The organism is Bacillus sp. AR8-1 (genome assembly GCF_008042345.1).
Lineage (GTDB): Bacteria > Bacillota > Bacilli > Bacillales > Bacillaceae_G > Bacillus_A > Bacillus_A cereus.
In genome coordinates, this window is sequence record NZ_QNUB01000017.1 from 316,290 (window position 1) to 373,960 (window position 57,671).

Sequence of the window (57,671 nt, forward strand, 5' to 3'; positions counted from 1 at the left end):
GAAAGAGAGTACGAATGATACTAAAGGGGAGGCTTTATACTTTGAGTTTACAAATTCAAAACTTAACGAAACAATTTGGGGAATCAAAAGCAGTTAACGGTTTGCAAATTTCGTTACCAAAAGGTGAAGTACTAGGATTACTTGGACGAAATGGTGCAGGGAAAACAACAACAATCAAAATGCTTCTCGGATTATTAACGCCTAATGAAGGTACGATTACGTGGGATGGAAAAGCATTTGGGGATAGTGGCGTAACAATTGGGTATTTACCAGAAGAAAGAGGTTTATATACAAAAAGTAGAGTAATAGATCAGTTGCGATATTTTGGTAGATTAGAAGGAATGTCGAAGAAAGAAGTAGATCACGCTATTGATCATTGGTTAGAGCGTTTAGCGATACCAGAATATAAATTTAAAACGGCTGGAGAGCTTTCAAAAGGGAATCAGCAAAAAATCCAATTAATTGCTGCTCTTCTTCATAATCCGGAACTTCTCATTTTAGATGAACCATTCAGCGGCCTTGATCCAGTTAATGCCGGGATGTTAGCTAGTATTATTGAAGAACAAGTACAGAGCGGAAAGACGATTATTTTATCAAGTCATCGTATGGAACAAGTAGAGGCTTTTTGCCAACATGTATGTATTTTGAAAAAAGGTGAAGCAGTCGTAAAAGGACAGCTAAGTGATATTAAGAAAGAATACGGTTTCCGTAATTTAACGATTGAAGATACAGTAGAGAATGAAAAGGGATTAGAGGCTATACATGTATCGTATGAAAAACAACAAGGCCTTCTTTATGTGAAAGTACAAGACGATGCGGAAGCTCTCAAGATTTTGCAACAGTTGCAAGAGCAAGGTGTTAGCTTACGACAATTCAAAATGTTAGAGCCGACGTTAAATGAAATCTTTGTAGAGAGGGCGAAATAACGATGCGTAAATTTTCTCACGTATTTTCATTTTATTTTAGGGAAGCATTTTTATCTAAAAAATCATTAATTACGAGTGCCATTTTATTTTTAGTTGTGTTTGGGATTTTTGCATTTAATCATTTTACTTCAGGCGATGATAAAAATAAGGATAAAGATAAAATTGCAGTTGTAGTAGAGAGTTCCACATATAAAGTACAAAAAGATGAGCTAAATAAGTTATTGCCATCAGCAAAAATAACACTTGGTTCAAAGGATGATTTTGATAAACTGCATAAGCAAGTAGAAGAAGGCGATTTAGATGGTCTATTCCATGTGACGGAAAAGGGTGGGGCTCCATCGATTACATATATGTATAATGGATTTCCAAGCCAAGCAACTTCTGCAATTATGGCAGGATATTTAAAGCAACAATATACGATGGTGACAATTGCCAAAAATAATGTTTCACCAGAAATTGCACAGCAATTACAAACAGAAATTCAAGTAAAGCAAGAAGCGATAAAAGATCGTACATCTTCTTTCGGAATTGCCTATTTCTTTACATTTGCTTTATATATGTTTATTGTAGCGTTCGGAAATACAATCGCAATGAATATTGCATCTGAGAAGGCGTCACGTGTAATGGAAGTAATGCTTCCGAAAGTGAAACCTCTTACGATGATGTATGCGAAAATTTTAGCGGTTGTTTCAACGGCTTTATTGCAACTTGTCATATTGGCGTGTGGTTATCTTATTCCATATTTGTTAGGTTGGGTCGATTTAGAAAGTGCCTCACTATTTGGTATTCCAATTGACTTTACGAAATTAGATGCAAAGGTTGTAAGCATGTTTCTTGTTTATTTCATTACGGGATATTTACTTTATGCAATGATGTATGCTGCTGCTGGAGCTGTCGTGTCTAAGACGGAGGATTTACAAGCTGTATCTTTCCCGGTAATGATTTTAATTATGGCTGCATTCTTCATTAGTATTAAATCATTAAGTGATCCGAATAGTACTATCGTTGTTGTAAGTTCTTACGTTCCATTTTTTACACCGATGGTTACCTTCTCACGTATTGTAGCTGGTGAAGCAGGTATGCTAGAAATTACGATAACATTAGCAGTCTTATTGGCGACAATTGCGATATTAAATGCTGTTACAAGCCGCATTTACGTAAATGGCGTAATGAATTACTCAGATAAAGTGAAATTTAAAGATTTAGCGAAATTTATAAAGCGTCAATAATGAGAGAAAAGCATGATTTCCTATTGAAATCATGCTTTTTCTTTATGTATAAATTAAAAATAGTATATAATAATAAGAGTCGTCTTTTAATAGAATGAATAAAAAGGAGGGTGTGCAGATGGGGATTAGTAGTCGTTTTACAGTAGGTGTTCATATGCTGACATTACTTGCGATAGATCGAAACTCTCGCTGTACCTCTGAATGGATTGCCGGTAGTGTGAATACAAATCCAGTTGTGATTCGTCGCATTACAGGAATGTTGAAGAGAGCAGGACTTGTTGATGTACAAGCTGGTAAAGGTGGTACGACACTTGCTCGAGATTTAGAAGAAATTACATTACTTGATGTATATAAAGCAGTGGAAGTTGTAGAAGAAGGACAGCTATTTTCCTTCCATGAAAATCCCAACATTGAATGTCCAGTAGGAGCTAATATTCAATCAGTATTAGAAATTATTTTAATGCAAGCGCAAGAAGCGATGGAAAACGTGCTTGCAAATGTAACGGTAGATCAATTAGTTACAAATTTAAAGTCTAAAATGAAAGAATAAAAAAGCGAGCTTCCTCATAATGAGGGCTCGCTTTTTTTTATTCAGAAATATTGAAAATTCTATTTTTCAGTATTTAAAATGAATTTACCTACGATAGCTGCGAAGATACCACCAAGAATTGGTGCTATGATGAATACCCATAGTTGAGAAAGTGCTTCTCCACCAACAAATAAAGCTGGTGCGATACTACGAGCTGGGTTAACAGATGTTCCAGTTAACGGAATTCCTAATAAGTGGATTAAAACTAATGTGAAACCAATTACTAGTCCAGCTAAAGAAGAACTTCCTTTTTTACCTGTTACAGCGACGATAACTAAAATAAATACGAAAGTTAAAATGAACTCAACTAAAAATGCTCCAGATAAACCAAGAGTTCCGAAACCATTTTGTCCTAAATTATCTAAAGGTGTTTTAGCAGATTTTAAAATTGTTACTAACGTTGCAGTTCCTAATAAACCACCTAAAATTTGAGCTAATACATAATAACAAAGTTCCATAGCGTTCATGCGTTTGTTGATGAACATAGCTACTGATACTGCTGGGTTAATGTGACATCCAGAAATTGTTCCGATGCTATATGCCATAGCTACAATAGATAAGCCGAAAGCCATAGCGATTCCTAATGTTCCAATTCCTTCGATTCCGCCGCCAGTGACAGCTACTCCAGTTCCGAATAATACAAGTACAAAGGTACCAATAAATTCAGCGATTGCTTTTTTTAACATAATTTACCTCCTATTAATGCGCATGAAACGTATTATAACATACGTTTTAGTATAAACAGCCAATGAAATACTATTCTGATAAGGCAAAATAGGGGGACAATAAAAAAGAGTATGGTTCATCTCTATAGAACCATACTCTTTTTTTATGCTGGTTTTTTCTGTTTAACGGCTGGAATAGATCGGTTTAAAATACTATTTGCAACCATTCCTAACATAATAATAATCATTCCAAGTAGGGAAAGCCCGCCAGGAAACGAACCATTCAAGAAAACAATTTCTCCAAGTACGGTAAAGACCATCGTTCCAGCTTGTGTTGCTTCAACAGCTCCAAGTAAAGCCAGGTTATCTTTTGCTAAGTCAGTAGCAAAGAAAAATGTCATCGTTGCAATAACGCCGGAACATAATGCTAACAAAAATCCTTGAAGCATTTGGCTAGATGTTGGAATACCCGTAGTAGAAAATCCGTATACACCAAGCAAAATTGTTATAGGAAGACTTCCAATTGCCATTCCTAATACACGTTGGAACGTATCAAGGCGTCCGCCAACAAGCTCCATCATTTTTCGGTTACCGAACGGATATAAGAAAGCGGCTAATACGACAGGTAAAAAACCTGAAATGAACTGAGTCATTGTAATATGGCCTGCGGCAGTTGCTTGCATACAAATTACACCAAGTAAAATAAATAAAGCAACATATAAGCTACGAAGTGGAATTTTTCCACGTACAAGTTTCGTACCTGATTTTGTTTCTATTTTCACAAAAAATAGTGGTGATAGTAGTAAACCAGCTAAAATCGTAACTTGCCAAGTTCCAGCAACGAGCCAAGCTGGAGAAAAGACAGCTGAGAAACTTAATAAAGAATAAAAACCAATACCGGCAACAGAACCCCATCCGATCCACGCCAATGGATGTTTTTTTAACTCTTTCCATAATCCCCTAAAGTTTTTGCGAAATAAAACGATAAGGAATAAAATAGGGAGAGCAAATAAAAAACGGAAGGAAGCTGTCCAAGCCCAGCTCGTTCCAGATACATTCATTGCTCTATTAATAATAAAGGTTGCAGAAAAAAAGGCCGATGATAAAAGACCTAATAAAATTGCGCGCATGAAGTATAGCACTCCTTTCAAAATAAATAATTATGTATAGTATGATATACTTTAATTAAATAAAAGTAAACTATTTTATACTTCGAGGTGGTTTTATATATGAAAGAAAATGAAGATATGCAAACGAAAGAAGTCATTCAACAAGTTGGACAGTTATTGAGACAAATTCGAAATGAACAGAAATTAAGTTTAGAAGAATTAGCTCATAAAACAGGAGTTAGTAAATTAACATTAGGAAAGATCGAAAGAGGGGAAACAAATCCGACGCTAGCTGTCATTTGGAAAATAACGAAAGGGTTATCAATTCCTTTATCTAGATTAATGGTTTTTGGAGAACCAGTAGCCGTTGCGCGCTGTGGAGAAGGATTTGCAGTAGATGTAGGACAAGCATGGCATTTAGAAACGATGTTCCGTTATACGAAAGAAACAGGGATGGAAATGCACCGTGCTTGTTTACGATCAAATAGTATATATGAACCAGAAGCTCATCATGAAGGTGCGATTGAGCTTGTAACGGTAATGAAAGGGAAAGTGTCTATTCAAGTGGAGAATGATGTATATGAATTAAATGAGTTTGATTCCATTCAATTTGAAGCGAATAAGAAGCATATTTATAAAAATGAAGAAGAAGAAGTGGCGGTATTACATTTAACGATGAAATATTCTTCATGAAAAAATCCCCTATAGAAAAATCTATAGGGGATTTTGTATACACTATGCTCAAATATATGAAAGAATGTTATTAGTAAGAGTGTGGCATAAGTAATAAACAAATAAAATAAACTAAAAACCCCGTCCCAAAACATAAAACTGCAATGACCCAAAGTATGCGAATGAGAGTAGAGCTAATATCAAAATATTCTCCTAAACCACCGCATATACCAAATAGCATTTTATCAGTTTCGGATTTACATAATCTTTTTGACATCTTCCAATACACTCCTTTTTATAGCAAACTCTATACTTCTATTCTATATGGAAATCTATGAGGAGACTATGAGGTTGTATGACATTTTTTTAGGGAACAGTCATATTAATTGTCTTAATTTTCAGTTGATATTAAAATTATAGTAAGAGGTAACTTTTAATAAAGGGTGGGGAAATAGAGATGACGGTATATTGGTTGACTAATGTAACGCTTGAATCGGGGTATACATATGAAGAGGGGAGAATTTCAAAAACAGAAACAGAGTTATGTAGTTTACTTATTGAAGAGGGACGAATTAAAAAAATTATAGCAGGGACTGTTCAAGAGGAAGGGGTACTCATTCTTGATGCTAATCGTTTATTAATTTTGCCCGCTTTCGAAGAGATGCATATTCACATTGATAAGACATATTATAGTGGTCCTTGGAAAGCTTGTATGCCAGCAGAAAGTATTTTTACACGCTTTAATGAAGAAGAAAAAATTTTACCAAAGCAATTAGCGACTGCCCAAAATAGAGCGGAAAATATGCTAGAGTTACTACTGCAAAATGGTGCAACGAATATTAGAACGCATTGTAATGTTGATCCAATTATTGGGCTTGGTAATTTGGAGGCGACGTTAGCGGCATTAGAAACATATAAAAATCGAGTGTCTAGTAGAATTGTTGCGTTTCCGCAACATGGATTATTGCGCAGTAATTCTGTACAACTCGTGAAAGATGCGATGCGTATGGGTGCTCATCTAGTCGGAGGCGTAGATCCAGCTACAGTGGATAATGACATTGAAAAATCATTACATACAATTATGGATATCGCAGTAGAATTTAATGCGGATGTTGATATTCATTTGCATGATGCGAATAATCTTGGAACATTTACGATGAAGAGATTGGCAAGTTTAACAGAAGAAGCAGGATGGCAAGGTCGTGTAACAATTAGTCATGCACTTGGACTTGGTGGTGTTACTGATAAAGAGGCTGAAGAAGTGGCAGAAAGACTCGCAAATGTAAATATTGATATTACTTCAACGGTACCAATTGGTAAACAAGTAATCCCAATTCCGTTATTAGATAAAAAAGGTGTTAAGGTTTCATTAGGAAATGATAGTATTACAGATCATTGGTCACCGTTTGGAACAGGTGATATGCTTCAAAAGGCGAATCGATTAGCAGAGCGTTTTGGGTGGAGTGATGAAAGGTCTTTAGGAAAAGCACTTCGCTTTATTACAGGAGGAAAAGAAACGTTAAATAATGAAGGGAAGCGAGTATGGCCGAATGTAGGGGATGAAGCGAGTTTTGTTTTGACAAATGCGACATGCGCTGCTGAAGCAGTAGCGCGTCAAACAGAAAAACGTTTAGTCGTGTATAAAGGAAATATTGTTGTTGGAAGTTTAAATGAGGTGGAATTAAATAATCTTGTGTAGAAGAATCGTTTAAATATTTTGAGGGGGGTTCTAATGGTAAGTCTAGAACTCTTCTTTTTTATTCTTACAGTATATTTTTTATAGGAAAGCTAGAAGGGATGAAAATTTTGGACAATCAACATAACCAAAATCATATTATGGGAACTTTGCAATGGTTTATATTTTTATTAGCAAATTCAATCGCACTACCAATTGTCGTTGGCGGATTATTTCATCTTACGACGGAAGAAATATTTTATTTAATGCAGCGTACGTTTTTTGTAGTTGGTATATCTTCTTTTTTACAAGGCTGGCTTGGGCATAGACTGCCAATTGCGGATGGGCCGGCTGGATCTTGGGTTGGTGTATTTACCGTGCTTGCTTATGCAACGGCCGGACAGGATCAATTACATAGTACACTGCAAATTTTAGAATTAGGAATGATAATCTCCGGTGTTATTTTAATAGGATTAGGAGTAACTGGTTTTATAGGACGTATTTTATTTTTATTTACGCCGCTTGTGACAGGGACGTTTTTACTTTTATTATGTTTACAATTAAGTGGTGTATTTTTAAAAGGAATGTTAGGGATTACAGCTACTATTTCTCAAATTGACGGATTTACAGCAATGATCGCGTTTAGTATATTTTTGTTCGTTATTATACTATCTAATTTCGGAAAAGGCTTTGTCAAAAGTTATGCAGTTTTAATAGGATTAATTAGTGGGTGGATTATTTTTCTCATTGCAGGAAAAGTGACAATCCCATCTCAAGTAACTCATTTTGTGCAACTTCCACATATATTTGCTTGGGGACTTCCAAAATGGAATACAGGTATGGCTGTATCAAGTTTCGTTATGGTATGTATTTTAGTTTCGAATACGGTGGCAGCTATTATAGCAATTAATCAAGCAACTATTCATAAAGCGACTATTGAACAAAAACAGTTGAAAGATGGAACATGGGTTGGGGGGATTTCACATATCATCTCTTCTGTATTTTCAACTGTAGGTGTCGTTCCGTTACCAGCAACGGCAGGATTTATACGTTTAACAAAACAAAAGTATATACGATCGTTCTTAATGGCATGTGCGTTACTAGTCGTAATGTCTCTTTTTCCAAGTATTATTCGTTACTTAGCATCTTTACCATCTGCTGTCGCATCGGCTGTTTTAATGGCTTCGTTCGTACAGTTAATTGGAATTGGATTTAATAATATAAAACAAGTGCCGATGAGTGAAAGGAATGTAACGATTTTAGGCGTTGCAGTATTATTTGGCAGCGGCGTTATGTTTTTACCGTCTGGAGCACTCCAATCCTTGCCGTCTGTTATGCAATATATATTCGGTAATGGTTTATTTGTAGGTACGGTTGTAAGTATATTGCTAGAACAAATATGGCGCGTTGGGAAGTAAGTGGATAAAAAGAGTGTACGCACTGTATAAAAGTCTAAAATAACATAGGAAATAAAGCCCATTTTCATTCACCACCTGCACATTTCGTTCATACAATATCTTGACTAAATAAACACCCAACTTACACATACACAGCTCTGGCTTAAGCAAGGAGGGTTATACCAGTTGAAGGAAAAAGCGTATCAATCTAAACCTTTACTCACAAAGAGAGAAAGAGAAGTATTTGAATTACTGGTTCAAGATAAAACAACGAAGGAAATTGCAGGTGAACTTTTTATAAGTGAAAAGACAGTTCGCAACCACATCTCAAACGCAATGCAAAAGCTAGGGGTTAAAGGACGTTCACAAGCAGTTGTGGAGCTTCTTCGTATGGGAGAGCTCGAACTATAAGAAAGCAGCCGACTTTTATACAAAGAGTCGGCTATTTTTTTGTTTGCTTCACTTGCTATATGAATGATAAGAACACTCCATACATAAATAGGTAATAAGGAGGGGATATGTTGAAAAGGATACTGTTAGTTTCAACAAGTGCTCATGATATGAATGGACACCCGACGGGTTTGTGGCTTGAAGAGCTCGCAGCTCCTTATCATTTATTTAAAAAGGCTAAGTTTGATGTTGATATTGTGTCAATAAAAGGTGGGAGAGTACCTATAGATAGAGTGTCTATTCCGAATGGTATACCTCGCGAATTCAAGCATGTAGCTTCTTTATTACAAAATACGAGGCCGATTTCAAATGTTCATTTCTCGGATTATGATGCGGTTTTATTTGGTGGTGGGCACGGGGCGATTGTAGATTTTCCAGGCAATCCATATGTAGCAAATTTGATTGAGAATATGTATAACAATAACCGGATTGTAGCGGCTGTTTGTCACGGAGTAAGCTCCTTAGTCGGTGTGAAAAATAAGGATAGCTCGTTTTTTGTTGCCGGTAAGCGTATAACAGGTTATACAAACGATGAAGAAAAAGCTGTACATTTAGAAAAGCGCGTTCCGTTTTTGTTAGAAAGTAAGTTGAAAGAAGAAGGAGCTTTGTTTTATGTAGCGCCTAATTTTACGCCGCATGTGGTAGTAGATGGGCATTTAATTACAGGGCAAAATCCACAGTCTAGCGTGGAAATAGGTAAGGCTATAAAAAGGGCTGTAAATAAATTATAGAAAAAGTACCGCTACTAACAAAGGTAGTGGGTATTTTTATCCTAAAATTCCCCCCTCAAAATTGGTTTGTAACTGTCCAGTTGGTGATAATGGATTCTAGTTCTTTATGTATAGTATATGAAAATGTAATAAACTAAAAAAGCATAATGAGTATAATAACTTCATTTATAATCATTCGTGAATTTGCTATACTATTTTGTATGGACAAAAGGGGAGGCTCTTTTAAATGAGAAAAGTCGCATGTGCAAATACTTATATTAATAAAATAAAGCCCGTTATTAGAAAGACGAGTTTTAGCCAATTGAAAATAGATGAAATTGCGAAATATATGGATATTAGTAAAGCTACTTTATATAAACGTTTTTCTTCGAAAGATGAAATTATTGAGGCGGTAGTAGAGGATTTTATAAATTATCTACTCGAAGGTGATGCGGACAATCAAGATGAAAGCATGTCTTTTGCAGAACGTTTCCAAAAGACGTTTATCCACTCTTTAAAATGTGTGACATATATTTCGGATGTTTTTTTGCAAGATTTGAAAGAAGCATATCCGCATTTGTCAGATCAATTAGTCGCTGCACAACAAAATCGTAATCATAATTTGCAAATGTTTTTTGAAGCGGGTATGGAACAAGGTTATTTTAATAAAATGAATGCACAATTATTTATGGTACAAGATGATGTGATGTTACGACGTATTATAGATCATTCTTTTTGTATTCAGTACGATATTACTTTAAAGAAAGCGATATTTGATTTTTATCAATTAAAGAAGTATCAACTTTTTAAACCAGAGTATATAGAAGCAATTGATGATTCTGAAATTGAAAAAGAAGTTATTGCTATTTTGCAAATGATTTCGTAAAAAAGCAGATCTCCCTTAGTAGAGGGAAATCTGCTTTTTTAGTACATATTATTTTTGCAACTGTTTTAATACTAATTCGGCTACTGAACCACCTGAAGCTGGGTTTTGACCAGTGATAACACGATTATCTTCTAGAGCAAAAGCTTCCCAAGGCTGTGCAGCTTTTTCGTAAAGTCCTCCATTTTTAATGAGTTCATCTTCTGTTAAAAATGGAACGAATTGATCTAATTCAGCTAATTTTTCTTCTTCATTTGAAAAGCCTGTTACCTTCTTACCGCTAATTAAACGATCCCCATTACTTAATGTAATATGAAATAAACCAGCTGCTCCATGACAAACGGAAGAAACAATACCGCCGTTTTCATAAATATTGCGGCTAATATTTTGAAGTTCTTTATTTTCTGGGAAGTCCCAAATAACCCCGTGACCACCTGCGTAATAAATAACAGCGTAGTCTTCTGGATTCACTTCACTTGGTTTCATTGTAGAACCGAGGCGATTCATAAACTCTTTCTTTTGGTACCATTCCCAATCGATGCTCTCCGCCATTGCTAAACTATGTGGATCAATTGGTGTATAACCGCCTTGTGGACTGACGTAATCAACTTCGTAACCCGCTTCTTCTACTTTTTTTACGAAATGTACAGCTTCACCGAGCCAAAGTCCGGTAGCCCTACTTAAATTTGGGTATTTTTCTACGCTTGTTAATACAACTAACATTTTTTTCTTCATCATAATCCTCCTATAATGTCTCTTCTATATAAAAGTTCTGTATTCGTTTCATTTTATTAAGTTAAAAAATGCAAATTTGAATAATCATGCCAGTCCTCCTTATATCAGCTTCGAAATTAGTGTATAATAACTTTTGAACAAAGTAAACTAAAAATACTAAATTAGTTTACTTTGTATGTTTTTCGTTGACAAACTGTAATGCTGAAACTATGATAGTTCCATGAATATCGAACAATATACGTGTTTCGTTTCGAATTCAATTTATCGCGCGATAAATTAGCACCATTTATACATTTAATGAAGTTGTTTAGTGGTGATACAACATTTAAATAACTTCATTTTTTTATCTATAGTTTGACAGTTTTAAAATTGCAATCAGGAGAGTGTTACACATGGGGAAAGATATAAGTAACCATTCGAAATGGTTTGTTTTTACATTATGTTTTATTGTTTTGTTAGGACCGATGAACGCTGTGTTATTTAATGTAGCGCTAGAGGATATTGCTAATGATTTATCAATTAGTCAATCGAAAGTAAGTTGGGTTGTAGTAGGGTATTCTTTAGTCGTCGGTATCGGTTCGATGATATATGGAAAACTGGCTGATCGTTACAGTGTAAAAAGGCTATTAATTATTTCTATTATCATATTTGTAGCTGGTTCTATTGTTGGGTTTGTGAATCAATCTTATGAGATTATCATTTTCGCAAGGCTAGTGCAGGCGAGCGGAGGAGCAGAGGAGCAGCGTTTATTGCGCTTAGTATGATTGCGGTGGCTAAATTAGTTGCTCCAGCTAAAAAACCGGGTGCGTTAGCAATGATTAGTTCTTCTATTGCATTAGCGGTTGGTATTGGACCTTTAGTTGGTGGGGCAATTACAAATACGTTAGGGTGGCCGTATTTATTTTTATTTATGGTTATTTCAATGGTTGGTATTTTCTTGCTCGTAAAATTTATGCCAGAAGAGGTGCAACATACCGATGAAGTGTTCCACTTTGATTTCATTGGAGCATTTTTATTATTTGTATTGATTACGACCGTTTTATTAGGAGTGAATATTAATAGTTGGCTTTTTGTGTTATCTGTTGCTTTCCTATTTTTATTCAAGGCTCATATGAAGAGAGCAGAGTCGCCGTTTATTGATATTGAGTTGTTTACAAATAAACCATTCCTGCGTTTAATAGCGGTCGGATTTATCATTAATGTGGCGTTATGTGCTAGTTTATTATTATTACCATTACTGTTAGGAAGAGGGCACGGATTGTCTCCGTTCGTTATTGGAATTGTATTGTTTGTTGCATCTCTCTTTGGTATTGTATCTAGTTTTATTACCGGAAAGATTATTCCTGCGTTTGGGAATGTGAGGATGATGTATGTAGCGTCTGTAGTTATGATCATTGGCTTTTTAATTTTAGGGATTATTCCAGACGGGAACTTACTCTTTATTTTATTTGCGGTTATTTTAACATTTATGAGTTATTCGGCAATTCAAGTATCATTAAACACATTTATTCCGAAAACATTAAATCCAGCTAAAGTTGGAGTCGGCCTTGGTTTATATAATTTAATTAACTTTTTCGGTATGGCATTCGGACCAGCTGTAGCAAGCAAAATTATGGAATCAACAAATAGTTATCGATTGAATTTTATTTTGATCGTCATTTTAATTTCTGTTCATTTCGTCTTATTAATGGGAATGTCTTCTTTTCAAAAAAAGATGGATCAATGAATATGCACTTTATATAGAAGAAACCGACTTTCTTATAGAAGGTCGGTTATTTTTCTATCTTGCAAATTATGAAAAAAAGGAGCAAAATAAAAAAGGTCCTAGTCTATACATGGGCAAATGAAAATTTTCATACAGAAGCATTTGAAGTGAGCGAACTTAAAGTGTGTAAAATATAATGATAAACATAAAAGATGATGAATGAGAAAACGGGTGATGAAGTTGAATAGAGCAATCGGTGTTATCGATTCAGGAGTTGGCGGTTTAACAGTAGCGAAGGAATTAATTCGTCAGTTGCCGAAAGAGCGTATCATATATTTAGGAGATACAGCACGTTGTCCTTATGGTCCACGTTCTCGAGAAGAAGTACGTCAATTTACGTGGGAAATGACGGAGCATTTACTAGATTTAAATATTAAAATGTTAGTTATTGCGTGTAATACAGCAACTGCAGTTGTATTAGAAGAGATGCAAAAACAATTACCAATTCCAGTAGTAGGAGTTATTCACCCAGGATCACGTACAGCTTTAAAAGTGACAAACACGTATCACGTTGGGATTATTGGAACGATTGGAACGGTGAAAAGTGGTGCATACGAAGATGCGTTAAAGTCTATTAATAACCGTGTTATGGTAGAAAGTTTAGCTTGTCCACCTTTCGTTGAACTTGTAGAGAGTGGGAATTTCGAAAGTGAAATGGCGTATGAAGTTGTAAGAGAAACGCTGCAACCACTGAAAAGTACCGATATTGATACACTTATATTAGGGTGTACACACTATCCGATTTTAGGACCTGTTATTAAAAAAGTAATGGGAAATAAAGTACAACTAATTAGTTCTGGTGATGAAACAGCACGTGAAGTAAGTACAATCTTATATCATAGTAAAATGTTGAATGAAGGAGAAGAACAAAGCGATCATCTCTTCTTAACAACAGGAAAAATAGGCTTGTTTAAAGAAATTGCATCAAAATGGTTCGGTCAACCGATTGAAAATGTGAAGCATATTCATTTAGAAAAAGAATAATAGTAGAATTCATATAAGTGAGCTCCTGAGAAATCAGGAGTTTTTTGTTTTATCTTGCTATTTGCTGGGCAGTTAGACCCTCCACTGATTAAAGTTTCACTTTATAAGAGGCACAGCTTGTTCTAAAATGTGAAACGGCTCGTATACATAATAGTACAAACTTAGATTTTAGGGGGGAATGGCATGCCTAAATCCACTTTTAAATGGGTTGTTGGTGCTACTGTGAGCGCTGTTTTACTAACAGGGTGTGGCTTTATAAATCAGGAGAAAGCAACTGAACAAATTGATCCGCCAAAACAAGTTACGTATACAGAGGGTGGGAAGAAAGAAGTAGCTAAAAAAGATAAGCAAGGGCAAATGGTAAATAGAGAACTATACCTTGTTGATAAAAATGGTTATGTTGTACCACAAACGTTAGCTATACCTACTCCGAAAGCAAATGAGACTGTGAAGCAAACGTTAGAATACCTTGTGAAAGATGGACCGGTAACGAATTTATTACCGAATGGGTTTCGTGCAGTCATTCCGGCGAATACAACGATGACTTTAGATTTGAAAAAGGACGGGACGGCAGTTATTGATTTCTCTAAAGAAATGAAAAACTATGCGAAAGAAGAAGAGCGTCAAATCATTGAATCTATAGCGTGGACGTTGACGCAATTTACAGAGATAAAACAAGTGCAGTTCCAAATAAATGGTGAGAAATTGGCGAAGATGCCGGTTGCTGGTACACCGCTTGGTGAAGGAGTGAGCCGTGCAAATGGTATTAACTTCGATGATGAACAAGTAGCAGATGTAACAAATACAAAACCAGTCACACTGTATTTTATGGCGCAAAATAATAATAAACAGCAATACTACGTACCAGTCACACGCCGCGTTGCGGAAGGTAAAGAAAATGACTATGCAGCAATTATAGATGAACTTGTAAAAGGTCCGATCCATCAATCGCTCCTGAATGATTTTAATCCAGGCGTTAAGCTTATTACGAATCCGAAATTACAAGACGGAAATCTTACATTAAACTTTAATGAAAATATATTTGTAAACCCAGATAAAAATATGATCTCAAATTACGTATTGAAGTCGTTAGTTTTATCTTTAACAGAAAAGAAAGGTGTGAAAAATATTTCTATTGAAGTGAATGGAAAAGCAAATCTTATAGATGAAAAGGGCGGAAAGTTAATAAAACCTGTAGATCGTCCAGAAAACGTGAATACAGGTAGTTTTTAATCTTGAATAATTTGATATACTTAAGTAAGAAAGGAGAATTGCTTTTTGGGTTCTCCTTCTTTTATTGTATACATATCATACATTTAAATTTGGCTATACTAACGAGTAGTAATTAAGAGGAGGTTATTTTTATGCGAGTAGATGGTAGAGAGAAAACAGAATTACGCCATATACATATTCATACGAATTATTTAAAACATCCAGAGGGATCTGTATTAATTGAAGTTGGGGATACAAAGGTGATTTGCTCAGCGACAATTGAAGAGCGTGTCCCGCCATTTATGCGTGGAGAAGGCAAGGGCTGGGTAACAGCTGAATATGCGATGATTCCACGTGCGACAGAACAACGTACAATTAGGGAGTCAAGTAAAGGGAAAGTAACAGGACGTACAATGGAAATTCAACGTCTAATTGGACGAGCATTACGTGCGGTAGTTGATTTAGAAGCGCTTGGCGAGAGAACAGTTTGGATTGACTGTGATGTTATCCAAGCAGATGGTGGAACGAGAACAGCGTCTATTACAGGTGCATATGTAGCGATGGTATTAGCTTTCGAGAAATTATTACAAGCAGAAAAAGTATCTAAAATTCCAGTAAAAGATTATTTAGCAGCAACGTCAGTAGGAATTGTTGAAGAGCAAGGTGTTGTTTTAGATTTAAACTATGCAGAAGATTCTAAAGCAGACGTTGATATGAACGTAATTATGACTGGAAAAGGCCAATTTGTTGAAGTGCAAGGAACTGGAGAAGAAGCGACGTTTAGTAGAGCGCAGTTAAATGAACTACTTGATGCTGCGGAAAAAGGCATTTTCCAACTGATTGATATACAAAAAGAAGCTTTAGGTGACATCGTATCTCATATAGAGTAGAGGTGGAAAGTATGAAACAAGTTGTTGTAGCGACAAAAAATATGGGAAAAGTACGTGAGTTTGCTGAGTTATTTGAGCGATTTGATTTAGAAGTGAAATCATTACACGATTTTCCTCATATTGAAGAAGTCGAAGAAACTGGTGAAACATTTGAAGAAAATGCGATCTTAAAAGCGGATAGTTTGAGTAGACAGTTGAATTCTATCGTAATTGCGGATGATTCGGGTCTTATTGTAGATGCTTTAAATGGAAAACCAGGAGTGTATTCAGCGCGTTTTGCTGGTGAACCGAAAAATGACCAAGCAAATATCGATAAAGTGTTACAAGAATTAAATGGCGTTGACTTTGAAAAGCGTAAAGCTCGTTTCTATTGTGCATTAGCAGTTGCTTTCCCTGAAGGTGATAAAAAGCCTGTCATTGTAAATGGGACATGTGAAGGATTTATCTTAGAACAACGCCGCGGAGAAAATGGCTTTGGATACGATCCGATTTTTTATGTGGAAGAATACAAAAAAGCAATGGCGGAATTAAGTTCAGATGAAAAAAATGCTATTAGCCATCGTGGCCGTGCTCTTCGTAAGTTAGAAGAAAAAATCCCGGAATGGTTTTTAGGAGAATAAGGGAGAGAGAATGATGAAAGCTTTAATCGTAAGCGATAGTCATAGCTCTGTGAAGGAATTACAGCAGTTGAAAGAGAAATATGAAGGGAAAGTAGATATCATGATTCATTGCGGTGATTCAGAGCTAACGCCTGCTCATGAAGAACTGCAAGGTTTCCATGTTGTAAAAGGAAACTGTGATTATGCTAACTTTCAAGATGAAATTGTAACTGATGTAGATGGAATTCGCTTCTTAGTAGTGCATGGACATCGCCATAATGTGAAAATGACATTACAAACGCTAGCGTACCATGCTGAAGAAGTGGGAGCGCAAGTTGCATGCTTCGGACATTCTCACGTATTAGGTGCGGAATTAATCGAGGGCGTTTTATTTATTAATCCAGGCAGTATTTTATTACCACGTCAGCGTGTAGAAAAGACATTTGCTTTATTAGAAATGGATGAAAATCAAATGGAAGTTCGTTTCGAAACGTTAGACGGACAACTAGTTGAACAAGCAGTTTTTAAAAGAGGATAAGAAAATTTATCCTCTTTTAAAAAAGGTGTTGACTTTATGTGTGGTTATACATATAATAAATATTGTCGATAGGGCAACGGCGCTAACGAAGAAAAGAAAATAACATATGCGGGTGTAGTTTAGTGGTAAAACAAGAGCCTTCCAAGCTCTGGTCGAGAGTTCGATTCTCTTCACCCGCTCCATGTCCCAGTAGCTCAGCCGGATAGAGCATACGCCTTCTAAGCGTACGGTCGGGAGTTCGAATCTCTCCTGGGACGCTAAAAAAACCTTGTTATCTTTTGATAACAAGGTTTTTTGTTTGTCTACAAATTGATGTATGTGCAAGAGGTTTAAAAATATTATAACGGGATATATGATAATGAGTATATGCAACAGATTAAAGTGCATTAAAAAGAGCGCTTAAAAAACGCTCTTTGCTAGTCAGTTATATTATTTGTTTGTTCAGGCTCATCAAATGGTTTATGCACGTATTGAAAACCATATCCAGATTCTCTTAATTGTTTACTTACAATATTATCAAACTCTTTACCATTCTAGTAAGATTGAGCATCGATTGTCGGAACTTATCCCCGGCAGTGTGTTACAATTAATAGAAGCGGAAAACGAGAATCTCCAATTGACTGGACCTGTGATTGGTTAGAGGGTTTAAGAAGGTCGTATAAAAAAGGGAGATGGCGCAAAGATGGCGAGATCAAATGAGAATGATTTAACGGAGAAATTGGCAGAAGGTCACCGGAAATATGGTGATGGCAATTTTACAGTACAGAATATCGGTGATGAAACTAACCCGAATTGGACTGTCGTAAAAAATGTGAGGAAGGGATCGGCAGGCATTCGCGAAGGAGAAGATATATTAAGACTGCGATCCAAATATATAAAATAGTACGGAAATGGGCGGAGCGGGAGTTCGAATCTCTCCTGGGACGCTAAGAAAACCTTGTTATCTTTTGATAACAAGGTTTTTTGTGTATTTAAAATTAGTTGTTAATAAACTTGTCAAAGACAAAACCATAATCTTTCACATTATATTGTTTCTTCGTATCAACAAGCCAGTTAAAGGCAATCTCGTTCATTTCTTTAAATTGCTCTGCTAAGTTTACTTGTGCGTTTGAAATACGGCTAAAGGCATTAGATGCCATATCTAAACTTTTATGTGCATATTGTAATGTAATATCGTTGTCGTATGAAATTTCTTCGATTTTAAGTAAAGCCTTATATAAATCTTTTAATTCTTCAATATGTTTTTTATGAACATCAATTGAGTAATGTTCATCGCCCATTTGAAACTTAATTTCTACATCTAAATCAATCGTTCCTGCAGTTTCAAGTGCTACGTTTTTAATTTGATATTTGCTATAACTAAAGCGGCGTAGTGTACGTTTTTTACTTGTTGCGCTTGTACCGTCTAAGTGAATTAACCCTTTGTTTGTGAAGCAATATTCATCTGATTTGGATTTAATTAGAAAGTAAATTTTCTCCCCATCTTCATGCATCACATAATCATCAGCATCGACCTTATCATAGTCTTTAGGTGTAATGACAGAACCTACATCGCTTAGTCCTAATACATCTGCCGCCATTTTTTTAAACATATATAATCCCCCTTGTAAATTAAATTCTTAATTGTACAAAAATATATTAACACGATTTTCACCAGTTGTTTTCTTCTAATACGAAAATATCTGAAAGTAAGTTAAGAAAAGTAACGAATAATTATTTTGATTCTAAATTATTTAGTAAATCTATTAGTTTAAGAGTCGATTCGTTCAAAAATAACTAAAAGAAAAAAGTTGATTTTACAAGTAATTATAGAGAAATTCCGTGAAAGCACCTCAAGCGATATGAGGTGTTTTTCAATCTCTTTTTGAAATCTTACAATTCTGTAAGGTAACTGTAAGGTAGTTCGATGGTAAGAAATTGCTAATCTTTTATAATGAAGATAACAACGATAAAACGAGGAGGAAGAAATGATGAAAGGATTAGTTGTAACGGGCTTAACGGTTGCTTTTGGATTTGTAGCGTATGAGAAATTAACGTATGTAGTTGATGTTGTGAAACATTTGATCGCTTAGAGAAAACAGCCATGAGAGGGAAAGGGAATGAGTGAATGAATGGAATGGTTATTTGGAATTATAGGTACTTGTAGTGTAGTGTTATTGTTCTTTGTCCCAAGTGGTATACTTAGTTCGACAACAAGTTTGTTCTTCTTAAGTTTGTTTGCTTGTACGATGCTTATTATTATGTTTTTAATGAAGCGAAGTAAACCAATCTTCTATTTTAGCATGATTGTTATGGCAATTATTGTTCTCCAAATTATTACCCTTGTAATATACCCCACAATTATAAAATCTTTCCATTAATGATGAATCCTCTGCGCTTGTTGCTGGGGATTTTTATTTGTACAATTTTAATTTTTAGTAGAAATTTATTCGTATTGGAATGTAAAAATTAAATATTTTCATATTTCAAACAAATAGTTTAGGGATGTTGTGTTCTCATTACGCATTTGATATATTTACTTTGAACATAATTAAAATCAAGAAAAAGAGGCGGACGTATGGATAAAAAAGAAAATACGGTCGTATTGTTTCCACAACTATCAGAGCGCTATATTGATGAAGGTTTTTTAGCGCTGAAAGAGCGGGAATTCGAAGATGCATTGCGTTGCTTTGAAATATTACGTCAGTATAATGCGGAAACGGAACAAACGGAATTAGCTTCAGTTATTTGTTTACTCGAATTAAAACGTATGGAAGAAGCGAAAGACAAATGTGAACAGTTGCTTAAAACAGGAGTTGTCTTATTTGGTGATATTCTTGAAACGTACGTAACTATTTTAGTTCAAACAAATGATTATGAAGGTGTTATTGAAACTGTTGAAAAGGTTTTACAAACGAAAGATATAATGCCTGATCAAAAGGAAAAATTAGCGCAGCTTGCTTTATTTGCAGAAGGTATGCTAAATGAGGGAGACGCATCGCTAGTGGATTCAAATTTTGAATTGGATGAGTTTACTAATGAAATTTTTGGAGAAAACTTTGGACAGAAGCTAAGAGCGATTCAGCGACTTTCGTTAAAAGACTTAGATCTTGCATTACCTGTTTTAAAGAAATTTTTAATAGACGAAGAGCAGCACCCCTATTTGAAAACTTCTATTTTGTATAAAATGATAGAAAGTCAGGTAGAAGAAGAAATAGAGGTAGAAAAGTTTGGAAATACGATTAAGGTGATTCCAGCATTTACAGGTCATAATGAGGAGCAATTCAATAACATTATACATAAATTATCAAGCCGATTAGAGCAAAATTATCCCGATATATTTGAAGCAATGGTTACATATTGGAAAGAGTTGCAAATTAGCGTTTTCCCATTCGCTCTATTAATGGATAAAGAAGAGATTTGGTCAGCTGTTTTAGAGAGAATTGGAAGAAAGCGTTTCGGATTGGCTATAGATGAAGAAGAGCTTATGGCAGCATATAATATCGAATTGGAAGAGTTTCATATTGCCTATCAATGGTTATTACGTGTTGAAAGAGAAGGATATTTGCCCGTATAATTATGAAAAAGAATCGTTCAGTTCTTGAAACGAGCATATTCTATGTTATAATGTAAGGGTTGCAAAAGGCAGAAATCTGCCTGTTTGTAAGAGAAGAGAAGTGTAATTCTCTTACTTAATATGTTTCATATTATTCTCGAACAAAATATACCGTAGTTGTCTTCTGGGCAATTAGTAGATTGGAACATTATATCTGAAAGCTTTTGCTAGAGGGTTATTTGTGTATTTGTTATTTCAAAAAAGAGATAATGAAGATCTTAATCTATAGAGGTATGTGCATACATTATTATAGTTGGAGGGAAAGAATAAATGTCTACAAAATGGGAAAAATTAGAAGGTAACGTTGGCGTTTTAACAATCGAAGTTGATGCTAAAGAAGTAAACAACTCTATCGACGCTGCGTTCAAAAAAGTAGTAAAAACAATTAACGTACCAGGTTTCCGTAAAGGAAAAATGCCTCGTCCATTATTCGAACAACGCTTTGGTATTGAATCTTTATACCAAGATGCTTTAGATATCATTTTACCAAAAGCATACGGTGAAGCGATCGAAGAAGCTGGTATCTTCCCAGTTGATCATCCTGAAATCGACATCGAGAAGTTCGAAAAAAATGCTAACCTTATCTTCACTGCAAAAGTTACAGTGAAACCTGAAGTTAAATTAGGTGAGTACAAAGGTTTAGCAGTAGAAAAAGTTGAAACAACTGTAACTGACGAAGATGTAGAGAACGAATTAAAATCTTTACAAGAGCGTCAAGCTGAACTAGTTGTTAAAGAAGAAGGAACTGTTGAAAACGGTGATACAGCTGTAATCGACTTCGAAGGTTTCGTTGATGGCGAAGCATTTGAAGGCGGAAAAGGCGAAAACTACTCTCTAGCAATCGGTTCTGGTACATTCATCCCAGGTTTCGAAGAGCAAGTAATCGGTCTTAAATCTGGTGAGTCTAAAGACGTTGAAGTATCATTCCCAGAAGAGTACCATGCTGCTGAATTAGCTGGCAAACCAGCAACATTCAAAGTAACAATTCACGAAATCAAAACAAAAGAACTTCCTGAGTTAAACGACGAGTTCGCTAAAGAAGCAGACGAAGCGGTTGCAACTCTTGATGAATTAAAAGCAAAACTTCGCACAAACTTAGAAGAAGGCAAAAAGCACGAAGCTGAGCACAAAGTACGTGACGAAGTAGTAGAATTAGCTGCTGCTAACGCTGAAATCGAAATTCCAGAAGCTATGATCAACACTGAGTTAGATCGTATGGTTCGTGAATTCGAGCAACGTTTAAGCCAACAAGGTATGAACCTTGAGCTTTACTACCAATTCACAGGTACTGACGCTGACAAATTAAAAGAGCAAATGAAAGAAGATGCACAAAAACGTGTAAGAATCAATCTTGTTCTTGAAGCTATCATTGAAGCTGAAAACATCGAAGTTACTGAAGAAGAAGTAACTGCAGAAGTTGAAAAAATGGCTGAAATGTACGGTATGCCAGTAGACGCTATCAAGCAAGCTCTTGGAAGCGTAGACGCTTTAGCTGAAGATCTTAAAGTGCGTAAAGCTGTAGACTTCTTAGTAGAAAACGCTGCATAATAAAATAACAAGGCACGATTTTAATCGTGCCTTGTTTTATAAATATAGAAATATATTTATAAAACTTTTCGATGGAGAAGGAAAAGTTCCTTTACAAGTCGAATATACATATTTCAAAAGTTTTAAAATTTTTTTATTTGTACATAACTAGTCATATTATTTGTATTTCTCGCCACGTAGTGACATAATATGTATTTACATACGATACATTTATCGTGTACATACGAAGGCAAGAGGTTAGCACTTTGTAAGGGGTGTGAAAATATGTTTAAATTTAATGATGAAAAAGGGCAATTAAAATGTTCTTTCTGTGGTAAAACACAAACGCAAGTTCGAAAGTTAGTAGCAGGTCCAGGTGTTTACATTTGTGACGAGTGTATCGAACTTTGTACTGAAATTGTACAAGAGGAGCTTGCGAAGGACGAAGAAGTAGAATTCAAAGATGTACCGAAACCGGTAGAAATTCGTGAAATCTTAGATGAGTATGTCATCGGGCAAGATAGCGCGAAAAAAGCACTAGCGGTAGCGGTATATAACCATTACAAACGCATTAATTCTAACAGCAAAATTGATGATGTAGAATTAGCGAAGAGTAATATCGCACTTATCGGGCCAACAGGTAGTGGTAAAACATTACTTGCACAAACGTTAGCGCGTATTCTAAATGTTCCATTTGCAATCGCGGACGCAACATCTTTAACAGAAGCTGGATATGTTGGGGAAGATGTAGAAAATATCTTACTAAAATTAATTCAAGCAGCTGATTATGATGTAGAGAAAGCGGAAAAAGGAATCATTTATATTGATGAGATTGATAAAGTGGCACGTAAGTCCGAAAATCCATCAATTACACGTGATGTATCTGGTGAAGGTGTGCAGCAGGCACTTCTGAAAATTTTAGAAGGTACTGTAGCAAGCGTTCCACCTCAAGGTGGTCGTAAGCATCCGCACCAAGAGTTTATTCAAATTGATACAACGAACATCTTATTCATTTGTGGTGGAGCGTTTGATGGCATTGAGCCGATTATTAAACGTCGCCTTGGTGAGAAAGTAATTGGATTTGGTTCTGAGAAGAAAAATGCTGATGTAAATGAGAAGCATGTTTTATCTCACGTATTACCAGAGGATCTTTTAAGATTTGGTTTAATTCCAGAGTTTATCGGTCGTCTTCCAGTTATTGCGAACCTAGAGCCACTTGATGAAGATGCTCTTGTTGATATTTTAACGAAACCGAAAAATGCACTTGTTAAGCAATTCCAAAAACTATTGGAGCTTGACGATGTTGAGTTAGAGTTTGAAGAAGGTGCACTAATCGAAATTGCGAAAAAAGCAATTGAACGTAAAACGGGTGCTCGTGGACTTCGTTCTATTATTGAAGGCTTAATGCTTGATGTAATGTTCGAACTTCCATCTCGTAAAGATATCGAGAAGTGTATTCTTACAAAAGAAACAGTAGCTGATAATGAACCGCCAAAATTGGTGTTACAAGACGGTACTGTACTTGATACAAAAACATCTGCATAATGCGAAAGGGAAACAGCAATTTTTATAATTGCTGTTTTTCTTTATGTTTAGCTACGTTCCTCCGCGGAAATACTAAGAGATAAAATATTGCGGGAGGAAATAAATAATGAGCTGGACAAATATATTTTTAGTTGTTCAACTTGTTTTTGGTGTAATTGTCGGATTATATTTCTGGCATTTACTTCGAAATCAACGAACACAAAAAGCTTCAATTGATCGAGAATCGAAAAAAGAATTAGAACAGCTTCGTAAAATGCGTGAGATTTCTTTAACAGAGCCGCTAGCAGAAAAGGTGCGTCCTACAACCTTTTTAGATATTGTAGGGCAAGAGGACGGGATTAAGTCCTTAAAAGCGGCTCTTTGTGGTCCGAATCCGCAACATGTAATCATATATGGCCCGCCAGGTGTTGGGAAAACAGCGGCAGCACGTCTTGTATTAGAAGAAGCGAAACGAAATCCTAAATCTCCATTTCGTACGAATGCAACATTTATTGAACTTGATGCGACGACAGCTCGGTTTGATGAACGTGGTATCGCAGACCCTTTAATTGGTTCGGTGCATGATCCGATTTATCAAGGTGCTGGGGCGATGGGGCAAGCAGGTATTCCGCAACCGAAAAAAGGTGCTGTAACAGATGCGCATGGTGGTATTTTGTTTATTGATGAGATTGGCGAACTCCATCCGATTCAAATGAACAAAATGTTAAAGGTGTTAGAAGATCGAAAAGTATTTTTAGAAAGTGCGTACTATAGTGAAGAAAATACGATGATCCCAACATATATACATGATATTTTCCAAAAAGGCTTACCGGCAGATTTTCGCTTAGTTGGAGCAACGACACGTTCGCCAGAGGAAATTCCTCCTGCTATTCGGTCACGTTGCTTAGAAGTATTTTTCCGTGAATTAGATACGGAAGAGATTCAAAAAGTAGCGAAAAACGCCGCGGAAAAAGTGGAAATGCAAATAGGTGAAAATGGTATTGAAATGATTGGGATGTATGCAAGAAATGGACGAGAGGCGATTAATCTCGTACAAATTTCTGCTGGTATGGCGATAAATGAAGAACGTTCTTTCATTAAAGATGAAGATATAGAGTGGGTTGTTCACTCAAGTCAGCTTACGCCGAAATACGAAAAGCACATTTATCCGATTCCAAGGATTGGTCTTGTAAATGGTCTTGCTGTATACGGACCAAATACAGGTGCGTTATTAGAAATTGAAGTAACAGCAATTCCGGCGAAAGATAAAGGATCGGTAAATGTTACCGGAATTGTAGAAGAAGAAAGTATTGGTAGTCAAACGAAATCGATTCGCCGTAAAAGTATGGCAAAAGGCTCTGTTGATAATGTATTAACAGTACTTCGTTCTTTAGATGTGTTGCCAGAAGGATACGATATACATATTAATTTTCCAGGTGGTATCCCAATTGATGGACCTTCTGCAGGAATCGCTATGGCAACAGGTGTATATTCTGCGGTGCATCGCACATATGTAAATAATGAAGTAGCGATGACAGGTGAAATAAGTATACACGGAGAAGTAAAGCCTATTGGTGGCGTGTACGCAAAAATAAAAGCTGCGAAAAAAGCGGGAGCTAAGAAAGTCATTATTCCTGCTGAAAATATGCAACCATTTTTGTATACGATAAAGGGAATCGAAATTATTCCTGTCCGTAAATTAAAAGAAGTATTTGAGTTAACGTTTATGCAAGAAAATATGCATAGAGAGCTAGATGTACATACTAACGTAGACGAAACAGATGCACAATCTATGTAAAAATAAACAATAATAAAATTTGCCAGACTTCGTTTAAGTTTGTATGCTTAATCGGAGTCTTTTTTCTTTTCGTGAGGTAGAAAAACAAGCTATTTACAATTGCGAGGAATCTCAGCAATTGCATCTAGGTGTATTGTAATATAAAATAGTTGAACAGGAGTTTAATTTATTATGGAGGTGCTATGTCTAGTATGAATACGAACGAAAGAATCGTGCCCCTCCTACCATTAAGAGGCGTTCTCGTATATCCAACGATGGTTTTGCATCTTGATGTAGGACGTGATAAATCGATACAAGCACTAGAGCAGGCGGCAATGGATGAAAATATCATCTTTTTAGCAATGCAAAAAGAAATGAATATCGATGATCCGAAAGAAGATGACATATATAGTGTAGGTACAGTGGCGAAAGTAAAGCAAATGCTAAAATTGCCGAACGGTACGCTTCGTGTCCTTGTGGAAGGTTTACATAGAGCAGAAGTAATAGAGTTTATCGAAGAAGAAAATGTAGTACAAGTGTCTATTAAAACGGTAACTGAAGAAGTAGAAGATGATTTAGAAGAGAAAGCTCTTATGCGTACGTTACTGGAGCATTTCGAACAATATATTAAAGTTTCGAAAAAAGTTTCAAATGAAACATTTGCAACGGTAGCTGATGTAGAGGAACCAGGGAGATTAGCTGATTTAATTGCTTCTCACTTGCCGATTAAAACGAAGCAGAAACAAGAGATTCTAGAGATTGTATCTGTAAAAGAACGATTACATACACTTATTTCAATTATTCAAGATGAACAAGAGTTACTTAGCCTAGAAAAGAAAATTGGGCAACAAGTGAAACGTTCAATGGAGCGCACGCAAAAAGAATATTTCTTACGTGAGCAAATGAAGGCGATTCAAACTGAACTTGGCGACAAAGAAGGTAAGGGCGGAGAAGTAGAAGAACTTCGTGAAAAAATTGAACAGTCAGGAATGCCTGAAGAAACAATGAAGGCTGCGCTGAAAGAATTAGATCGTTATGAAAAGTTACCAGCAAGTTCTGCGGAGAGTGGTGTTATTCGCAATTATATTGATTGGTTATTAGCGCTTCCGTGGACAGAGGCAACAGAAGATATAATTGATCTTGCTCATTCGGAAGAGATTTTAAATAACGATCATTACGGTCTTGAAAAAGTGAAAGAGCGTGTACTTGAATATTTAGCTGTACAGAAGTTAACGAATTCATTAAAAGGACCTATCCTTTGTTTAGTAGGCCCTCCTGGGGTCGGAAAAACGTCGTTAGCGCGTTCAATTGCAACATCATTGAATCGTAACTTTGTCCGTGTATCTCTTGGTGGTGTGCGTGATGAATCTGAAATTCGTGGTCACCGCCGTACATATGTTGGAGCAATGCCAGGACGCATTATTCAAGGTATGAAAAAGGCGAAAACAGTTAATCCAGTCTTCTTATTAGATGAGATTGATAAAATGTCTAACGATTTCCGTGGAGATCCATCAGCAGCATTACTTGAAGTATTAGATCCAGAACAAAACCATAACTTCAGTGATCATTACATTGAAGAACCATATGATCTATCGAAAGTTATGTTTGTAGCAACTGCTAATACACTTTCAAGTATTCCAGGTCCATTACTTGACCGTATGGAAATCATTTCGATTGCTGGCTATACAGAACTTGAAAAAGTACACATTGCTCGTGAGCATTTATTGCCAAAACAATTAAAAGAGCATGGCTTACGAAAAGGTAATTTACAAGTACGTGATGAAGCGCTTCTTGAAATTATTCGTTATTATACACGTGAGGCTGGTGTTCGTACGCTAGAACGCCAAATTGCAAAAGTTTGCCGTAAAGTAGCGAAAATTATCGTTACAGCAGAACGTAAACGTATCGTTGTGACAGAGAAAAAGATTGTTGATTTACTTGGTAAACACATATTCCGTTATGGGCAAGCTGAAAAAACAGACCAAGTTGGTATGGCAACAGGTCTAGCTTACACAGCAGCAGGCGGCGATACACTTGCAATTGAAGTTTCTGTAGCGCCAGGAAAAGGGAAACTAATTTTAACAGGGAAACTTGGGGATGTTATGAAAGAATCAGCACAAGCTGCGTTTAGTTATATACGTTCTCGTGCAGAAGAGCTTCAGATTGATCCGAATTTCCATGAGAAAAATGATATTCATATTCATGTTCCAGAAGGAGCAGTTCCGAAAGATGGACCGTCAGCAGGTATTACGATGGCAACGGCACTTATTTCTGCACTAACAGGTATTCCTGTAAGTAAAGAAGTAGGTATGACAGGTGAAATTACACTTCGTGGTCGTGTATTACCAATTGGTGGCTTAAAAGAAAAAACATTAAGTGCTCACCGCGCAGGCTTAACAAAAATTATTTTGCCAGCAGAAAACGAGAAAGATTTAGATGATATTCCAGAGAGCGTAAAAGAAAACCTTACGTTTGTGCTTGCATCTCATTTAGATGAAGTATTGGAGCACGCATTAGTAGGAGTGAAACAATGAAAGTAACAAAAGCAGATATTGTAATTAGTGCTGTTAAACCAGAACAATATCCAGACAGTGATTTACCAGAAATTGCATTAGCAGGTCGTTCAAATGTCGGGAAGTCTTCCTTTATTAATAAAATTTTAAATCGTAAAAAGTTAGTGCGTATTTCTTCTAAACCAGGAAAAACGCAAACGCTGAACTTTTTCTTGATCAATGAGATGATGCATTTTGTTGACGTTCCAGGTTATGGATATGCGAAAGTGTCTAAATCGGAGCGCGCGGCATGGGGGAAAATGATTGAAACGTACTTTACAACGCGTAAGCAATTAGACGCAGCTGTATTAGTAGTTGATTTACGTCACCAACCGACAAGTGATGACGTGATGATGTATGATTTCTTAAAGCATTATGAAATCCCAACAATTATTATTGCGACGAAAGCTGATAAAATCCCGAAAGGGAAATGGCAAAAGCATTTAAAAGTTGTAAAAGAAACGCTTGCTGTTGAAATTGGCGATGAAATCGTTCTATTCTCTTCTGAAACAGGACTTGGAAAAGAAGAAGCGTGGAAGGCAATTCATAAAATGACAAAAACAAAAAACGCGTGACGAATGTCGCGCGTTTTTTTCTTTATATAAGCTGTTAACGTACGTTTAATGTAACTTCAATATTACCTCGTGTTGCTTTAGAGTAAGGACATACACCGTGAGCCGCTTCTACAAGTTCTTGTGCTTCGCTATGTGAAACGCCAGCGACATGTACATCAAGCACGGCAGATAGGCCAAAACCACCATCTGTATCTTTTCCGATAGAAACGTGAGCGGTTACTTCTGTACTTTCTACTTTCATACGTTTTGTACGAATGACAAGTTGTAATGCACTATCGAAACAAGCTGCATAACCAGCTGCAAATAGTTGTTCTGGATTTGTTGCTTCTCCACCTGCACCACCTAGTGCTTTCGGCATTTTCACATCAAGATTTAATATGCCATCATCTGAAACTACTTTCCCATTTCTTCCACCTGTTGCTGTTACTGAAGCAGTATATAATTTATCCATATTTATTCCCCTTTTCCATCATTAATTGTTTTCATTGTTTCAATTAGTTTATTTAGTTGAATTAATAAAGAGCGATATTCTTGCTCTGTAATTCCTAAGTTTGTAGCCATTGTTGTCGGTAATGAACAAGCCTTTTCCTTTAAATTTTTACCTTGTTCTGTTAATTCAATACAAACTTTTCGCTCGTCTTCTTTGGAACGAACACGTGTTACAAGTGTTAATGATTCCATTCGTTTTAACATAGGTGTTAACGTACCGGAATCTAAAAATAGACGCTCTCCAATTTCTTTTACTGTTAGTCCATCTTGCTCCCATAGTACGAGTAAAGTAATATACTGGGGATACGTAATACCCATCTCTTCTAAATAAGGTCGATAAAAACGAGTAACCTCTCTAGAACAGGCATAAATAGAAAAACAAAGTTGGTTATCTAGATGCAAAGAGTCCTCTGTCATACATAACTCCCTTCTTATTAAGTTGTGCACAATTTAATTTCGTAAAATCAATATAACGAAAAAGAAATAAAATGTCAAATACATTGTATTGAGAAAGTGTTTGCTACATTTTGGAACAATCATACATATTTTCCTTCATGATGAAAGAAGATAGGAAAGATGATGTTATAATTTATATGGAATAGTTTCCATCACTTGATTATGAGGACTTTTTTTGGTAACGTACAAATAGAGTTATTAATTTATAATCATTATAAAGTAGAAGTTTTTTTATTAGTTTGCTGAATCTCCTTTATTACATACGGAGAATAATTAAAAAATAATCGGTTGTTCACACGATTGTCAGATTCATAAGAGGAAAGTTGTATTATGATAGTAGATAAAGTGATAAAACGGGTGAAGGGGGACATGCTGCGTGCATATTCTTGTTGTTAGTGTAAATTATCGAACAGCCCCTGTAGAATTTCGTGAGAAACTCACATTTCAGGCAGCAGAGCTAGAGCGAGCGATGACTACATTACAAAATCAAAAGAGCGTGTTAGAGAATGTCATTGTATCAACTTGTAATCGCACTGAGATTTATGCTGTTGTCGATCAATTACACACGGGACGGTATTATATTAAGAAATTTTTAGCTGATTGGTTTCAGCTTGAAATAGAAGAAGTCGCACCATATTTAACTATTTTTGAACAAGATGGTGCAATAGACCATTTATTCCGCGTAACGTGCGGTTTAGATTCTATGGTAGTGGGAGAAACACAGATTTTAGGCCAAATAAAAGATAGCTTTTTAGAAGCACAACAAGTTAAAGCAACAGGCACAATTTTTAATGAATTGTTTAAGCAAGTCATTACATTAGCAAAACGTGCCCACTCAGAAACAACAATTGGTGAAAGTGCGATGTCTGTTAGTTATGCTGCTGTTGAGCTTGGAAAGAAAATATTTGGCGAGTTAACGGATTGTCACGTGCTTATTCTTGGTGCTGGTAAAATGGGCGAACTTGCACTACAAAACTTATATGGAAGTGGTGCTCGTAAAGTAACAGTTATGAATAGGACGCTTTCGAAAGCAGAAGTAATGGCTGAGAAATATATGGGACATGCAAAATCGTTAAGCGAATTACAATGTGCATTATTAGAAGCAGATATTTTAATTAGTTCAACTGGTGCATCTGAGTATGTCATTACGAAAGAGATGATGACAAAGGTGGAGAAAATGCGCTCTGGTCGTCCTTTGTTTATGGTTGACATTGCAGTGCCACGTGATATTGATCCAGCGATTGATGAGCTAGAAGGTTCTTTCTTGTATGACATTGATGATCTGCAAGGAGTAGTGGAGGCAAACCGTGCTGAGCGTTTGAAAGAAGCAGAGAAAATTCAATTTATGATTGAAGAGGAAATTGTTCTATTTAAAACGTGGTTAAGTACACTTGGTGTTGTTCCATTAATATCAGCTCTTCGTGATAAGGCACTTGCAATCCAAAGTGAAACGATGGTAAGCCTAGAGCGAAAAATACCAAACCTTAGTGATCGTGAGAAAAAAGTTATTAGTAAGCATACGAAAAGTATTATTAATCAATTATTAAAAGACCCAATTTTAGTAGCAAAAGAAATAGCTGCTGAAGAGGGAGCGAGCGAAAAACTAGCGTTATTTGCAAAGATTTTTGATTTAGAAACGGAAGAAGTAGAGAGTCGTGCGGAAGAAGTAGAACATAAAAGAGTGTGGACACCATCCGTTCCATCTTTATAATTTGGAAGGATGATCGGATGAGTTTTTTAAATAACAGTATTATTTATCATATTGCAATTATTTTATATGCTTGTAGCATTAGTTTATATTTTATAGATTATTTCCAAAGTAACCGAAAGGCGAACCGATTTGCTTTTTGGTTACTTTCGATTGTATGGGTATTGCAGTCTATTTTTATGTTGCTTAGGGCGACAGATTCAGAAACGAATCCCATTTTAACTTTATTATCAGGGATTTATTTTTATGTTTGGTTATTGATTACGATGTCGTTAGTCATAAATCGATTTATGCGCGTTGACTTTTTAGTCTTCTTTACAAATGTTGTTGCATTTGGCGTAAGCGCTTTTTCTATTTTTACACCGCTCGGAAAGATGTCTCCAGTACTTGCAGAGCAATTAGTTTCAGAACTTGTATACGTGCATGTTGGAATGGCGATTATTTCTTATGCAACGTTTACGGTATCGTTTATTTTTTCTATTATGTATTTACTGCAATATCGCCTATTAAAAAAGAAAAAGTGGAATGCGAGATTAAGAAGGTTAGGGAATTTACCGAAGCTTGAATCTACGTCTTACGGATTAAATTTATTTTCTGTTCCATTTTTCTTACTAGCAATTTTATTGGGGTGTATATGGGGATATACAAAATTGGACAATTTCCATTGGTATGATACGAAAGTAATCGGATCTTTTGTCGTTCTATTTGTGTATTGCACAGGTTTATATTTACGAGCGGCAGATGTGTTGCAAGGTAAGAAAATTGTACAGTGGAATATCGGATCGTTTCTCGTAATGCTAGTAAACATTTTTCTATTAAGCAGTTTATCCAATTTCCACTTTTGGTATTTATAATGAGGAGAGAGAATTATGCGCAAAATTATTGTAGGGTCACGAAAGAGTAAACTAGCATTAACGCAAACAAACTGGTTTATTGATCAGTTAAAAGCGCTAGGTCTACCATATGAATTTGAAGTGAAAGAAATTGTCACAAAAGGTGATGTTATTTTAGATGTTACTCTTTCAAAAGTAGGCGGAAAAGGCTTGTTCGTTAAAGAAATTGAGCATGCGTTACTTACGAAAGAAATCGATATGGCTGTACATAGTATGAAAGATATGCCGGCCGTACTTCCAGAAGGTTTAATGATTGGCTGTACACCAAAGCGTGTTGACCCTCGGGATGCCTTTATCTCAAAAAATGGAGCATCGTTTAAAGAGTTAGCGGAAGGTGCTATTTTAGGTACGAGTAGTTTAAGACGTAGTGCACAGCTACTCGCTGCGAGACCAGATTTACAAGTGAAGTGGATTCGTGGAAATATCGATACACGTTTACGTAAATTAAAAGAAGAAGATTACGATGCGATTATTTTAGCGACAGCTGGATTACAAAGAATGGGCTGGGATGATGAAGTTATTACAGAACATTTAGATGAGACGTTATGTGTACCTGCTGTAGGACAAGGTGCATTAGCGATTGAATGTCGTGAGGATGATAAGGATTTATTGCAATTGTTATCGCATATTAATGATGCGATAACAGAAAGAACAGTGGCAGCGGAGCGAGTATTTCTTCATAAACTTGAAGGTGGATGCCAAGTTCCAATCGCTGGATATGCAACCCTTACAGAAAACGATGCAATCGAATTAACAGCTCTTGTCGGCTCTATGGATGGCTCTGTTTTATTAAAAGAGACAGTAGTGGGTACTAATCCTGAAGAAGTAGGATTAGAGGCCGCGGACCGTTTAATTAAACAAGGCGCCAAAGAACTCATTCTTGCTGCAAATAAGGAGCAACAATAAATATGAACGCTCTCGCTGGAAAAACGGTATTGATTACACGTGCCCAGCATCAAGCGAAACAAATGAGTGTAGCAGTGAAAGAAAAGAGCGGAATTCCATTGGAAATTCCGCTTTTGCGTATGGAAGGTATGTCTCATAGGCAAATTCAACATATTGAAGAGCAGCTACATTCATACGACTGGGTTATTTTTACGAGCAGAAATGGTGTAGCTTTTTTTCTAGATAGTTTAAAAAAGAAACTACCACTAACCATTAAAATCGCTGCGGTAGGTGTGAAAACAAAATTAGAGTTAGAAAAAAGGGGCTATCAAGTTCATTTTGTCCCGAATTCATTTGTTGCAGAAGCATTTGCCGAAGAGTTTCTAAAAGAATTAAATGGAAACGAACGTATTTTATTTCCAAAAGGCAATTTAGCAAGAGATGTAATACCAGTTAAACTGCGTGAAATTGGTGTTTCTCTAGATGAGTTGATCGTATACGGTACGAAAGTGAATGTAGAAAAAAAGCAAGAGCTTATAGCAGCGTTGAAGTTAGGAGAAGTAGACATTATTACATTTACGAGTCCTTCAACTGTTACTAGTTTTGTTCGTTTACTTGAGGGTGCAAACTGGAGAGAATGGACAAAAAAATGTACAATTGCTTGTATAGGACCTATTACGGAAAAAGAGGCAAGTCGTTATTTTCCGTCTGTTATTGTGCCGAAAGAGTACACTGTAGAAGCATTACTACAATGTGTTTGTGAATCTATAAAATGAAAGAATGGGGATAGAAATCTATGAACTCTTTACAATTTAATCGTCATCGTCGTTTAAGACAAAGCGGGGGCATGCGTGCGCTTGTGCGTGAAACGTTTTTACATACGGAAGATTTTATTTACCCTATTTTTGTATTAGAAGGTGAAAATGTTCGTAATGAAGTTCCTTCTATGCCAGGCGTATATCAAATTTCTTTAGATTTATTGCAAGCTGAAATGCAAGAAGTTGTTGATTTAGGTATTCGTTCTGTTATTGTATTTGGTTTACCTGCTGAAAAGGATGAAGTTGGATCATCAGCATATTGTGATCATGGAATTGTACAACGTGCTATTCAGCAAATTAAAGGTGATTTCCCTGAGCTAGTAGTAGTCGCAGACACATGTTTATGTCAATTTACAAGCCATGGTCATTGCGGTGTAATTGAAGATGGTATTATTTTAAATGACGAGTCTCTTGCAGTTCTTGCGAAAACGGCTGTAAGTCAAGCGAAAGCAGGAGCGGACATTATTGCGCCATCAAACATGATGGACGGCTTCGTAACAGCAATTCGCCATGCATTAGACGAAAATGGTTTTGGACACGTGCCAGTTATGTCGTACGCTGTGAAATATTCATCAGCATTTTATGGACCATTCCGTGATGCTGCGCACGGTGCACCGCAATTTGGTGACCGTAAAACATATCAAATGGATCCGGCAAACCGTATGGAAGCATTCCGTGAAGCAGAATCAGATGTAATGGAAGGTGCAGATTTCTTAATCGTAAAACCAGCTCTTTCTTACTTAGATATCGTTCGTGATGTGAAAAATAACTTTAATTTACCAGTTGTCGCTTATAATGTAAGTGGTGAATATTCGATGATTAAAGCGGCAGCGCAAAATGGCTGGATTAATGAAAAAGAAGTTGTTCTTGAAAAATTAATTAGTATGAAACGTGCAGGAGCAGACTTAATTATTACGTATCATGCGAAAGATGCAGCAAAATGGTTACAAGAAGGAGGCGCTAAATAATGAAAAAGTTTGATAAATCGATTGCGGCGTTTGAAGAGGCACAAGACTTAATGCCTGGTGGCGTAAATAGCCCGGTTCGTGCTTTTAAATCTGTTGGGATGAATCCGTTGTTTATGGGGCGTGGAAAAGGCTCTAAAGTATATGATATTGATGGGAATGAATACATCGACTACGTATTATCATGGGGGCCTTTAATTCATGGTCATGCAAATGATCGTGTTGTAGAAGCGTTAAAATCTGTTGCTGAAAGAGGTACAAGCTTCGGTGCACCAACAGAAATTGAAAATAAATTAGCAAAACTTGTTATTGAGCGCGTGCCATCAATTGAGATTGTGCGTATGGTTAACTCTGGAACGGAAGCAACAATGAGTGCACTACGTTTAGCTCGTGGTTATACAGGTCGTAATAAAATCTTGAAATTTATTGGTTGTTACCACGGTCATGGTGATTCGCTATTAATTAAAGCTGGTTCTGGTGTGGCGACTTTAGGTTTACCAGATAGTCCTGGTGTACCAGAAGGTGTAGCGAAAAATACGATTACAGTAGCTTATAACGATTTAGAAAGCGTAAAATACGCGTTTGAACAATTCGGTGATGATATTGCTTGTGTAATTGTAGAACCAGTAGCAGGAAATATGGGGGTTGTTCCTCCGCAGCCTGGATTTTTAGAAGGTCTTCGTGAAGTAACAGAACAAAACGGTGCATTGCTTATTTTTGATGAAGTAATGACAGGGTTCCGAGTAGCTTATAATTGTGGCCAAGGTTATTATGGCGTAACACCTGATTTAACATGCTTAGGTAAAGTAATCGGTGGTGGTTTACCAGTAGGAGCATACGGTGGTAAAGCAGAAATTATGCGCCAAGTTGCACCAAGCGGACCGATTTACCAAGCTGGTACTTTATCAGGTAATCCACTTGCAATGGCAGCAGGTTATGAAACGTTAGTACAGTTAACGCCAGAATCATATGTAGAATTTGAGCGTAAAGCTGAAATGTTGGAAGCTGGATTACGTAAAGCAGCTGAAAAACATGGCATTCCACATCATATTAACCGTGCAGGTTCTATGATTGGTATTTTCTTTACAGATGAGCCCGTTATTAATTACGATGCAGCAAAATCTTCAAACTTAGAATTCTTTGCGGCTTACTATCGTGAAATGGTAGAACAAGGTGTATTCTTACCGCCATCTCAATTCGAAGGTTTATTCTTATCGACAGCACATAGTGACGCAGATATTGAGGCGACGATTGCAGCAGCTGAAATTGCAATGTCAAAATTAAAATAATGTATTAGAGAAAAATCGCTCTCCATAAGGGGGGCGATTTTTTTTATTCATAAAGTAAGCTTTCTCTACATAAATCTGTAATGACATATAGTTTGGGAGGGGGAAAAGAAGTGGCTGCAGATCATTCGTTACGATTTTCATTAAAAGAATCTGTTTGGTTCCAAAAGGGACAGGAAGTCGATGAACTTTTGTCAATTTCGTTAGATCCAGACGTTGAGATAGAAGAGCTTGATCATGAAGTAATCGTGAGAGGGCAATTAGATTTAACGGGAGAGTATGTTGCACGAAAAGATGATTCGGCGTATTCATTAAGAGAACTATCGCCAGCCAAGTCAATTGATTATGTAGAAACAAGGGAAGATGGGGTTAATGAACTTGTTCATTCCTTTCCGCTTGAAATATCAATTCCGAGAAATCGAGTGAAAGTAATTGAAGAGCTATATGTATCAATTGAGGAATTTGATTATGAATTAAAGGAAAATGGTTGCTTACAATTATTAGCGGATATATCTATTAGCGGTTTGTGTGATGAAGAGAGAAACGAGGATGAAGCTGAAGAGGAAGAAACGGTGTATGCCGAGTTAGAAGAAGATTCAGCGCAAGAGGATGAAAATAGACCGGCGCCGCATGTAGAAGAACCAGCATATAAGGAATCAGATGAGTGGGAAGATTACGCATTTGAACCGTTCCAATTAGAGGAAAGAAAAGAGCAGGAATTAGAAGAAGAGAAGATAGAGGAACATGAATTTGTGGAGCGTGAAGAGGAGCAAGAAACAACGCCGCAATTTGAATTGTTTGGGCGAAAAGATTTCAAGAAAGAAAAAGCGAAAAAGCAGGAAGAACAAGAAGAAGAGTACTCACAGCGAGATGAAAATGCGCTTTATTTAACAAAACTATTTACGAAAGAACCGGAAGAAGAATTTACAAAGTTAAGAATGTATTTCGTGCAAGAAGGGGATACAATTGAATCTATTGCAGAACGTTATGAAACGTCTGTGCAAAATGTGTGCCGTGTCAATCAAACAGAAGATATATTTTTAAATAAGGGGCAAATTATTTATATTCCGGTTTCAAGGGTAAAGGCGAAATAAGGAAGTGAGTGTTTTCACTCGCTTCTTTTCTTAGAGGCTATGTTTTGAATAGAAAGGGTTATTCGTATGGATATTGAATTACGAAATCACTATGAACCTATCGTGAGGCAATATAGATTGGATACGCAGCATATGGAAGAGCACGGAAGCGTAATGAAAATTTATACGAATCAAGGTCCATATGCACTCAAGAAAATAGAAGGCAGAAAGTTAGAGCGGAATAATTTTCTGCATCATATTCAATATTTGAAGGAGAAAGGTTTTTCAAATTATGTACCTATATACCACGCGACGGATGGAAATTATATTTTAAGTGACGGGACGTATAATTATTATTTAATGCCTTGGTTAGAACGTGCAGAAGGAAACGGCGAGGATAATGATCAATACCATAAAATGTTTCAGACACTTGGAACGTTGCATCAAAAAACTGTGAAGGAAGAAACATATACGGAAGAAGATTTAGAAAAACATTATACAACTATATCCGATCGCTGGGAAAATGATGGTGAGATGTTAGAAGAGTTTCTCGTAGAATCTGAATCAAAATGGTATATGTCCCCGTTTGAATTACAATATTGTACGTACTATCATCATGTAATGAGAGCGCGTGAATTTGCAACGAAGCAATTAAATGAGTGGAACGATGCGATGAAAGAAAAAGAGAAAACACGTATTACTTTTGTGCATGGTAACGTGTCACTTAATCATTTTTTATTTGACTATGAGCGAAATGGCTATTTTATTAGTTTGGAAAAATCGAAGTTTGCAACGCCTGTGCAAGATATAGTAGGTTTTTATTCACGGTCTTTAAACACATATCCAATCGCAAGAAGTGATCGGTTTGAATGGTTTCAAATGTATCAAAAAAATTTCCCTTTTACGAAAGAAGAGCAACTACTTATGTTTGCGTATATGACGTATCCATCGCAATTTATTCGGCAAATCCAGTCTTATAAGAAAAGAAGAGATAATCGCAACGAGGAAAATGAACTGCGCGGAGTAAAGAGCTTGCAACAATCGCATTGGCTTGTTAGCAATATAGAATATTTCCTGTCACAATTACAAGCTGCCCAGCAAGGGAACGGGTAAAGTAAAACTTTAATCAGCGGGTGGCTCCAACCTAACTTCTTTGCTTCAGCTGAATTTTGAGGTGGGGTCTTATTGCCCGCAAATAGCGGGATAAAGAAGATAAGTAGAGAATGCTACTTATCTTCTTTATATTCACCCGAAAAGTCATAGTTTTAAATTTATCTTGACGAATAAGGTTTCGTTTTTTACACTATTGTATATAATAATTAACAATCATATAAATGCCTTGAAGGGGAAGAGTATAACATGAAACGTCTTCAGAGAGGAGAATCAGTAGCTGGGAGATTCTCTAGATAGTTATGTTAGAAGGTAGCCCTGGAGCATCTTTTCTGAACAGAATAGTTCTCATTAGGAAAAGACGGATTTGTCCGTTATCAAATTAAGAGTATAAGCAAATTATGAATTTGTTTGTAAATAAAGGTGGTACCGCGATGTCCCTCGTCCTTTTTGGATGAGGGACATTTTTTATTTTAAGGAGGGAAAATAATGTCAAACACGGAAAAGAATTTACCAACTAAATATGATCATATGTCCGTTGAAGAAGGCCTTTATCAATGGTGGCTTGAAGGCAAATATTTTGAAGCAACAGGAGACGAGAAGAAACAACCGTATACAATTGTAATTCCACCTCCGAACGTAACTGGTAAGTTACACTTAGGTCATGCTTGGGATACAACTCTTCAAGATATTTTAACTCGTACGAAGCGTATGCAAGGTTACGATGTGCTATGGCTTCCAGGAATGGACCATGCTGGTATCGCAACACAAGCGAAAGTAGAAGGAAAACTTCGTGAAGAAGGTATTTCACGTTACGATCTTGGCCGTGAGAAATTCCTTGAAAAAGCTTGGGAGTGGAAAGAAGAGTACGCTTCTCACATTCGTCAACAATGGGGGAAAGTTGGTTTAGGACTAGACTATTCTCGCGAACGTTTCACATTAGACGAAGGTTTATCTGATGCGGTTAATAAAGTATTCGTTCAATTATACGAAAAAGGCTTAATTTACCGCGGTGAATATATTATCAACTGGGATCCAGCAACACGCACAGCTCTTTCTGATATTGAAGTAATTCATAAAGAAGTTCAAGGTGCATTCTACCATATGAACTATCCGTTAACAGACGGTTCAGGTCACATTCGCCTTGCTACTACTCGTCCAGAAACGATGCTTGGTGATACAGCGGTAGCAGTTCATCCAGAAGATGATCGTTACAAACATTTAATCGGAAAAACAGTTACACTTCCAATCGTAGGCCGTGAGATTCCGATTATTGCTGATGAGTACGTAGAAAAAGACTTCGGAACAGGCGTTGTAAAAATTACACCAGCTCATGACCCGAACGACTTTGAAGTAGGTAACCGTCATGACTTACCACGCATCTTAGTAATGAACGAAGATGGATCGATGAACGAAAAAGCTGGTAAATATAACGGTATGGATCGTTTCGAATGCCGTAAAGAATTAGTGAAAGACTTACAAGAAGCTGGCGTATTAGTAGAAATCGAGCCACATATGCATTCAGTAGGTCATAGTGAGCGTAGCGGTGCAGTTGTTGAGCCTTACTTATCAACACAATGGTTCGTAAAAATGGCTCCACTTGCTGAAAAAGCAGTAGCGCTTCAACAAAAAGAAGAAGAAAAAGTAACGTTCGTACCAGAGCGTTTTGAAAACACATATTTACGATGGATGGAAAATATTCATGACTGGTGTATTTCTCGTCAATTATGGTGGGGACACCGTATTCCAGCTTGGTACCATAAAGAAACTGGTGAAGTATACGTAGGTACAGAAGCACCAGCAGATATTGAAAACTGGAATCAAGATAACGACGTACTTGATACATGGTTCAGTTCAGCGCTATGGCCATTCTCAACACTTGGTTGGCCAAATGAAGATTCAGCAGACTTCAAACGTTACTATTCAACAGATGCACTAGTAACGGGTTATGACATCATCTTCTTCTGGGTATCTCGTATGATTTTCCAAGGTTTAGAGTTTACAGGCGAGCGTCCATTTAAAGATGTATTAATTCACGGTTTAGTTCGTGATGAGCAAGGTCGTAAGATGAGTAAATCTCTTGGTAACGGTATTGACCCAATGGATGTTATCGAGAAGTACGGTGCAGATGCAATGCGCTATTTCTTATCAACAGGAAGTGCACCAGGTCAAGATTTACGTTTCAGCATGGAAAAAGTAGAATCTACTTGGAACTTCATTAATAAAATTTGGAACGCATCACGTTTCGTATTAATGAACATGGATGATATGAAGTATGAAGAAATCGATTTAACTGGTGAAAAATCAGTTGCAGATAAGTGGATCTTAACTCGCTTAAACGAAACAATCGAGAGTGTAACACGTAACATGGATAAATATGAGTTCGGTGAAGCTGGTCGTTCATTATACAACTTCATTTGGGATGATTTCTGTGACTGGTACATTGAAATGGCGAAACTTCCACTATACGGTGAAGATGAAGCAGCTAAGAAAACGACTCGTTCTATTTTAGCTTACGTATTAGATCAAACAATGCGTCTATTACACCCATTCATGCCATTCGTAACAGAGAAAATTTGGCAACATTTACCGCATGAAGGCGAATCTATTACAGTAGCTGCGTGGCCAACAGTTCGCGAAGATTTACAAGATACGGAAGCTGCGGCAGAAATGCACCTTCTAGTTGATATCATTCGCTCTGTTCGTAACATTCGTGCAGAAGTAAATACGCCAATGAGCAAAAAAGTTCAAATGCAAATTAAAGCAAAAGATGAGGCTGTACTTGCTCAACTTACGAAGAATAGCTCTTACATTGAGCGTTTCTGTAACCCAAGCGAATTAACAATTCAAACGGACTTACAAGCGCCAGAAAAAGCAATGACTGCAATCGTATCAGGTGCAGAGTTATTCTTACCGTTAGCTGATCTTATCAATCTTGATGAAGAGAGAGCTCGTCTTGAGAAAGAACTTGAGAAGTTCGATAAAGAAGTAGAACGTGTACAGAAGAAACTTTCTAACCAAGGTTTCGTAGCGAAAGCTCCTGCAGCGGTTATTGAAGGAGAGCGTGCGAAAGAGCAAGATTACCTAGAAAAACGCGAAGCAGTTCGTCAACGTCTAGCAGATCTTGAAAAGTAAAAATATTTTTAGAGACTCACTATATTGGTGAGTCTCTTTTCTTTGCGTATAATAGAACTATGAAAGTTGTCTTTTGAAAGGGGAAAAGCATACGTGATACATACATACGAAGAAGCGATAGGGTGGATTCATAGCCGATTGAAATTTGGTATTAAACCAGGATTAGAAAGAATGAATTGGATGCTAGAAGAGCTCGGAAATCCAGAGCGTCATATAAAATGTGTTCATCTTGCTGGTACAAATGGAAAAGGTTCAACGTTAACATATATGCGTTACATGTTAGAAGGCGCGAAATATAAGGTAGGAACGTTTACCTCCCCTTACATCGAAACATTTAATGAACGCATTAGTGTGAATGGAACACCAATTGCAGATGAAGAGATTACTGAACTCGTAAAGATGGTAAAACCAGTCGTGGAAAAACTAGATGAAACGGATTTAGGGGAAGCGACTGAGTTTGAAATTATTACTGTTATGGCAATTTGCTATTTCGGTAAAGTCAATTTCTGTGATGTTGTTTTATTTGAAACAGGGCTCGGTGGACGTTTTGATTCTACCAATGTTATACACCCTGTTCTCACGATTATTACGAATATCGGTCACGATCATATGCATATTTTAGGGAATACACTAGGAGAAATTGCATATGAAAAGGCGGGGATTATTAAGTCTGGTGTGCCGGTAATTACTGGTGTAAAAGATGAAGAAGCTTTGCAAGTCATTCAAAATGTTGCAAAGGAAAACCATGCAAACTTATACGAACTTGGCAAGCATTTTACAGCGTTACATAAACAGTCTAACGAAGATGGGGAACAGTTTGATTTTACTTGTCCTTTTACCGCATTTGAAGATTTGCAAATCTCAATGAAAGGTATTCATCAAGTAGGAAATGCAGCGCTAGCACTTATGGCAGTAATGTATGTAAAAACATATTTATCATTTTTAATTGAGGAAGAGGGAATAAGAACGGGATTACGGGAAGCGTATTGGATTGGGCGCTTTGAAAAGCTACAAAGTAACCCGGATATTATTATAGATGGTGCTCATAATCCAGAAGGTATCGAAAGCCTTGTGAAAACAGTAGAAGCGCATTACAAAGATAAAAATGTAATAGTTTTATTTACTGCCCTTGGTGATAAACAATTGCATAACATGGTAGGCCGATTAGAAACCATTGCAGATGAAATGATTTTTACAACATTCGCCTTTGATCGTGCTATTTCTGCAGACAAGCTTGCATCATATTCACAAAAAGAATCAAAATTAGTTTTTGAAAATTGGAAAGAGGCAATTGATACAAAAGTTGAAATGATAGGGGAAAATGATGTTTTTATCATAACAGGTTCTCTTTATTTCATTTCTGAAGTTCGAAAATATATTCGAGAGAAAAACTAGATAGTCTTTGCTATCTAGTTTTTTGTTCTACAAATGAAGTCAAATGCATACATATAAGATAAATATATAGGGTTATTTGGCGAATTCCTCTGACAAATATCTCGTTTTTTTGTGAAATGAATATGATATGATGCGGACAACGATAAGAGGTGAGGTGTGAGTGTATGGACAAGCAATCACGAACGATCTCAGTGAAAGTGAATGGAACAGAAGCGAAGTATGAGGAAAAGAAGAAAGATGAATTTGAATGGATGGTAGTAGAAAGTGAACGACCTAAAAATGTTGTTCCGTTTCAAAAAGCGAAATCAGTGTCTGTGGAAAAATACCGAAAGAAGTGGAGTAATACATTAATTGCAATCGTTGCAACCGCAATTATTATCGGTACGACGTTTGGAATGGGGATGCTTCATTTACTTACTGGACAAGGAACAACAGGAGGAAGTGAAGTAACTGCTTCAAGGCCGACTGGAAATGGAGAATCAAAGGTGGGTGGAACGGCAGAACAAACACCAGCACCGAAAGAAGAAAAACAAAAGGCGCAGACAGGAACGTCATTGGATCCGATGAAATTATTCTTTGTTCAAGGGGGGCTTTATTCTTCTGAAGAAAAGGGACAGGCAGCTCTTGAAGAATGGAAAGGCAATGGGGGCATTGGTGCTTTGAGACCGAGCGGGGATAAGTATGCAATAGTTGTTGGTATTGCTAGCGATGAACAGGCTATAAATCAATTAATGACTAAGTATAAAAATGATGGTGTCTCCGTTTTAAAAAAGAACTGGGATATAACAGATAAAGCATTGCTGAAAGATGATAAAGAAGTAGGAACATTTTTAACAAAAGTGCAGCCATTATATACTCATTTAGCAAAATATGCTTCTAGCGTACAAGTTGGTGGAAAAAGCAGCGCAAAAGATATAGAAGTGATTGAAAAAGAATGGAAAGCGATTGAAAAAGAAGGGAAAAGTATGAAGCGAGAAGAAGCAAAGAAACTGTATATGTATACGTCGGTAGCTGTACAAACAGTAAAAGATGGGAAAATGGATAAGGAATCTTTGGCGAAATTAAATCAAGTTATTATTGATGGCTTACTCTCGTATGAAAAAATTGTTTCGTAGAAAGTGAAATGATAGGATAATAAAATGAGTAAGAAAGAAGTACATGTACTTCTTTCTTTTCTTTTGAATTTAGAGCAAAGTGCTTTCTCTATGACAGGAATATAATCGTATGCAATAAAGAAGTGTTATTTTTAGTTAGAGAAATTAATATTTCTTTCATTTGTGGGCAAACTATTCCTTTGATACGATTGATATAAATTGTTCTGCTTCATGTGAGAAAGGAAGGAGAAAATATGAAAAAAATAATTTTAGCTTCAGGGTCACCTCGGAGGAAGGAATTGCTTGAGTTAGCTAGCGTACCATTTGAAATCGTTGTAAGTGAAGTAGAGGAAACAATTGGTGCATATTCATCGCCTTCTGATATTGTAATGTCGCTTGCTTTGCAAAAAGCATCAGCGGTTGCAGAAAATAATAGTGATCACATTGTGTTAGGTGCAGATACAATTGTTACATATGAGTCGCGTATCCTTGGTAAGCCTTCTAATGAGGATGAGGCGAAAGAGATGTTACAATTACTATCTGGGAAAACACATGAAGTGTATACAGGTGTTGCGATTATATCAAAAGAAAAAACGGTTACTTTTTATGAGCGTACAGAAGTTACATTTTGGGAGTTAACAGAAGAGGAAATTGATACATACGTCGCGTCGAAAGAACCTCTTGATAAAGCAGGTAGTTATGGGATTCAAGGTAAAGGATCTATTTTCGTTCAAAATATTCAAGGGGACTACTATAGTGTAGTTGGCTTACCAATTGCACGTCTCGTTCGGGAATTAAAACAATTTGATATTGATGTAACCCATGCGTAAAATTGCATGGGGTTTTCTTTGAGAGAACAAATAAAGGGGTGGAGAAATGAACGGTATTCGTGATGTTGTAAGAGAAGAACAGCCACGGGAGCGTTTATTGTTAGAAGGTGCTGGAAGTTTATCAAATCGAGAGCTTCTCGCAGTGTTACTCAGAACAGGTTCTAAAGAAGAAACAGTTTTAAAGTTGTCAGATAAAATTTTACACCAATTTGATGGCTTACGTATGTTGAAAGATGCAACATTAGAAGAGCTAATTAGTATACATGGTATTGGGATTTCAAAGGCATCGCAACTTATGGCAGCCTTTGAACTAGGCAGAAGAATGGTACGTTTAGAATATCAAAATAGATATAGTATTCGAAGTCCAGAAGATTGTGCGAAATACATGATGGAAGAAATGCGTTTTTTACAACAAGAGCATTTTGTTTGTTTATATTTAAATACAAAAAATCAAGTTATACATAGGCAAACGATCTTTATTGGAAGTTTAAACACGTCAATTGTACACCCGAGGGAAGTTTTTAAAGAAGCCTTCCGTCGTGCAGCAGCCTCTATCATATGTCTTCATAACCATCCCTCAGGAGATCCCACGCCGAGCCGTGAAGATATTGAAGTAACCAAACGCTTAGTAGAATGCGGTCAGATTATCGGAATTGAAGTGCTTGATCATAGTGTGCGCTGTTCCTAGACAATCTGCGTAGAAATATGCAATAAAACTAGGCAAAGGTACTTACCTTTGAACTTTACGCTTGAATAGGTTGGTGAAATCCCAACTCATCGTTAAATGTTGGTAACGATGCTCTGAAACTCCGACGTGCATAAATAGTTAACTACATTTGTGTACGAAGCTCGGTAAAGGCGCTGAAAAACAGACCTGAGAAGCGGTTAGTAAAGTAAGCGGGAGGCTATAAAACCGTCATGCTGACTTACCAGGAATCCTCGTATGTACGGCTCGTAAATGCAAAGGGAAACGAAATGAAGTTTCTCGCTTCTGTAAAAGAAGTTTAATCGTGGGTTTTGTATTTGTGGTTGCAAAATCTATACTACTCCAATAATGGAATAGTGTCTTGCGTCCTACCAACAGTGGACAAAAAGATGATTAACGGGTCAAAGAGGACAGCTAAAACGGTAATGAAAAGCTAAAGCGTAAGGAACAGCGGAACCATAGAGGATGATGACAAGAGGAGTTAAACTCAATGCATCTAAATTGGAGGAAATGACAATTGAATCTATGGGACAGCAGCCCGTAGTAGTGACGAAGTTTCTGTAATGGGAATAGAGCGAAGGGGCATAGTCAGTCCAATTATTAAGTTAAACCAATTTGTTAGGGAAGCCGTTTGAGCATACCTGATTAAAACCTTGCATTCTCCCAATAAGGAGGAATCGCAATGGAACAAGAATCTAACTATCTAAAATCTGAACAAGAATTAAGAGATAAACAGGACGAATTATATAATAAAAGTTTCGAAAGTATAAATCAAAAGGGACAATCGTCTGGACACAAAAACTTATTAGAACTGATGACAAGTGAAGCCACGATACTAACGGCTATCCATCGCATTAAAGCGAATAAGGGAAGTCGTACGGCTGGAAGTGACCATAAATTAATGAAACCAGACATTCTTCAAAAAGATTACCCAAAAGTCGTACAACTCGTACAAGAAAACTTTCGAAATTATCGTCCAGAACCTATTAAAAGAAAGTACATTCCAAAACCAAATTCCAAAGAGTTACGCCCATTAGGAATACCAAGCATTATCGACCGAGTTATACAGGAGTGTGTTCGTTTAATTATTGAACCAATTCTTGAGGCGCAATTTTTCCAACATTCATATGGATTCAGACCAATGAGAGATTCCAGTAGTATGGCATTAGTTCGAACAACTGACATCGTTCATATCACGGGACACTATTGGATTATCGAAGGAGATATTAGTAAATTTTTCGATTGTGTTAACCATACGATTCTCATTAAGAAATTATGGAATATGGGAATTAGGGATAGACGTGTCCTCATGATTATCAAAGCAATGCTGAAAGCTGGGATCATGGATGAATTAAAAGAGAACCCAATTGGTACACCTCAAGGAGGAATCATCTCTCCGCTACTCGCAAATGCTTATCTACACGCATTTGACCAATGGGTAACAAGAGAATGGGAAAATAAGAAAACAAGCTACCCGTATGCACAAAAATCCAAACAGTTCGAAAGGTTACGGAAAACAACACGCCTAAAAGAAACGTATTTGGTAAGATATGCAGACGATTGGGTACTCATAACGAACTCTAAACGGAATGCGGAGAAATGGAAGTACAAAATAACAAAATATCTAAAAGAGCGGTTGAAATTGACATTGTCAGAAGAAAAGACGCTCATAACAGATATACGAAGACGACCAATTAAATTTCTTGGCTTTGAAATCAAGGCAATTAAGGGCAAGGCGAAAAATGGACATATTCTCGTCAGTAAGCCAAATCAACAACGGTTAAAAGAAAAGGTAAATGAGATTCATAAAACGATTAAGAAAATCAAAAAAGCAACAAGGAAAGACGACCTGATTCACTGGATTAATCTCATCAACTCTAAAATAAGAGGGCTAATTCAATATTACGAATGTACAACGAAAGTGAATGTGTACATGGGAAAGTATGTTGATAAACTCCACTATGCGGCATATTTGAAACTCCGAAAACATGGAGGTTATAAAATACCTGCAAAACGAGTGGACAATCTACGGTCAGCCCACGAAAAGTACGAAACCAAAATACCAATGGTTGAATACAACGAATTGAAAATAGGTGTTACAAGGCTAGATTTTTGTAGGTGGAAAAAGCCTAAAAATAAAAGCCCTAAAGAGACACCGTATACCAAACTGGGTAGACAAATTTATATGAACCGAACGAATAAAAAGCCCATTAAAGTAAGAGCGGATGAGCTCCTCAGCTTGAATTGGTCCAAGATTATCAAAATCGGACATAAGGGAAAATTGTACAACTTTGAATACTTTATGAATCGAGCCTATGCATTTAACCGTGATAAAGGAAGATGTCGAGTATGTGGAGAGTTACTTCAGGGGGATGATGTACACATACACCATGTCAACCCAAAACTCCCCATAGAAGAAGTAAATCGTGTTCCTAACCTTGCATCCCTACATGAACATTGCCATCAAATGATTCACAGTTCAAAAGATTATTCCATGGTCGGAAAAGTAATTTGGGAAAAGGTTCTAGGTTTTAGAGAAAAATTGGGATTAACGTAAATAATTGAGTTGATGGAACGCCGTATGAGGTGAAAGTCTCACGTACGGTGTGAAGTGGGGGAAAAGAAGTCCAAACGAGTAAAGTCGTGGTTTTTTCTTACCTATCACTATTTATAATAGGTGACCATAAATTCGTGAGTTTAAAGGAAAAAGGTCATATTTAAGACTATGCTTTTTACTTATTTTGTTTTATAATGTGATTTATGAGTTTTTTGTAGAAATTTATCTACAAAAAGGATAAAGATATAAAAAACGTACTGTTTTTATAATATAAAGTAAGAAAAAATGAGTCCGTGAAAACAAGAAAGGAAGATAAATAATATGTTTGGATTTGGTGGATTTACTCGCGATCTTGGAATAGACTTAGGAACTGCGAACACGCTTGTATATGTAAAAGGAAAAGGTGTAGTTTTACGTGAACCTTCAGTAGTTGCGTTACAAACTGATACGAAACAAATCGTTGCTGTAGGTAGCGATGCAAAACAAATGATTGGTCGTACACCAGGGAACGTTGTGGCACTTCGCCCGATGAAAGACGGTGTAATTGCTGATTATGAAACAACTGCAACAATGATGAAATATTACATTCAACAAGCTCAAAAATCAAACGGTTTCTTCTCACGTAAGCCGTATGTAATGGTATGTGTACCATCTGGTATTACAGCTGTAGAAAGACGTGCAGTAATCGATGCGACTCGTCAAGCGGGTGCTCGTGATGCTTATCCTATCGAAGAGCCATTTGCAGCAGCAATTGGTGCAAACTTACCTGTTTGGGAACCAACTGGTAGTATGGTTGTTGATATCGGTGGTGGTACAACAGAAGTTGCAATTATTTCTTTAGGTGGTATTGTAACAAGCCAGTCAGTTCGTGTTGCTGGTGATGATATGGATGATTCAATCATTCAGTACATTAAGAAAAGCTATAACTTAATGATTGGTGAAAGAACAGCTGAAGCATTAAAATTAGAAATTGGTTCTGCAGGCGAGCCAGAAGGTATCGAGCCTATGGAAATTCGCGGTCGTGATTTAGTAAGTGGTTTACCAAAAACAGTACTAATTCAGCCAGAAGAAATTGCAGATGCATTAAAAGATACAGTAGATGCGATTGTAGAATCAGTTAAAAATACGTTAGAAAAAACGCCACCTGAATTAGCGGCTGATATTATGGACCGCGGTATCGTATTAACAGGCGGCGGGGCATTACTACGTAATTTAGATAAAGTAATTAGTGAAGAAACGAAAATGCCAGTTCTTGTTGCAGAAGATCCATTAGATTGCGTAGCAATTGGAACAGGTAAAGCATTAGACAATATCGATCTTTTCAAAACTGCTGCTCGATAATATTGCAAAATAAAAATCAGTGAAATTAAGAGGGTGTGAACGTGCCACAGTTTTTCTTAAACAAAAGATTAATTGTTTTGTTGGTTAGTATTATTCTTCTCGTGGCATTGATTGGAATCTCATTGAAAGAACGGAACAGTTTAACATGGCCAGAGCAGTTTGTTAAAGACACTGTCGGTGTTGTAGAACGTGTATTCCAAAAGCCAGCGAAATACGTAGCTGGATTCTTCGAAAATGTAGAGGATGTAAAGCGCACGTATGAAGAGAATAAAGAATTAAAAGCAAAATTAGATAATTATGCAGGTCTATCAGGGAAAGTAAAACAACTAGAAGATGATAACAAGAAGCTACAAGAGCTAACTGGTAAAAAAGAGTTAAATAGCGGGTATACTGAAATTCCAGCTACTGTTGTTTCTCGTAATCCAGATAAATGGTACGATTTAATTGGAATTGATAAAGGGGCACAGCAAGGAATTAAAAAAGATATGGCTGTAGTAACTTCACAAGGGTTAGTTGGAAGAGTGAAAAGTGTATCTCAGTTTACATCATCAGTAGAATTACTAAGTTCTATGAGCCGAACAAATCGCGTTTCTGCTATTGTACAAGGGCAAGAGAAAATCTTTGGTTTGATTGAAGGTTATGACAAAGAAAAACAATTACTTCTTTTCACAAAGATTGGCTCTGATGCACCGGTAGAAAAAGATCAACTAGTTGTAACATCTGGACTTGGTGATATTTTCCCGAAAGGTCTTGTAATTGGAAAAATCGTTGATGTTCAGCCGGATGCATATGGCTTAACAAAAACAGCTTATGTAAAACCTGCCGCTGATTTAAATGACGTAGAGCATATTACGGTTGCTAAACGTGCAACACCTTCAGCGCCATTAGAATAGGAGGAGAAGAAGAGATGATGAAGATATTAAAAAGAGCAGCTCTTCCTCTTTTGCTCCTTTTTGTGTTTCTATTTGAAAATATGTTTGCTACTGTTGTTCCAACGGATGTGTTTTGGAAAGACAGTATAGCAGCACCGCATTTCTTTATAATCGTCTTATGTTTTATTACAGTGTATTATAGTCCGGTCCAAGGGATTTATTACGGACTATTATTTGGCTTCTTATTTGATACCGTATACACAGAACTTGTCGGGATATATATTTTTGCTTATCCGATTTTAGCTTATTTAGTTTATAGTGTGATGAAAGTATTACAATTGAATTTATTTATTGTTGTTTCTATCATATTAGCTAGCATTGTAGCACTAGAGTATTATGTGTATGGATTCTTAACTTTGTTAGGACGTACTCATATGCCAGCGCATGTCTTTTTCACAGATCGTCTCCTTTCTACTTTATTGTTAAATGCTATTTTCTTATTGATAGTTTGTTTCCCACTGAGACGATATATAGTGCGTCTTTCAAAAGCGATGGAAGAAAAAGAAAAAAGGATTTTCTAATTTTATGTCGAATTGAATCGGTGGGGTGAACTTTAGTGGAAGAAAAAAAGCAACAAAATGTAACGATAAAAGGGACAAAAGATGGGATAACGCTTCATTTAGATGATTGTTGTTCATTCTCAGAATTATTGATGGAATTAGACGAAAAACTTTCTACACATTACTACGATGGTGATGGGCGCTCTTTAATTGAAGTGCATGTGAAAGTAGGAAATCGTTATTTAACAGAAGTCCAACAAGAAGAGATTCGTACGTTAATTCGTAATAAAAAGAATCTTGTTGTGGATTCAATTGAAAGTGATGTTATCACTAAAGCAGAAGCAATAGCTTGGAAAGAAGAAACAGAAATTGTCCCTATTTCCAAAATTGTTCGCTCTGGACAAGTTTTACATGTAAAAGGAAATTTGTTGTTAATTGGAGATGTTAATCCAGGCGGAACGGTTATCGCTGGGGGGAATATTTTTGTCGTAGGATCATTAAGAGGAATTGCACATGCTGGGTATTATGGGGATTCAGATGCTGTAATCGCTGCATCTGTTATGAACCCGATGCAACTTCGAATTAGTGATGTGGCAATGCGGGCTCCGGAAGAGAAAGAAGACGGAGCGGAGGCGGCAGAATGTGCGTATATTAATGAGAACAATCACATTGTTGTCGATCGCCTGCAACTTCTCACTCATCTTAGACCTAATTTAACAAAGTTAGAAAGGGGAATTGTATAGCTGTGGGAGAGGCAATAGTAATTACATCTGGAAAAGGCGGAGTAGGTAAAACTACTACATCTGCGAACATTGGTACGGCCCTAGCGTTATCTGGAAAGAAAGTGTGCTTAATTGACACAGATATCGGTCTTCGAAATTTAGACGTAGTAATGGGGCTGGAAAATCGTATTGTATTTGATCTTGTTGATGTCGTTGAAGGGCGTTGCCGTTTACCTCAGGCTCTTATTAAAGACAAACGTTTTGATGATCTTTATTTATTACCTGCAGCACAAACGAGTGATAAATCAGCGGTAACACCTGAACAAATGGATGAATTAATACAAGTATTACGTCAAGATTATGATTACATATTAATCGATTGTCCTGCGGGGATTGAGCAGGGATTTAAAAATGCGGTAGCTGGTGCGGATAAAGCAATCGTTGTTACGACTCCAGAAGTATCCTCAATGCGCGATGCGGATCGTATTATTGGGCTTTTAGAAAAAGAGGATATTGAACCACCGAAACTTGTTATTAACCGTGTACGTAGTCATATGCTTCATGAACAGGATATGTTAGATGTTGATGAAATTGTACGTACATTGTCAATTGAGCTTCTTGGTGTTGTCGAAGATGACGATGAAGTTATTCGAGCTACAAATACAGGTGAACCTGTGGCGTTGCAACCAAGCGGAAAAGCAGCGTTGGCTTATCGTAATATTGCAAGACGCTTGTTAGGTGAGAATGTACCATTACAAGCATTTGAACAAGAAAAGGTATCGGTATTTGCAAAGGTGAAAAACTTCTTTGGAATCCGTTAAGAGCACTTCGCACATATGCGAGGTGCTTTCTTTTTTCTTCACACGAATATCTTTCTTTCTTAGCTCATACATATGTACAAACTGTATACAACTGTTTCTATTGAAATTAGCTTAACGAAAGAAAGGAGACAGTATGAAGAATAGACGCGTAGAAGAAATTAAAAAGCGGATTGCAAAAAGGAAGGCCGAGCAAGAAAGGATGGAGGAAGAACAGTATTTTACCGGAGGGAATTTTGATAGCGAAACAGTAGTTATTGAAGATGGAGAAAAGGAAATGCATCCTTTATTTCGAAAGGAAGTCTTTTTCTTCAAAGTTTTATTATCGGCAATATTAGTTCTTTCGGTTGCTATTTTATATAAGAATGCTCCTTCATCATTCAATGGAGCTAAAGCTGTTACAGAAAAAGTGATGAAAGAGGAATTTCAGTTTGCTACTGTAGCGAAATGGTACGAAAAGCAATTTGGAAAACCGCTCGTATTCTATTCGCCAAACGAGAAAAAAGAAGGAAGTATTCAGCAAAAAGATTATGCAATTCCCGCTTCTGGAAAGGTAATGCAAGGGTTTCAAAAAAATGGCCAAGGTGTATTTGTCCAAACAGCTACAAATGCAACGGTTGAGTCAGTGAATGAAGGATTAGTTGTTTTTGCGGGTAAGAAAGAGGAACTTGGAAATACAGTTCAAATTCAACATGCAGATGGTACGGAGTCATGGTATGCAAACTTAAACGATATGTCAGTGAAATTATATGATTACGTTTCAAAGAAACAAAAAATTGGAACGGTGAGTAATGATACAAATGATAAAAATGGAAAGTTTTATTTCGCGATAAAAAAGAATGAAAAATTTATTGATCCGATCCAGGTGATATCATTTGATTAAATATAGAGACGTTTTGACGAAAATTTCCGTGCATCCATTATTTTGGGTTATTATTGTCATTGGTATTTTTACTGCACGTTTTAAAGAGTTACTACTGTTATTTTGTATCGTTCTTATTCATGAACTTGGGCATGCTATTGCAGCAGCACACTATAATTGGCGTATAAAAAGAATTCAGCTTTTGCCGTTTGGTGGCGTGGCCGAGCTTGAGGAACATGGTAATAAGTCATTGAAAGAGGAACTTGTTGTCGTAATTGCAGGGCCGATTCAACATGTTTGGATGATGCTGGTAGGTTATATGTTGTTTGAAGCCGGTTGGTTGAATGCAGATTTATATTATTTCTTTATGTGGAATAATATAATTATTTTAGCGTTTAATTTACTCCCTATTTGGCCGTTAGATGGCGGGAAAGTATTGTTTAATATACTATCATATCGTTTTCCTTATTTACAAGCACATGAAAAGATGATGAAATTGTCATGTGTTTTTTTTGGTGTAATATTAGGATGGCAGTTGCTCTGGAATAGTAACAATATTATGATGTGGGTACTACTCATATTTTTGGCAGTGTCGTTATATCAAGAGTGGAAACAAAGACGGTATGCATTTATGCGTTTTTTATTAGAACGTTATTATGGAAATAAAAGAGGGATTGAAAAGATTGCACCTATTGAAGTGCAATCAGAAGATCATTTATATAAGATATTCACAAAATTTCGTAGAGGATATAAGCATTCTATTATCGTCCGTGGAAAATATAAAGAGCATTACACATTGGATGAAAATGAATTGCTCTATGCATATTTTACTGAAAAACGAACAACCTCATCAGTTGAAGAATTAATCGGTTAGTGTTGACGATAGCACTAACCTTTTATTATTGTAAAAGCAAAGAAGATTATAAAGTGAGGAAATAATTTTGAAAACGTTATATGTGAATTACGCTGGTTCGGAAAAGCGCGTTGCAATTGAAGAGAAGAAAAAGATTGTTGAGTTTTTATGGAAACGTAATGAAGAGCAAGAGATTGTTGGGCATATTTATGTTGGACGTATCGTAAGAACAATTGCTGGAATGAACGCAGCTTTTGTAAATATAGGTTTAGAAAAACATGCGTATCTTTCATACGATGATGTACCACCTTCTTATCGTATACATGAAGGGCAAGCGATACTCGTACAGGTTGTGAAAGAGGCAATTGATACGAAAGGGCCTAAATTGACAGCGAATATAGAATTTACCGGGAAATATGTCGTTTATATGCCGTTTGATGAGATGCGAGCTGTTTCTCGGAAAATAAAAAATAATAAAAGAAGACAACAGTTACTTGAAATTGAAGTAGAAGGAACGGGAGGTTACATTTTCCGCTCTGCTTCTGAAAAAGGGGAAATTGAAGAAATACAAGCTGAAATGCAAGGGTTACAACAGTTGTATGAAGAGTTAAAAAGAAAAGAGGATCAAGGAAAGGCGCCGTTATTACTTCATCGACCGGCGACCTTTTTAGATCGTGTATTTCAAGAGAATCCAATTGAAACAATTGAAAAAGTAGTTGTAGATACAAGAAGTATAGTAAAAGAGTTAGAAGACAAAGTTGGAAAAGAAAAAGTATCTTTTTATAATGAAAAGTCTTCGATGTTTAACCATTTTGGAATAGAGCGTGAAATTGAGAAAGCACTCCAAAAAATTGTGTGGCTTCCAAATGGTGCTTATTTAATTGTAGAGCAAATGGAGACGATGACTGTAATTGATGTGAATACGGGCAAGTTTACTGGAAAACAAAATTTACAAGATACAGTACTTCGCACAAATGAGATGGCAGCTGAAGAAATTGCACGCCAATTAAGACTTCGTGATATTGGTGGTATGATATTAATTGATTTTATTAATATGAAAAAAAGAGAAGATAAAGAAAAGGTAAGAGAATGTCTCATAGCTGCTATGAAAGATGATCGTACTTATACAAGAGTACTTGGATTTACTGAGTTAGGAATTTTGGAGATGACACGAAAACGTAAAAAACATTCTTTACGTGACGTATTACTAGAAGAGTGTGTATCTTGCAAAGCGACGGGTTATGTAATGTCGTATGAAACAATTGCGTATGAGCTAGAGAGAGAATTAATCACATATGGCAACATAGAGGATGAGGCAGTATTAATCGCTGCGCCTAAAGAACTGCAAAAACAATTTTTGCAAAAAGAATTACAAAAAAATATTCCATTTGAAATGTATTTCAAAGATGATATTATCGAAAAGTACGCTATTATCCGTTTTGGAAGTAAAAAAGAAATTGTAGAACGGAAAAAATAGTTAGTAGAAGATTCATTGACAATACTCAATGAATTATGGTAACATCTTTATGTTATAGTTTATAGCACCTAAACGGCTATATGCTACAACCGCACAAGACAGGTTCCCTAAAGGCATTTATGTCTACCTCGTTTTTGGCGAGTCTTAGTAATTAAGAGGAGGTGCAAGTATGTACGCAATTATCGAAACAGGTGGAAAACAAATTAAAGTTGAAGCTGGTCAAGCAATCTACATTGAAAAATTAGATGTTGAAGCTGGTGAAACTGTTACTTTTGACAAAGTTCTTTTCGTTGGTGGCGAAAACGTTAAAGTTGGTAGCCCAGTTGTAGAAGGTGCAACAGTTACTGCGAAAGTTGAAAAACAAGGTCGCGCTAAGAAAATCATCGTTTTCAAATACAAAGCGAAAAAGAACAATCGTAAGAAACAAGGTCATCGTCAACCTTACACTAAGCTAGTTGTTGAAGCTATCAACGCTTAATTCTGGTTAACATGATTAAAATTACGATAAGTCGCACGAAATTAGGAAGTATCCAATCATTTAAAATGACTGGACATGCCGATTATGCGCCACATGGACAAGACCTTGTCTGTGCTGGAACTACAGCGGTTGTGTTTGGTTCTATAAATGCAGTGGAAGAACTTTGTAATGTGCAGGCAACTATTGAACTCGGAAGTGATGGCGGATTCTTAACGTATGAATTGCCTAATGATTTAGACGTTCATGCAGCAGAAAAAGCACAGATACTTTTAGAAGGATTGGTTGTTTCGCTTAAGACGATCGAACTTGATTACGGAAAGTATATCCGTTTAATAGAAAAAGTGCAGGAGGTGTAACGTATGTTAAGATTAGATCTTCAGTTTTTCGCATCTAAGAAAGGTGTAGGTAGTACAAAGAACGGTCGTGACTCTCAGTCAAAACGTCTTGGTGCTAAACGCGCAGATGGTCAAACGGTTTCAGGTGGTTCAATTCTTTACCGTCAACGCGGTACAAAAATTTATCCAGGTGTTAACGTTGGTCGTGGTGGCGATGACACTTTATACGCGAAAGTTGACGGCGTAGTACGCTTTGAGCGTCTTGGCCGTGACCGCAAACAAGTGAGCGTATATCCTGTTGCTCAAGAAGCATAAGAACTCACGGAAAACTCTAACCTGAGTGCAGGTTAGAGTTTTTCTATATTAAGGGGTATCTAAATGAATGAAAAATGGACAATTATAGATGCATTGCGCCATTCAAGACATGATTGGCTCAATCGTATGCAGATGGTGAAAGGAAACCTTTCACTTGGAAAAGTGGAAGAAATTCATAGTCTCATCGATCGTTTTGTCCAAGAAGCGAGACAAGAATCCAATCTGATGGGGCTATCAATGCCTTTATTTTCAGAGTGGATTTTAACATATAATTGGAAACAGCAGCCGTGCTTATTGGAGTACGAAGTATTAGGGAAATTACATAACTTATCTCACTTAGATGAGACTGTATGTACATGGACGAATCAATTTTTCTCAATGCTTCAGCATAGTTTAGACGTATATGTTGAAAATTATGTTTGTATCACAATTGAATGTGACGCGGAGAATGCTCGTTTCTTTTTTGATTTTCGTGGTAAGCTAACGAGTGTAGAAGAACTACAAAATTGGCTTGCGACCCAAAACAATAAATGGTATTCCATTTCTTATACAGTGCGAGACGAAGAAGTCTCAGTTATATTACAACCAATTGAAAAAAGTGTGGTGAAATAATGTTTGTAGATCAGGTCAAGATATATGTAAAAGGCGGCGACGGTGGTAACGGTATGGTTGCGTATCGTCGTGAGAAGTATGTTCCTAAAGGTGGCCCAGCAGGTGGTGACGGCGGTAAAGGTGCAGATGTTGTTTTCGTAGTTGAGGAAGGCTTACGTACATTAATGGACTTCCGCTACCAACGTCATTTCAAAGCTGATCGCGGTCAGCACGGAATGAGTAAAGGTCAGCACGGGCGTAAATCTGAAGATTTACTTGTAAAGGTTCCGCCAGGAACAGTAGTAAAAGATGAAAAAACTGGTCAAATTCTTGCCGATTTAGTAACGCATGGACAAACTGCTGTAATTGCAAAAGGTGGCCGTGGTGGCCGTGGTAACTCACGTTTTGCAACAGCTACGAACCCAGCGCCAGAAATCGCTGAGAACGGGGAACCAGGTCAAGAGCGTGA

Annotated in this window: 56 protein-coding genes, 2 tRNA genes, 1 pseudogene and 2 other annotated features (1 of these 61 only partly in view); of the genes and pseudogenes, 52 read left to right on the forward strand and 7 right to left on the reverse strand. The window is 36.7% G+C overall.

Translation table 11 applies throughout. The annotated features are described in order from the left end of the window. Window positions 1-41: 41 nt before the first annotated feature. From DN400_RS12890 to DN400_RS12900, 3 genes are all read left to right on the forward strand, one after another. Entirely contained in the window at window positions 42-926 is an 885-nt protein-coding gene (locus DN400_RS12890) for an ABC transporter ATP-binding protein (RefSeq protein ID WP_065229401.1), read from the forward strand. A gap of 2 nt (window positions 927-928) precedes the next feature. Beyond that, window positions 929-2,155 carry an ABC transporter permease gene (locus DN400_RS12895; protein WP_001224987.1) on the forward strand — a complete coding sequence of 409 codons (1,227 nt, stop codon included), beginning with the start codon at window positions 929-931 and terminating at the stop codon, window positions 2,153-2,155. A 118-nt stretch (window positions 2,156-2,273) separates the two neighbouring features. Then, on the forward strand, window positions 2,274-2,705 hold the full coding sequence (locus tag DN400_RS12900) for an Rrf2 family transcriptional regulator (protein WP_000512998.1): 432 nt from the start codon (window positions 2,274-2,276) through the stop codon (window positions 2,703-2,705). A 59-nt stretch (window positions 2,706-2,764) separates the two neighbouring features. Here DN400_RS12900 and DN400_RS12905 read toward each other — a convergent pair whose 3' ends face one another. After that, window positions 2,765-3,430, reverse strand: coding sequence for an aquaporin (locus tag DN400_RS12905; RefSeq protein ID WP_000913212.1), 666 nt, complete (start codon window positions 3,428-3,430; stop codon window positions 2,765-2,767). A gap of 143 nt (window positions 3,431-3,573) precedes the next feature. Then, window positions 3,574-4,539, reverse strand: coding sequence for a DMT family transporter (locus DN400_RS12910; RefSeq protein ID WP_001201640.1), 966 nt, complete (start codon window positions 4,537-4,539; stop codon window positions 3,574-3,576). A gap of 99 nt (window positions 4,540-4,638) precedes the next feature. On the opposite strand from DN400_RS12910, the gene DN400_RS12915 reads away from it, so the two are divergent. Next, a complete protein-coding gene (locus tag DN400_RS12915; protein ID WP_000661921.1) occupies window positions 4,639-5,211 on the forward strand; it encodes a helix-turn-helix domain-containing protein in 573 nt (190 codons plus the stop codon). Between the two features lie 70 nt (window positions 5,212-5,281). On the opposite strand, the gene DN400_RS12920 is transcribed toward DN400_RS12915, so the two are convergent. Beyond that, window positions 5,282-5,467: a PspC domain-containing protein gene (locus tag DN400_RS12920; protein WP_000044336.1), complete on the reverse strand. Its 186-nt coding sequence runs from the start codon at window positions 5,465-5,467 to the stop codon at window positions 5,282-5,284. Window positions 5,468-5,647: 180 nt separating this feature from the next. Here DN400_RS12920 and DN400_RS12925 point away from each other — a divergent pair, with 180 nt between their 5' ends. From DN400_RS12925 to DN400_RS12945, 5 genes are all read left to right on the forward strand, one after another. After that, a complete protein-coding gene (locus DN400_RS12925) occupies window positions 5,648-6,889 on the forward strand; it encodes an amidohydrolase family protein (protein ID WP_000219588.1) in 1,242 nt (413 codons plus the stop codon). Between the two features lie 98 nt (window positions 6,890-6,987). After that, window positions 6,988-8,283, forward strand: a complete 1,296-nt coding sequence (locus DN400_RS12930; RefSeq protein WP_053563595.1) for a purine/pyrimidine permease — start codon at window positions 6,988-6,990, stop codon at window positions 8,281-8,283. 165 nt (window positions 8,284-8,448) lie between these two features. Next, a complete protein-coding gene (gene gerE, locus DN400_RS12935; RefSeq protein ID WP_000659484.1) occupies window positions 8,449-8,673 on the forward strand; it encodes a spore germination transcription factor GerE in 225 nt (74 codons plus the stop codon). Between the two features lie 107 nt (window positions 8,674-8,780). Further along, entirely contained in the window at window positions 8,781-9,443 is a 663-nt protein-coding gene (locus DN400_RS12940) for a type 1 glutamine amidotransferase domain-containing protein (protein ID WP_016512275.1), read from the forward strand. A gap of 226 nt (window positions 9,444-9,669) precedes the next feature. Beyond that, window positions 9,670-10,308, forward strand: a complete 639-nt coding sequence (locus DN400_RS12945) for a TetR/AcrR family transcriptional regulator (protein WP_065229399.1) — start codon at window positions 9,670-9,672, stop codon at window positions 10,306-10,308. A gap of 48 nt (window positions 10,309-10,356) precedes the next feature. Here the strand turns inward: DN400_RS12945 and DN400_RS12950 are convergent, their stop codons facing one another. Then, a complete protein-coding gene (locus tag DN400_RS12950) occupies window positions 10,357-11,040 on the reverse strand; it encodes a type 1 glutamine amidotransferase domain-containing protein (protein WP_000728528.1) in 684 nt (227 codons plus the stop codon). Between the two features lie 392 nt (window positions 11,041-11,432). Between DN400_RS12950 and DN400_RS12955 the strand changes: the two are divergent. From DN400_RS12955 to DN400_RS13000, 9 genes and pseudogenes are all read left to right on the forward strand, one after another. Next, window positions 11,433-12,766, forward strand: a pseudogene (locus tag DN400_RS12955) (MFS transporter). A gap of 213 nt (window positions 12,767-12,979) precedes the next feature. After that, window positions 12,980-13,789 (forward strand): glutamate racemase, encoded by an 810-nt coding sequence (gene racE / locus DN400_RS12960; protein WP_147801704.1) that lies wholly within the window; start codon window positions 12,980-12,982, stop codon window positions 13,787-13,789. Between the two features lie 183 nt (window positions 13,790-13,972). Next, entirely contained in the window at window positions 13,973-15,022 is a 1,050-nt protein-coding gene (gerM, locus tag DN400_RS12965) for a spore germination protein GerM (protein WP_001126743.1), read from the forward strand. Between the two features lie 131 nt (window positions 15,023-15,153). After that, complete coding sequence (gene rph / locus DN400_RS12970) at window positions 15,154-15,891, forward strand: ribonuclease PH (protein WP_001261762.1); 738 nt, start codon at window positions 15,154-15,156, stop codon at window positions 15,889-15,891. Window positions 15,892-15,902: 11 nt separating this feature from the next. After that, entirely contained in the window at window positions 15,903-16,511 is a 609-nt protein-coding gene (locus DN400_RS12975) for an XTP/dITP diphosphatase (protein WP_000815949.1), read from the forward strand. A 13-nt stretch (window positions 16,512-16,524) separates the two neighbouring features. Next, the gene (locus DN400_RS12980; RefSeq protein WP_000645488.1) at window positions 16,525-17,028 is read left to right on the forward strand and encodes a metallophosphoesterase; all 504 of its coding nucleotides are present in this window, start codon (window positions 16,525-16,527) and stop codon (window positions 17,026-17,028) included. 108 nt (window positions 17,029-17,136) lie between these two features. Further along, a tRNA-Gly gene (locus tag DN400_RS12985) sits at window positions 17,137-17,210 on the forward strand. Window position 17,211: 1 nt separating this feature from the next. Further along, window positions 17,212-17,285: transfer RNA gene (locus DN400_RS12990), tRNA-Arg, on the forward strand. A 425-nt stretch (window positions 17,286-17,710) separates the two neighbouring features. Continuing rightward, entirely contained in the window at window positions 17,711-17,911 is a 201-nt protein-coding gene (locus DN400_RS13000; RefSeq protein ID WP_000124460.1) for a hypothetical protein, read from the forward strand. A 94-nt stretch (window positions 17,912-18,005) separates the two neighbouring features. Here the strand turns inward: DN400_RS13000 and DN400_RS13005 are convergent, their stop codons facing one another. Beyond that, window positions 18,006-18,620: a PH domain-containing protein gene (locus DN400_RS13005; protein WP_000473868.1), complete on the reverse strand. Its 615-nt coding sequence runs from the start codon at window positions 18,618-18,620 to the stop codon at window positions 18,006-18,008. A gap of 519 nt (window positions 18,621-19,139) precedes the next feature. Between DN400_RS13005 and DN400_RS13010 the strand changes: the two genes are divergently transcribed. The 7 genes from DN400_RS13010 (at window position 19,140) to ysxC (ending at window position 28,578) form a co-directional block, all read left to right on the forward strand. Continuing rightward, the gene (locus DN400_RS13010; protein ID WP_147801705.1) at window positions 19,140-19,388 is read left to right on the forward strand and encodes a hypothetical protein; all 249 of its coding nucleotides are present in this window, start codon (window positions 19,140-19,142) and stop codon (window positions 19,386-19,388) included. Between the two features lie 197 nt (window positions 19,389-19,585). Next, a complete protein-coding gene (locus tag DN400_RS13015; protein ID WP_000358254.1) occupies window positions 19,586-20,584 on the forward strand; it encodes a hypothetical protein in 999 nt (332 codons plus the stop codon). A 309-nt stretch (window positions 20,585-20,893) separates the two neighbouring features. Beyond that, entirely contained in the window at window positions 20,894-22,171 is a 1,278-nt protein-coding gene (tig, locus tag DN400_RS13020) for a trigger factor (RefSeq protein WP_000105215.1), read from the forward strand. Between the two features lie 264 nt (window positions 22,172-22,435). After that, complete coding sequence (gene clpX, locus DN400_RS13025) at window positions 22,436-23,695, forward strand: ATP-dependent protease ATP-binding subunit ClpX (protein WP_000472289.1); 1,260 nt, start codon at window positions 22,436-22,438, stop codon at window positions 23,693-23,695. 106 nt (window positions 23,696-23,801) lie between these two features. After that, window positions 23,802-25,472: an ATP-dependent protease LonB gene (lonB, locus tag DN400_RS13030; protein WP_147801706.1), complete on the forward strand. Its 1,671-nt coding sequence runs from the start codon at window positions 23,802-23,804 to the stop codon at window positions 25,470-25,472. 182 nt (window positions 25,473-25,654) lie between these two features. Further along, window positions 25,655-27,985: an endopeptidase La gene (lon, locus tag DN400_RS13035; protein WP_000097288.1), complete on the forward strand. Its 2,331-nt coding sequence runs from the start codon at window positions 25,655-25,657 to the stop codon at window positions 27,983-27,985. Beyond that, window positions 27,982-28,578 (forward strand): ribosome biogenesis GTP-binding protein YsxC, encoded by a 597-nt coding sequence (gene ysxC, locus DN400_RS13040; protein ID WP_000869118.1) that lies wholly within the window; start codon window positions 27,982-27,984, stop codon window positions 28,576-28,578. Before lon ends, ysxC begins: the two co-directional genes overlap by 4 nt. Window positions 28,579-28,612: 34 nt before the next feature. Here ysxC and DN400_RS13045 read toward each other — a convergent pair whose 3' ends face one another. Together DN400_RS13045 and DN400_RS13050 are read right to left on the reverse strand one after the other, a co-directional pair. After that, complete coding sequence (locus DN400_RS13045) at window positions 28,613-29,029, reverse strand: organic hydroperoxide resistance protein (protein ID WP_000359774.1); 417 nt, start codon at window positions 29,027-29,029, stop codon at window positions 28,613-28,615. 2 nt (window positions 29,030-29,031) lie between these two features. Next, window positions 29,032-29,484 carry a MarR family winged helix-turn-helix transcriptional regulator gene (locus DN400_RS13050; protein WP_065229396.1) on the reverse strand — a complete coding sequence of 151 codons (453 nt, stop codon included), beginning with the start codon at window positions 29,482-29,484 and terminating at the stop codon, window positions 29,032-29,034. Between the two features lie 415 nt (window positions 29,485-29,899). Here DN400_RS13050 and hemA point away from each other — a divergent pair, with 415 nt between their 5' ends. The 27 genes from hemA to obgE form a co-directional block, all read left to right on the forward strand. Further along, on the forward strand, window positions 29,900-31,234 hold the full coding sequence (hemA, locus tag DN400_RS13055; protein WP_000547868.1) for a glutamyl-tRNA reductase: 1,335 nt from the start codon (window positions 29,900-29,902) through the stop codon (window positions 31,232-31,234). 17 nt (window positions 31,235-31,251) lie between these two features. After that, window positions 31,252-32,085: a cytochrome c biogenesis protein gene (locus tag DN400_RS13060; protein ID WP_000009005.1), complete on the forward strand. Its 834-nt coding sequence runs from the start codon at window positions 31,252-31,254 to the stop codon at window positions 32,083-32,085. A 15-nt stretch (window positions 32,086-32,100) separates the two neighbouring features. Continuing rightward, the gene (hemC, locus tag DN400_RS13065; RefSeq protein ID WP_001226406.1) at window positions 32,101-33,030 is read left to right on the forward strand and encodes a hydroxymethylbilane synthase; all 930 of its coding nucleotides are present in this window, start codon (window positions 32,101-32,103) and stop codon (window positions 33,028-33,030) included. Window positions 33,031-33,032: 2 nt separating this feature from the next. Then, window positions 33,033-33,785 (forward strand): uroporphyrinogen-III synthase, encoded by a 753-nt coding sequence (hemD, locus tag DN400_RS13070; protein ID WP_053563601.1) that lies wholly within the window; start codon window positions 33,033-33,035, stop codon window positions 33,783-33,785. 20 nt (window positions 33,786-33,805) lie between these two features. Further along, entirely contained in the window at window positions 33,806-34,795 is a 990-nt protein-coding gene (gene hemB, locus DN400_RS13075) for a porphobilinogen synthase (RefSeq protein WP_001087056.1), read from the forward strand. Further along, window positions 34,795-36,081 (forward strand): glutamate-1-semialdehyde 2,1-aminomutase, encoded by a 1,287-nt coding sequence (gene hemL / locus DN400_RS13080; RefSeq protein WP_098607055.1) that lies wholly within the window; start codon window positions 34,795-34,797, stop codon window positions 36,079-36,081. Before hemB ends, hemL begins: the two co-directional genes overlap by 1 nt. 80 nt (window positions 36,082-36,161) lie before the next feature. Beyond that, window positions 36,162-37,172 (forward strand): stage VI sporulation protein D, encoded by a 1,011-nt coding sequence (gene spoVID, locus DN400_RS13085; protein WP_141542028.1) that lies wholly within the window; start codon window positions 36,162-36,164, stop codon window positions 37,170-37,172. Between the two features lie 66 nt (window positions 37,173-37,238). Next, the gene (ysxE, locus tag DN400_RS13090) at window positions 37,239-38,264 is read left to right on the forward strand and encodes a spore coat protein YsxE (RefSeq protein ID WP_000350660.1); all 1,026 of its coding nucleotides are present in this window, start codon (window positions 37,239-37,241) and stop codon (window positions 38,262-38,264) included. Between the two features lie 217 nt (window positions 38,265-38,481). Further along, window positions 38,482-38,713 (forward strand) — a binding site (T-box leader). A 37-nt stretch (window positions 38,714-38,750) separates the two neighbouring features. Beyond that, complete coding sequence (locus tag DN400_RS13095) at window positions 38,751-41,396, forward strand: valine--tRNA ligase (RefSeq protein ID WP_000072222.1); 2,646 nt, start codon at window positions 38,751-38,753, stop codon at window positions 41,394-41,396. A 93-nt stretch (window positions 41,397-41,489) separates the two neighbouring features. After that, entirely contained in the window at window positions 41,490-42,791 is a 1,302-nt protein-coding gene (locus tag DN400_RS13100) for a bifunctional folylpolyglutamate synthase/dihydrofolate synthase (protein ID WP_053563604.1), read from the forward strand. Window positions 42,792-42,955: 164 nt separating this feature from the next. After that, window positions 42,956-43,906 carry a hypothetical protein gene (locus tag DN400_RS13105; protein ID WP_023523114.1) on the forward strand — a complete coding sequence of 317 codons (951 nt, stop codon included), beginning with the start codon at window positions 42,956-42,958 and terminating at the stop codon, window positions 43,904-43,906. Between the two features lie 233 nt (window positions 43,907-44,139). Next, window positions 44,140-44,715, forward strand: coding sequence for a Maf family protein (locus tag DN400_RS13115; protein ID WP_000720494.1), 576 nt, complete (start codon window positions 44,140-44,142; stop codon window positions 44,713-44,715). A gap of 46 nt (window positions 44,716-44,761) precedes the next feature. Further along, window positions 44,762-45,403, forward strand: coding sequence for a RadC family protein (radC, locus tag DN400_RS13120; RefSeq protein WP_065229394.1), 642 nt, complete (start codon window positions 44,762-44,764; stop codon window positions 45,401-45,403). Between the two features lie 700 nt (window positions 45,404-46,103). Next, a complete protein-coding gene (gene ltrA, locus DN400_RS13125; RefSeq protein WP_065229393.1) occupies window positions 46,104-47,978 on the forward strand; it encodes a group II intron reverse transcriptase/maturase in 1,875 nt (624 codons plus the stop codon). Window positions 47,979-48,299: 321 nt separating this feature from the next. Continuing rightward, window positions 48,300-49,319 (forward strand): cell shape-determining protein MreB, encoded by a 1,020-nt coding sequence (gene mreB, locus DN400_RS13130; RefSeq protein WP_000466736.1) that lies wholly within the window; start codon window positions 48,300-48,302, stop codon window positions 49,317-49,319. Between the two features lie 41 nt (window positions 49,320-49,360). Next, a complete protein-coding gene (gene mreC / locus DN400_RS13135; RefSeq protein WP_001135487.1) occupies window positions 49,361-50,212 on the forward strand; it encodes a rod shape-determining protein MreC in 852 nt (283 codons plus the stop codon). 14 nt (window positions 50,213-50,226) lie between these two features. Beyond that, window positions 50,227-50,772 (forward strand): rod shape-determining protein MreD, encoded by a 546-nt coding sequence (mreD, locus tag DN400_RS13140; protein ID WP_000975765.1) that lies wholly within the window; start codon window positions 50,227-50,229, stop codon window positions 50,770-50,772. Between the two features lie 35 nt (window positions 50,773-50,807). Continuing rightward, window positions 50,808-51,494, forward strand: coding sequence for a septum site-determining protein MinC (minC, locus tag DN400_RS13145; protein ID WP_000391521.1), 687 nt, complete (start codon window positions 50,808-50,810; stop codon window positions 51,492-51,494). A 2-nt stretch (window positions 51,495-51,496) separates the two neighbouring features. Next, window positions 51,497-52,294 carry a septum site-determining protein MinD gene (gene minD, locus DN400_RS13150; RefSeq protein ID WP_000503309.1) on the forward strand — a complete coding sequence of 266 codons (798 nt, stop codon included), beginning with the start codon at window positions 51,497-51,499 and terminating at the stop codon, window positions 52,292-52,294. Between the two features lie 133 nt (window positions 52,295-52,427). Then, the gene (spoIVFA, locus tag DN400_RS13155; RefSeq protein ID WP_000797475.1) at window positions 52,428-53,174 is read left to right on the forward strand and encodes a stage IV sporulation protein SpoIVFA; all 747 of its coding nucleotides are present in this window, start codon (window positions 52,428-52,430) and stop codon (window positions 53,172-53,174) included. Next, a complete protein-coding gene (gene spoIVFB / locus DN400_RS13160) occupies window positions 53,167-54,027 on the forward strand; it encodes a stage IV sporulation intramembrane metalloprotease SpoIVFB (RefSeq protein WP_000599064.1) in 861 nt (286 codons plus the stop codon). Before spoIVFA ends, spoIVFB begins: the two co-directional genes overlap by 8 nt. 67 nt (window positions 54,028-54,094) lie before the next feature. Beyond that, the gene (locus tag DN400_RS13165) at window positions 54,095-55,483 is read left to right on the forward strand and encodes an Rne/Rng family ribonuclease (RefSeq protein ID WP_065229392.1); all 1,389 of its coding nucleotides are present in this window, start codon (window positions 54,095-54,097) and stop codon (window positions 55,481-55,483) included. Window positions 55,484-55,560: 77 nt separating this feature from the next. Beyond that, window positions 55,561-55,638 (forward strand) — a sequence feature (ribosomal protein L21 leader region). 14 nt (window positions 55,639-55,652) lie between these two features. Then, entirely contained in the window at window positions 55,653-55,961 is a 309-nt protein-coding gene (rplU, locus tag DN400_RS13170) for a 50S ribosomal protein L21 (RefSeq protein ID WP_000270907.1), read from the forward strand. 11 nt (window positions 55,962-55,972) lie between these two features. Continuing rightward, window positions 55,973-56,317 carry a ribosomal-processing cysteine protease Prp gene (locus tag DN400_RS13175; RefSeq protein WP_002094147.1) on the forward strand — a complete coding sequence of 115 codons (345 nt, stop codon included), beginning with the start codon at window positions 55,973-55,975 and terminating at the stop codon, window positions 56,315-56,317. Window positions 56,318-56,320: 3 nt separating this feature from the next. Next, on the forward strand, window positions 56,321-56,611 hold the full coding sequence (gene rpmA / locus DN400_RS13180) for a 50S ribosomal protein L27 (protein WP_000944957.1): 291 nt from the start codon (window positions 56,321-56,323) through the stop codon (window positions 56,609-56,611). Window positions 56,612-56,674: 63 nt separating this feature from the next. Next, window positions 56,675-57,223 (forward strand): sporulation initiation phosphotransferase B, encoded by a 549-nt coding sequence (locus DN400_RS13185; RefSeq protein WP_001003587.1) that lies wholly within the window; start codon window positions 56,675-56,677, stop codon window positions 57,221-57,223. Beyond that, window positions 57,223-57,671 carry the start of a GTPase ObgE gene (obgE, locus tag DN400_RS13190; protein WP_000497130.1) on the forward strand. Its footprint extends 838 nt past the window's final position, so 449 of the gene's 1,287 nt are visible here — the first part of the coding sequence; the start codon lies at window positions 57,223-57,225; its stop codon lies off the right edge, out of view. The genes DN400_RS13185 and obgE overlap by 1 nt, the downstream gene beginning before the upstream one ends.

What these genes read in the sequence shown, in the direction of transcription:
- DN400_RS12895 (WP_001224987.1), top strand. Translation starts at nt 929, where the DNA reads ATGCGTAAATTTTCTCACGTATTTTCATTTTATTTTAGGGAAGCATTT.
- DN400_RS12900 (WP_000512998.1), top strand. Translation starts at nt 2,274, where the DNA reads ATGGGGATTAGTAGTCGTTTTACAGTAGGTGTTCATATGCTGACATTA.
- DN400_RS12905 (WP_000913212.1), bottom strand. Translation starts at nt 3,430, where the DNA reads ATGTTAAAAAAAGCAATCGCTGAATTTATTGGTACCTTTGTACTTGTA.
- DN400_RS12910 (WP_001201640.1), bottom strand. Translation starts at nt 4,539, where the DNA reads ATGCGCGCAATTTTATTAGGTCTTTTATCATCGGCCTTTTTTTCTGCA.
- DN400_RS12915 (WP_000661921.1), top strand. Translation starts at nt 4,639, where the DNA reads ATGAAAGAAAATGAAGATATGCAAACGAAAGAAGTCATTCAACAAGTT.
- DN400_RS12920 (WP_000044336.1), bottom strand. Translation starts at nt 5,467, where the DNA reads ATGTCAAAAAGATTATGTAAATCCGAAACTGATAAAATGCTATTTGGT.
- DN400_RS12925 (WP_000219588.1), top strand. Translation starts at nt 5,648, where the DNA reads ATGACGGTATATTGGTTGACTAATGTAACGCTTGAATCGGGGTATACA.
- DN400_RS12930 (WP_053563595.1), top strand. Translation starts at nt 6,988, where the DNA reads ATGAAAATTTTGGACAATCAACATAACCAAAATCATATTATGGGAACT.
- DN400_RS12940 (WP_016512275.1), top strand. Translation starts at nt 8,781, where the DNA reads ATGTTGAAAAGGATACTGTTAGTTTCAACAAGTGCTCATGATATGAAT.
- DN400_RS12945 (WP_065229399.1), top strand. Translation starts at nt 9,670, where the DNA reads ATGAGAAAAGTCGCATGTGCAAATACTTATATTAATAAAATAAAGCCC.
- DN400_RS12950 (WP_000728528.1), bottom strand. Translation starts at nt 11,040, where the DNA reads ATGAAGAAAAAAATGTTAGTTGTATTAACAAGCGTAGAAAAATACCCA.
- racE (WP_147801704.1), top strand. Translation starts at nt 12,980, where the DNA reads ATGAAGTTGAATAGAGCAATCGGTGTTATCGATTCAGGAGTTGGCGGT.
- gerM (WP_001126743.1), top strand. Translation starts at nt 13,973, where the DNA reads ATGCCTAAATCCACTTTTAAATGGGTTGTTGGTGCTACTGTGAGCGCT.
- rph (WP_001261762.1), top strand. Translation starts at nt 15,154, where the DNA reads ATGCGAGTAGATGGTAGAGAGAAAACAGAATTACGCCATATACATATT.
- DN400_RS12975 (WP_000815949.1), top strand. Translation starts at nt 15,903, where the DNA reads ATGAAACAAGTTGTTGTAGCGACAAAAAATATGGGAAAAGTACGTGAG.
- DN400_RS12980 (WP_000645488.1), top strand. Translation starts at nt 16,525, where the DNA reads ATGAAAGCTTTAATCGTAAGCGATAGTCATAGCTCTGTGAAGGAATTA.
- DN400_RS13000 (WP_000124460.1), top strand. Translation starts at nt 17,711, where the DNA reads ATGGCGAGATCAAATGAGAATGATTTAACGGAGAAATTGGCAGAAGGT.
- DN400_RS13005 (WP_000473868.1), bottom strand. Translation starts at nt 18,620, where the DNA reads ATGTTTAAAAAAATGGCGGCAGATGTATTAGGACTAAGCGATGTAGGT.
- DN400_RS13010 (WP_147801705.1), top strand. Translation starts at nt 19,140, where the DNA reads ATGGAATGGTTATTTGGAATTATAGGTACTTGTAGTGTAGTGTTATTG.
- DN400_RS13015 (WP_000358254.1), top strand. Translation starts at nt 19,586, where the DNA reads ATGGATAAAAAAGAAAATACGGTCGTATTGTTTCCACAACTATCAGAG.
- tig (WP_000105215.1), top strand. Translation starts at nt 20,894, where the DNA reads ATGTCTACAAAATGGGAAAAATTAGAAGGTAACGTTGGCGTTTTAACA.
- clpX (WP_000472289.1), top strand. Translation starts at nt 22,436, where the DNA reads ATGTTTAAATTTAATGATGAAAAAGGGCAATTAAAATGTTCTTTCTGT.
- lonB (WP_147801706.1), top strand. Translation starts at nt 23,802, where the DNA reads ATGAGCTGGACAAATATATTTTTAGTTGTTCAACTTGTTTTTGGTGTA.
- lon (WP_000097288.1), top strand. Translation starts at nt 25,655, where the DNA reads ATGTCTAGTATGAATACGAACGAAAGAATCGTGCCCCTCCTACCATTA.
- ysxC (WP_000869118.1), top strand. Translation starts at nt 27,982, where the DNA reads ATGAAAGTAACAAAAGCAGATATTGTAATTAGTGCTGTTAAACCAGAA.
- DN400_RS13045 (WP_000359774.1), bottom strand. Translation starts at nt 29,029, where the DNA reads ATGGATAAATTATATACTGCTTCAGTAACAGCAACAGGTGGAAGAAAT.
- DN400_RS13050 (WP_065229396.1), bottom strand. Translation starts at nt 29,484, where the DNA reads ATGACAGAGGACTCTTTGCATCTAGATAACCAACTTTGTTTTTCTATT.
- DN400_RS13060 (WP_000009005.1), top strand. Translation starts at nt 31,252, where the DNA reads ATGAGTTTTTTAAATAACAGTATTATTTATCATATTGCAATTATTTTA.
- hemC (WP_001226406.1), top strand. Translation starts at nt 32,101, where the DNA reads ATGCGCAAAATTATTGTAGGGTCACGAAAGAGTAAACTAGCATTAACG.
- hemD (WP_053563601.1), top strand. Translation starts at nt 33,033, where the DNA reads ATGAACGCTCTCGCTGGAAAAACGGTATTGATTACACGTGCCCAGCAT.
- hemB (WP_001087056.1), top strand. Translation starts at nt 33,806, where the DNA reads ATGAACTCTTTACAATTTAATCGTCATCGTCGTTTAAGACAAAGCGGG.
- hemL (WP_098607055.1), top strand. Translation starts at nt 34,795, where the DNA reads ATGAAAAAGTTTGATAAATCGATTGCGGCGTTTGAAGAGGCACAAGAC.
- spoVID (WP_141542028.1), top strand. Translation starts at nt 36,162, where the DNA reads ATGACATATAGTTTGGGAGGGGGAAAAGAAGTGGCTGCAGATCATTCG.
- ysxE (WP_000350660.1), top strand. Translation starts at nt 37,239, where the DNA reads ATGGATATTGAATTACGAAATCACTATGAACCTATCGTGAGGCAATAT.
- DN400_RS13095 (WP_000072222.1), top strand. Translation starts at nt 38,751, where the DNA reads ATGTCAAACACGGAAAAGAATTTACCAACTAAATATGATCATATGTCC.
- DN400_RS13105 (WP_023523114.1), top strand. Translation starts at nt 42,956, where the DNA reads ATGGACAAGCAATCACGAACGATCTCAGTGAAAGTGAATGGAACAGAA.
- DN400_RS13115 (WP_000720494.1), top strand. Translation starts at nt 44,140, where the DNA reads ATGAAAAAAATAATTTTAGCTTCAGGGTCACCTCGGAGGAAGGAATTG.
- radC (WP_065229394.1), top strand. Translation starts at nt 44,762, where the DNA reads ATGAACGGTATTCGTGATGTTGTAAGAGAAGAACAGCCACGGGAGCGT.
- ltrA (WP_065229393.1), top strand. Translation starts at nt 46,104, where the DNA reads ATGGAACAAGAATCTAACTATCTAAAATCTGAACAAGAATTAAGAGAT.
- mreB (WP_000466736.1), top strand. Translation starts at nt 48,300, where the DNA reads ATGTTTGGATTTGGTGGATTTACTCGCGATCTTGGAATAGACTTAGGA.
- mreD (WP_000975765.1), top strand. Translation starts at nt 50,227, where the DNA reads ATGATGAAGATATTAAAAAGAGCAGCTCTTCCTCTTTTGCTCCTTTTT.
- spoIVFA (WP_000797475.1), top strand. Translation starts at nt 52,428, where the DNA reads ATGAAGAATAGACGCGTAGAAGAAATTAAAAAGCGGATTGCAAAAAGG.
- rplU (WP_000270907.1), top strand. Translation starts at nt 55,653, where the DNA reads ATGTACGCAATTATCGAAACAGGTGGAAAACAAATTAAAGTTGAAGCT.
- DN400_RS13175 (WP_002094147.1), top strand. Translation starts at nt 55,973, where the DNA reads ATGATTAAAATTACGATAAGTCGCACGAAATTAGGAAGTATCCAATCA.
- rpmA (WP_000944957.1), top strand. Translation starts at nt 56,321, where the DNA reads ATGTTAAGATTAGATCTTCAGTTTTTCGCATCTAAGAAAGGTGTAGGT.
- DN400_RS13185 (WP_001003587.1), top strand. Translation starts at nt 56,675, where the DNA reads ATGAATGAAAAATGGACAATTATAGATGCATTGCGCCATTCAAGACAT.